Origin of the sequence: Rhizobium pantanalense (assembly GCF_030182525.1) — a bacterium.
Classification (GTDB): Bacteria; Pseudomonadota; Alphaproteobacteria; order Rhizobiales; family Rhizobiaceae; genus Rhizobium.
In genome coordinates, this window is record NZ_JAQJCH010000003.1 from 335,444 (window position 1) to 392,027 (window position 56,584).

Annotated in this window: 52 protein-coding genes (2 of these 52 cut by a window edge); 12 read left to right on the forward strand and 40 right to left on the reverse strand. The window is 64.4% G+C overall.

What is annotated here, in order from left to right:
- A protein-coding gene (locus tag PH558_RS11075) for a DUF2252 family protein (RefSeq protein ID WP_285204437.1) crosses the window boundary here: on the reverse strand, positions 1–1,057 show its 5' portion. It extends 14 nt beyond the left edge of the window; the window shows 1,057 of its 1,071 coding nt (coding positions 1–1,057); its start codon is at positions 1,055–1,057; the stop codon falls past the left edge of the window.
- A gap of 162 nt (positions 1,058–1,219) precedes the next feature.
- On the opposite strand from PH558_RS11075, the gene PH558_RS11080 reads away from it, so the two are divergent.
- The 4 genes from PH558_RS11080 to PH558_RS11095 all read left to right on the forward strand — a co-directional run bounded on the left by PH558_RS11080 (position 1,220) and on the right by PH558_RS11095 (position 5,535).
- On the forward strand, positions 1,220–1,681 hold the full coding sequence (locus PH558_RS11080; protein WP_285204196.1) for a PaaI family thioesterase: 462 nt from the start codon (positions 1,220–1,222) through the stop codon (positions 1,679–1,681).
- Positions 1,678–2,319 carry a 5'-methylthioadenosine/S-adenosylhomocysteine nucleosidase gene (locus PH558_RS11085; RefSeq protein WP_095433720.1) on the forward strand — a complete coding sequence of 214 codons (642 nt, stop codon included), beginning with the start codon at positions 1,678–1,680 and terminating at the stop codon, positions 2,317–2,319. Before PH558_RS11080 ends, PH558_RS11085 begins: the two co-directional genes overlap by 4 nt.
- 103 nt (positions 2,320–2,422) lie before the next feature.
- The gene (guaA, locus tag PH558_RS11090; protein WP_285204197.1) at positions 2,423–3,985 is read left to right on the forward strand and encodes a glutamine-hydrolyzing GMP synthase; all 1,563 of its coding nucleotides are present in this window, start codon (positions 2,423–2,425) and stop codon (positions 3,983–3,985) included.
- A gap of 293 nt (positions 3,986–4,278) precedes the next feature.
- Positions 4,279–5,535, forward strand: a complete 1,257-nt coding sequence (locus tag PH558_RS11095; RefSeq protein WP_285204198.1) for a tyrosine-type recombinase/integrase — start codon at positions 4,279–4,281, stop codon at positions 5,533–5,535.
- On the opposite strand, the gene PH558_RS11100 is transcribed toward PH558_RS11095, so the two are convergent.
- Entirely contained in the window at positions 5,501–5,788 is a 288-nt protein-coding gene (locus PH558_RS11100) for a helix-turn-helix transcriptional regulator (protein ID WP_285204202.1), read from the reverse strand. The two genes, PH558_RS11095 and PH558_RS11100, sit on opposite strands and share 35 nt — an antisense overlap.
- A 276-nt stretch (positions 5,789–6,064) precedes the next feature.
- Entirely contained in the window at positions 6,065–7,207 is a 1,143-nt protein-coding gene (locus PH558_RS11105) for a LysR family transcriptional regulator (RefSeq protein WP_285204203.1), read from the reverse strand.
- Between PH558_RS11105 and PH558_RS11110 the strand changes: the two genes are divergently transcribed.
- Entirely contained in the window at positions 7,191–8,108 is a 918-nt protein-coding gene (locus tag PH558_RS11110) for an NmrA family NAD(P)-binding protein (RefSeq protein ID WP_285204204.1), read from the forward strand. The genes PH558_RS11105 and PH558_RS11110 overlap by 17 nt on opposite strands.
- 328 nt (positions 8,109–8,436) lie before the next feature.
- Positions 8,437–9,357, forward strand: a complete 921-nt coding sequence (locus tag PH558_RS34230; RefSeq protein WP_350223807.1) for a LysR family transcriptional regulator — start codon at positions 8,437–8,439, stop codon at positions 9,355–9,357.
- A 91-nt stretch (positions 9,358–9,448) separates the two neighbouring features.
- Here the strand turns inward: PH558_RS34230 and PH558_RS11115 are convergent, their stop codons facing one another.
- The 37 genes from PH558_RS11115 to PH558_RS11295 all read right to left on the reverse strand — a co-directional run bounded on the left by PH558_RS11115 (position 9,449) and on the right by PH558_RS11295 (position 43,855).
- Complete coding sequence (locus tag PH558_RS11115; RefSeq protein ID WP_483314138.1) at positions 9,449–9,706, reverse strand: DUF2274 domain-containing protein; 258 nt, start codon at positions 9,704–9,706, stop codon at positions 9,449–9,451.
- Positions 9,696–10,829 (reverse strand): TraB/TrbI/VirB10 family type IV secretion system protein, encoded by a 1,134-nt coding sequence (locus PH558_RS11120; protein WP_483314143.1) that lies wholly within the window; start codon positions 10,827–10,829, stop codon positions 9,696–9,698. The genes PH558_RS11115 and PH558_RS11120 overlap by 11 nt, the downstream gene beginning before the upstream one ends.
- Before the next feature lie 71 nt (positions 10,830–10,900).
- Positions 10,901–11,929: a P-type conjugative transfer protein TrbG gene (gene trbG / locus PH558_RS11125; RefSeq protein WP_483314144.1), complete on the reverse strand. Its 1,029-nt coding sequence runs from the start codon at positions 11,927–11,929 to the stop codon at positions 10,901–10,903.
- A complete protein-coding gene (trbF, locus tag PH558_RS11130; RefSeq protein ID WP_174175817.1) occupies positions 11,926–12,609 on the reverse strand; it encodes a conjugal transfer protein TrbF in 684 nt (227 codons plus the stop codon). The genes trbG and trbF overlap by 4 nt, the downstream gene beginning before the upstream one ends.
- Positions 12,609–13,967: a P-type conjugative transfer protein TrbL gene (trbL, locus tag PH558_RS11135; RefSeq protein WP_285204222.1), complete on the reverse strand. Its 1,359-nt coding sequence runs from the start codon at positions 13,965–13,967 to the stop codon at positions 12,609–12,611. The genes trbF and trbL overlap by 1 nt, the downstream gene beginning before the upstream one ends.
- Before the next feature lie 4 nt (positions 13,968–13,971).
- Complete coding sequence (gene trbK-alt / locus PH558_RS11140) at positions 13,972–14,358, reverse strand: putative entry exclusion protein TrbK-alt (RefSeq protein ID WP_285204224.1); 387 nt, start codon at positions 14,356–14,358, stop codon at positions 13,972–13,974.
- A 10-nt stretch (positions 14,359–14,368) separates the two neighbouring features.
- Entirely contained in the window at positions 14,369–15,133 is a 765-nt protein-coding gene (gene trbJ / locus PH558_RS11145) for a P-type conjugative transfer protein TrbJ (protein WP_285204225.1), read from the reverse strand.
- A complete protein-coding gene (gene trbE, locus PH558_RS11150; RefSeq protein ID WP_285204226.1) occupies positions 15,130–17,568 on the reverse strand; it encodes a conjugal transfer protein TrbE in 2,439 nt (812 codons plus the stop codon). The genes trbJ and trbE overlap by 4 nt, the downstream gene beginning before the upstream one ends.
- A gap of 8 nt (positions 17,569–17,576) precedes the next feature.
- Positions 17,577–17,858: a VirB3 family type IV secretion system protein gene (locus tag PH558_RS11155; RefSeq protein WP_008125099.1), complete on the reverse strand. Its 282-nt coding sequence runs from the start codon at positions 17,856–17,858 to the stop codon at positions 17,577–17,579.
- Complete coding sequence (locus tag PH558_RS11160) at positions 17,858–18,190, reverse strand: TrbC/VirB2 family type IV secretion system protein (protein WP_102959687.1); 333 nt, start codon at positions 18,188–18,190, stop codon at positions 17,858–17,860. Before PH558_RS11160 ends, PH558_RS11155 begins: the two co-directional genes overlap by 1 nt.
- A complete protein-coding gene (gene trbB, locus PH558_RS11165; protein WP_483314139.1) occupies positions 18,187–19,122 on the reverse strand; it encodes a P-type conjugative transfer ATPase TrbB in 936 nt (311 codons plus the stop codon). The genes PH558_RS11160 and trbB overlap by 4 nt, the downstream gene beginning before the upstream one ends.
- Positions 19,123–19,339: 217 nt before the next feature.
- Positions 19,340–19,774, reverse strand: coding sequence for a ribbon-helix-helix protein, CopG family (locus PH558_RS11170; RefSeq protein WP_285204252.1), 435 nt, complete (start codon positions 19,772–19,774; stop codon positions 19,340–19,342).
- Positions 19,775–19,781: 7 nt separating this feature from the next.
- Positions 19,782–21,776, reverse strand: a complete 1,995-nt coding sequence (locus PH558_RS11175; protein ID WP_285204253.1) for a conjugal transfer protein TraG — start codon at positions 21,774–21,776, stop codon at positions 19,782–19,784.
- A 27-nt stretch (positions 21,777–21,803) separates the two neighbouring features.
- Positions 21,804–23,540: a relaxase/mobilization nuclease domain-containing protein gene (locus PH558_RS11180; protein ID WP_285204255.1), complete on the reverse strand. Its 1,737-nt coding sequence runs from the start codon at positions 23,538–23,540 to the stop codon at positions 21,804–21,806.
- Between the two features lie 244 nt (positions 23,541–23,784).
- Complete coding sequence (locus PH558_RS11185; RefSeq protein ID WP_285204256.1) at positions 23,785–24,561, reverse strand: lytic transglycosylase domain-containing protein; 777 nt, start codon at positions 24,559–24,561, stop codon at positions 23,785–23,787.
- Positions 24,562–24,564: 3 nt separating this feature from the next.
- Positions 24,565–24,900, reverse strand: coding sequence for a DUF736 domain-containing protein (locus tag PH558_RS11190; RefSeq protein ID WP_285204259.1), 336 nt, complete (start codon positions 24,898–24,900; stop codon positions 24,565–24,567).
- 35 nt (positions 24,901–24,935) lie between these two features.
- On the reverse strand, positions 24,936–25,481 hold the full coding sequence (locus PH558_RS11195; RefSeq protein WP_285204260.1) for a S26 family signal peptidase: 546 nt from the start codon (positions 25,479–25,481) through the stop codon (positions 24,936–24,938).
- Complete coding sequence (locus tag PH558_RS11200; protein ID WP_285204261.1) at positions 25,478–25,999, reverse strand: DUF2840 domain-containing protein; 522 nt, start codon at positions 25,997–25,999, stop codon at positions 25,478–25,480. The genes PH558_RS11195 and PH558_RS11200 overlap by 4 nt, the downstream gene beginning before the upstream one ends.
- Positions 25,996–26,250 carry a ribbon-helix-helix protein gene (locus PH558_RS11205; protein WP_285204262.1) on the reverse strand — a complete coding sequence of 85 codons (255 nt, stop codon included), beginning with the start codon at positions 26,248–26,250 and terminating at the stop codon, positions 25,996–25,998. Before PH558_RS11205 ends, PH558_RS11200 begins: the two co-directional genes overlap by 4 nt.
- A complete protein-coding gene (gene parA, locus PH558_RS11210) occupies positions 26,247–26,885 on the reverse strand; it encodes a ParA family partition ATPase (RefSeq protein WP_285204265.1) in 639 nt (212 codons plus the stop codon). Before parA ends, PH558_RS11205 begins: the two co-directional genes overlap by 4 nt.
- A 208-nt stretch (positions 26,886–27,093) precedes the next feature.
- The gene (locus PH558_RS11215) at positions 27,094–27,978 is read right to left on the reverse strand and encodes a replication initiator protein A (protein ID WP_285204266.1); all 885 of its coding nucleotides are present in this window, start codon (positions 27,976–27,978) and stop codon (positions 27,094–27,096) included.
- An 11-nt stretch (positions 27,979–27,989) separates the two neighbouring features.
- Positions 27,990–28,271, reverse strand: a complete 282-nt coding sequence (locus PH558_RS11220; protein ID WP_285204267.1) for a helix-turn-helix transcriptional regulator — start codon at positions 28,269–28,271, stop codon at positions 27,990–27,992.
- Positions 28,272–28,407: 136 nt separating this feature from the next.
- Positions 28,408–28,905 (reverse strand): DUF2285 domain-containing protein, encoded by a 498-nt coding sequence (locus PH558_RS11225; protein WP_285204269.1) that lies wholly within the window; start codon positions 28,903–28,905, stop codon positions 28,408–28,410.
- On the reverse strand, positions 28,853–29,164 hold the full coding sequence (locus PH558_RS11230; RefSeq protein WP_285204270.1) for a transcriptional regulator domain-containing protein: 312 nt from the start codon (positions 29,162–29,164) through the stop codon (positions 28,853–28,855). Before PH558_RS11230 ends, PH558_RS11225 begins: the two co-directional genes overlap by 53 nt.
- Positions 29,165–29,293: 129 nt before the next feature.
- The gene (locus tag PH558_RS11235) at positions 29,294–29,560 is read right to left on the reverse strand and encodes a DNA -binding domain-containing protein (RefSeq protein WP_285204273.1); all 267 of its coding nucleotides are present in this window, start codon (positions 29,558–29,560) and stop codon (positions 29,294–29,296) included.
- A 93-nt stretch (positions 29,561–29,653) separates the two neighbouring features.
- Complete coding sequence (locus tag PH558_RS11240; RefSeq protein ID WP_285204274.1) at positions 29,654–29,911, reverse strand: helix-turn-helix domain-containing protein; 258 nt, start codon at positions 29,909–29,911, stop codon at positions 29,654–29,656.
- A gap of 186 nt (positions 29,912–30,097) precedes the next feature.
- Complete coding sequence (locus PH558_RS11245; RefSeq protein WP_285204275.1) at positions 30,098–30,424, reverse strand: DUF736 domain-containing protein; 327 nt, start codon at positions 30,422–30,424, stop codon at positions 30,098–30,100.
- A 565-nt stretch (positions 30,425–30,989) separates the two neighbouring features.
- Positions 30,990–31,433: a hypothetical protein gene (locus PH558_RS11250; RefSeq protein ID WP_285204276.1), complete on the reverse strand. Its 444-nt coding sequence runs from the start codon at positions 31,431–31,433 to the stop codon at positions 30,990–30,992.
- Entirely contained in the window at positions 31,430–31,741 is a 312-nt protein-coding gene (locus PH558_RS11255; RefSeq protein ID WP_285204449.1) for a hypothetical protein, read from the reverse strand. The genes PH558_RS11250 and PH558_RS11255 overlap by 4 nt, the downstream gene beginning before the upstream one ends.
- A 220-nt stretch (positions 31,742–31,961) precedes the next feature.
- Positions 31,962–32,633, reverse strand: coding sequence for a hypothetical protein (locus PH558_RS11260; RefSeq protein WP_285204277.1), 672 nt, complete (start codon positions 32,631–32,633; stop codon positions 31,962–31,964).
- Complete coding sequence (locus PH558_RS11265; RefSeq protein ID WP_285204278.1) at positions 32,630–33,553, reverse strand: DUF2493 domain-containing protein; 924 nt, start codon at positions 33,551–33,553, stop codon at positions 32,630–32,632. The genes PH558_RS11260 and PH558_RS11265 overlap by 4 nt, the downstream gene beginning before the upstream one ends.
- A 297-nt stretch (positions 33,554–33,850) precedes the next feature.
- Positions 33,851–34,885: a DUF7146 domain-containing protein gene (locus tag PH558_RS11270; protein WP_285204280.1), complete on the reverse strand. Its 1,035-nt coding sequence runs from the start codon at positions 34,883–34,885 to the stop codon at positions 33,851–33,853.
- Positions 34,886–34,947: 62 nt separating this feature from the next.
- On the reverse strand, positions 34,948–37,056 hold the full coding sequence (locus PH558_RS11275) for a ParB/RepB/Spo0J family partition protein (protein WP_285204281.1): 2,109 nt from the start codon (positions 37,054–37,056) through the stop codon (positions 34,948–34,950).
- A gap of 197 nt (positions 37,057–37,253) precedes the next feature.
- Positions 37,254–38,450, reverse strand: coding sequence for a DUF932 domain-containing protein (locus PH558_RS11280; protein ID WP_285204282.1), 1,197 nt, complete (start codon positions 38,448–38,450; stop codon positions 37,254–37,256).
- Between the two features lie 177 nt (positions 38,451–38,627).
- Positions 38,628–39,509 carry a hypothetical protein gene (locus tag PH558_RS11285; protein WP_285204283.1) on the reverse strand — a complete coding sequence of 294 codons (882 nt, stop codon included), beginning with the start codon at positions 39,507–39,509 and terminating at the stop codon, positions 38,628–38,630.
- Between the two features lie 4 nt (positions 39,510–39,513).
- Positions 39,514–40,503 carry an HNH endonuclease gene (locus tag PH558_RS11290; protein ID WP_285204284.1) on the reverse strand — a complete coding sequence of 330 codons (990 nt, stop codon included), beginning with the start codon at positions 40,501–40,503 and terminating at the stop codon, positions 39,514–39,516.
- A gap of 10 nt (positions 40,504–40,513) precedes the next feature.
- Entirely contained in the window at positions 40,514–43,855 is a 3,342-nt protein-coding gene (locus tag PH558_RS11295; protein ID WP_285204286.1) for a DEAD/DEAH box helicase, read from the reverse strand.
- Positions 43,856–44,146: 291 nt separating this feature from the next.
- On the opposite strand from PH558_RS11295, the gene PH558_RS11300 reads away from it, so the two are divergent.
- The 6 genes in view from PH558_RS11300 to PH558_RS11325 are tightly spaced (at most 26 nt apart) and all read left to right on the forward strand, a layout consistent with a single transcriptional unit that may run on beyond the window.
- Positions 44,147–45,031 carry a helix-turn-helix transcriptional regulator gene (locus tag PH558_RS11300; protein ID WP_285204287.1) on the forward strand — a complete coding sequence of 295 codons (885 nt, stop codon included), beginning with the start codon at positions 44,147–44,149 and terminating at the stop codon, positions 45,029–45,031.
- A gap of 26 nt (positions 45,032–45,057) precedes the next feature.
- Entirely contained in the window at positions 45,058–48,558 is a 3,501-nt protein-coding gene (locus PH558_RS11305) for a helicase-related protein (RefSeq protein WP_285204288.1), read from the forward strand.
- 9 nt (positions 48,559–48,567) lie between these two features.
- Positions 48,568–49,059, forward strand: coding sequence for a hypothetical protein (locus PH558_RS11310; RefSeq protein WP_285204289.1), 492 nt, complete (start codon positions 48,568–48,570; stop codon positions 49,057–49,059).
- Entirely contained in the window at positions 49,056–53,285 is a 4,230-nt protein-coding gene (locus tag PH558_RS11315; RefSeq protein WP_285204290.1) for a sacsin N-terminal ATP-binding-like domain-containing protein, read from the forward strand. The genes PH558_RS11310 and PH558_RS11315 overlap by 4 nt, the downstream gene beginning before the upstream one ends.
- The gene (locus PH558_RS11320; protein WP_285204291.1) at positions 53,269–56,079 is read left to right on the forward strand and encodes a DUF1156 domain-containing protein; all 2,811 of its coding nucleotides are present in this window, start codon (positions 53,269–53,271) and stop codon (positions 56,077–56,079) included. Before PH558_RS11315 ends, PH558_RS11320 begins: the two co-directional genes overlap by 17 nt.
- Before the next feature lie 12 nt (positions 56,080–56,091).
- A protein-coding gene (locus PH558_RS11325; protein WP_285204292.1) for a DUF499 domain-containing protein crosses the window boundary here: on the forward strand, positions 56,092–56,584 show its start. The gene runs 2,807 nt beyond the window's last position; 493 of the gene's 3,300 nt are visible here — the first part of the coding sequence; its start codon is at positions 56,092–56,094; its stop codon lies beyond the right edge, outside the window.

A 56,584-nucleotide genomic window follows, 5' to 3' on the forward strand; every position in this document is an offset into this window, starting at 1 on the left:
CAAATTCCACCTGCTCCGCCGTGACCGCTGCGGCGGCCGCCTTGGCGGCCACACGCAGCCAATCGGCATTGCGCGCATCGAGATCGGCCAGAATACCGGGAACGAGCGAGGCATCGTTGGCGTGGCAATTGGCGATTTCAAAACCCATCAGATCCAGCATGTCAGGTGACAGCAGCACCTCGGCATCGCCGTCGACTTCGATCTTGCGGCTGTTGGGCGAGAGCCGGCGCACCAGCAGGCCTCCACTCACCTGATAGCGCGGATCGGGTGAACGCGCCCGCCCAGCAGCGATGATGCCGGTGCGGATCGTCTCGTCCGACAGATCGTGCTTCAGCGACCAGCCGGATTGCAGAAGCGCCTTGACCTCGCGCACAACCGGGCCGCCACGCCAATCGACATAGGCGATGAAGCGCGGGCGGCCGAGGCTGCCCGTGCCGGCCAGGCGCGGCTTCGGCTCGAAAGCTGCTGCCGAATCCGGCAGGGCCTTGTGCAAGGCCTTGAGATAACGATCGGGTGCGGTTGCCGGTGGCAGGTTGCGGTATTTCTCCCAAAAGGCCTTGCGCTCGGCGTTCGGCAGCAAGACGGCATTGCGCAGCCATTTGTAATCGCGCTCGAGAATGACGGGAGACGGCTCGCGCAGGCCGCGGCGATAGCCGGCAAGGATGCTGTCGGCAACAATGCGCGGCGTCGGGCCGTCCTCGCTGCGCGCCAACATGGCACTTGTGGCAAGGCGCACGAGATCGAGTGCATAGGGCATGACGGCCGCCTCGTCGAAATCATTGGCGCCCCAGACGAGGCGGCCTTCCTCGTCGCGCCAGGTGCCGAAATTTTCCAGATGCGTATCGCCGATCGCCAGCAATTGCGGTGCGCTCTTTAGCTCAGGGCAGATGTCGAGGATGGTTTCCGCCCAGCGCCAATAGGTGCCGCGCAGGAAGGAGAAGCTGTCGACCTTCATCAGCTTGTGTTTCCTTGCCAGACCCGCCTCCACCAGATCGGCGCCGAGCTGCGCCCGCATCCAGGTCTCATAGGCAGCCACCGATTGCCGGATCGTCGTCATCTGCGCCCTCGCCACAAGCATCATCGCTTCGGATAGCATGACGATCCGATCGTGGAAATTCGATGTCCGGAGTGGAGACTGGAACGCCTCCGCTTTTCCATGGGATAACCCTTGTCCAAATCGCCTCCCCGTGCCAATTTCGCACCCGCGAAAGGGGACGGCATGACAGGGGCAGACGAGACGGAGACCAGCGGCGATTTTCGGAGCCGCATCAGGACCAGCTTCGAGCGGCAGGCCGCCATGGCGACGATCGGCGCAGAGCTGACGCGCGTCGAGCACGGAACGGTCGAGATCGAGCTGCCCTTCGATATCAAGCTGACGCAGCAGCATGGCATATTGCACGCCGGCATTATCGCCGCGGCGCTGGATTCGGCCTGCGGCTTTGCCGCCTATAGCGTCATCGACCCTTCCGCATCGATCCTCACGATCGAATTCAAGATCAATCTGATGTCGCCGGGGCGCGGCGAGCGCTTCCTGTTTCGGGGCGATGTCACCAAGCCCGGCACTACGATTATCGTCGCCGACGGACGCGGCTATGCCATCGGCGACGGGCCGGCCAAGCTGATTGCCTCGATGACGGGAACGATGATGGTCATCCGGGGCAGAGAGGGAATTAGCGGATGAAATTCGAACTGAAGCGGGTATCGGGCAAATCGATCCTGTTCGTCATGGCCGCCGAGGCCGAATATGGACCCTTCCTGCGCTCGCGCATCGATCCGCTGATGACGGGCGTCGGCCCGGTGGAGGCAGCGATTGCGCTTACCCGCGCCTTTGCGCAGCTCGAAGCCCAGGACGATCTCCCCGATCTCGTGGTGTCGCTCGGCTCGGCCGGTTCCGCCAGGCTGGAACAGACGGAAGTCTACCAGGTCACCTCGGTTTCTTACCGCGACATGGATGCCTCGCCGCTCGGCTTCGAAAAAGGCCGCACGCCTTTCCTCGATCTGCCGGCGACGATCGAGCTGCCGCTGCGCATCCCGACCATTGCCGAGGGCAGCCTTTCGACCGGCGCCAATATCGTCTCCGGCGCAGAGGCCTATGAGCGCATCGGCACCGACATGGTCGACATGGAAACCTTCGCAGTACTGCGCGCCTGCCAGGTCTATGGCCTGCCGCTGATCGGCCTGCGGGGCATTTCCGACGGGAAGGTCGATCTGCAGCACATTTCCGACTGGACGGAATATCTGCATGTGATCGACCGCAAACTCTCCTACGCCGTCGATGGGCTGTTTACGGCGTTGGAAGACGGCGTATTCTGGTTCTGAGGAACCGGAAACTAAGCAAAGTAAGGACAATCGAGACAATAAAATCGGCGCTTGCGTGATTTGCCCGATTGCCAGGGAAAGCGCTTTTCATTAAAGGCTCGCCATGACCCAGACAGCACATCCAGATACCGTTCTCATCGTCGATTTTGGCAGCCAGGTGACGCAGCTCATCGCACGGCGTGTGCGCGAAGCGGGCGTCTACTGCGAAATCGTCCCCTTCCAATCCGCCGAAGCCGGCTTCAAGCGGCTACAGCCGAAAGCCGTGATCCTGTCAGGCAGCCCGGCCTCGACCGTGGACGAAGGCTCGCCGCGGGCGCCGCAGATCATCTTCGACAGCGGCATCCCGGTCTTCGGCATCTGCTACGGTCAGCAGACCATGTGCATGCAGCTCGGCGGCAAGGTCGAAAGCGGACATCACCGCGAATTCGGCCGCGCCTTTCTGGAAGTCGATAAGGATTGCGCCCTCTTCGAAGGGCTGTGGTCGAACGGTTCGCGCCATCAGGTATGGATGAGCCACGGCGACCGCGTCACCGCGCTGCCGGAAGGTTTCGAAGTGGTCGCCACCTCCTCGAACGCGCCTTACGCCTTCATCGCCGACGAGAAGCGCAAATATTACGGCGTGCAGTTCCATCCGGAGGTCGTGCATACGCCCGATGGCGCCAAGCTGATCGGCAACTTCATCCACAATATCGCCGGCATCAAGGGCGACTGGTCGATGTCGGCCTATCGCGCCAAGGCGGTGCAGGCAATCCGCGATCAGGTCGGCAACAAGCGCGTTATCTGCGCACTCTCCGGCGGCGTCGATTCCTCCGTTGCCGCCCTGCTGATCCACGAAGCGGTCGGCGACCAGCTGACCTGCATCCTCGTCGACCACGGCCTGATGCGCAAGGACGAGGCGGCAAACGTCGTCGCCATGTTCCGCGAGCACTACAATCTGCATCTGATCCATGTCGATGCTTCCGACCGCTTCATCGGCGAGCTCGAAGGTGTTTCCGACCCTGAGACCAAGCGCAAGATCATCGGCCGGCTCTTCATCGAAACCTTCGAGGATGAAGCCAAGAAGCTCGGCGGCGCCGATTTCCTCGGCCAGGGCACGCTCTATCCCGACGTCATCGAGAGCGTTTCCTTCACCGGCGGCCCCTCGGTCACCATCAAGTCGCACCACAATGTCGGCGGCCTGCCGGAGCGCATGAAGATGCAACTCGTCGAGCCGCTGCGCGAGCTCTTCAAGGATGAAGTGCGCGTGCTCGGCAAGGAGCTCGGCCTGCCCGACAGCTTCATCGGCCGCCACCCATTCCCCGGCCCCGGTCTCGCGATCCGCTGCCCGGGCGGCATTACCCGCGAGAAGCTGGAAATCCTGCGCGAAGCCGATGCCATCTATCTCGACGAAATCCGCAAGGCCGGCCTCTACGACGCCATCTGGCAGGCCTTCGCCGTGCTGCTGCCGGTCCAGACCGTCGGCGTGATGGGCGACGGCCGCACCTACGAATTCGTCTGCGCACTGCGCGCCGTCACCTCCGTCGACGGCATGACCGCCGATTTCTACCACTACGACATGGAATTCCTCGGCCGCGCTGCGACCAGGATCATCAATGAAGTCCGCGGGATCAATCGCGTGGTGTACGACGTCACCTCGAAGCCGCCCGGCACGATCGAGTGGGAATGATTTTCGCCTATCCGGGCGTATCCAAAACTACGCCAGAGTGCGACCTAACACACTGATAAAAATAAACATTCTTTTCGGAATCTATCGGTGTCTATCGGTGGGCATAGATTGGAGCCGTCGGCCCCGTTGACGGTCCTTGCTCATATTGATCGCGGTGAAATTTGGAAGTACCGTCAGGAGAGATGAGGCTCCTGACGGTACTTTTTTGACGCTAAGCTGCTGACAATACGCAGACTTTTCCGACGAGAGCCCCCCAAAACCGCGTGACGGTACTTTTTTGGAGGTGGCGTACCATGTTGACGGACGCAGCAATCAAGGCGCTGAAACCCAAAGAGAAAATGTACAAGGTGACTGACCGCGACGGCATGTATGTGCGCGTCGCGCCGTCGGGCGCCGTTTCGTTCAGGCTAGACTATCGCCTGAATGGGCGACGCGAGACGGTCTACCTGGGCAAATACGGGCGAGATGGAATCTCGCTGGCGCGCGCCCGGGAGCTCTGCCTGGACGCCAAGCGAGCGATCAGTGAGGGACGGTCCCCGGCCATTGAGAAGCAGCGCGAAAAGCGCCGTATCAAGGAGGCGAAGAGCTTCGGCGAGTTTGGCGAAAAATGGTTGGTGAACGCGCCGATGGCCGACAGCACCCGAGCAATGCGTCGCTCCATCTTTGAGCGAGAGCTATTGCCGGTTTGGCGTAATCGCCTTTTGACGGAGATCACGCCGGACGACCTTCGCGCCCAATGCGGAAAGATCGTTGATCGCGGCGCACCAGCAACGGCGATCCATGTCCGGGACATCCTGAAGCAGATTTATGGCTTCGCGATTTTGCACGGTGAGAAGGTTGCTAATCCGGCCGATGACGTCGGACCAGCATCGATCGCGACGTTCACGCCGAAGGATAGGGCTCTGTCGCCAGCCGAAATTCGCGTGATGCTGAAAGAGTTGGAAAAGGTCGCGACGCTACCGACGATCCGCTTGGGGATGCGGCTCTTTCTCCTGACGATGGTCCGCAAGAGCGAACTGCAAGACGCGGTGTGGGAAGAGGTAGATTTTGAAAACGCCGTTTGGACAATTCCCAAGGAGCGGATGAAGCGATCGAAAGCCCACAACGTCTATCTGTGCCGTCAGACCCTCGACATAATGATTGCGCTCAAGACCTGCGCCGGCAACTCCCGGTATCTGTTGCCTTCGCGCTACGACGCCGATGCTCCCATGTCTCGGGCGACGTTCAACCGTGTCACCTATTCAGTGGTAGAGCAGGCCAAACAAGATGGGCTGCCACTGGAGCCATTCACGGTCCACGATCTAAGGCGGACTGGGTCGACCCTGCTGAACGAATTGGGTTTCAATCGGGATTGGATCGAGAAGTGCTTGGCGCACGAGGATGGGAGGTCGTCGCGCGGCGTCTACAACAAGGCGGAATACGAAGTTCAACGCCGGCATATGATGCAGGAGTGGGCGGATACCGTGGACGCCTGGGTTGACGGCCGCAGGCATGCCCCCACGCTCTTGCCGACGGCTATGCCTTTGCTGGAACTTGATCCCGCCCTTTGACTGGACGAGATTTGCGCTTGGTCACATCGGGGTGCTGTGCACGGCGGATCGGTGCGCTCCGTCGTGCGATCAGCCAAGCCTCGACCTCGGCCAGATCCCACACGATGCAACGTGGAGAGAGCGCGAACCGTCGGGGAAATTCGCCGCGTTGTTCCATTTCATAGATAGTGCTGTCAGCCATCGGCACCATTTCGCGCAGTTGCTGTCGCCGGATCGTCCGCCGCAGCGGGATAGTAGAAGCTGTTCTTGACATATCGGTCGCCCTGTCGCTCTGACTATCCGAGATAGAAACCGATAGACTTAGAAAGATGGAAGTCCTTCGACGCTCGCGTGCGGCAATATCGCATTGTAGCGTGTAAATCGGAGGGAGTGGCTTGTCCCGCTCGGACCAAACTCGAACCGCAAATTCGTGGAAAGCGGACGCACTGACAACTACTTGCCGAGATTTCCCCGGCCTGTATCAGCAGCCAGGCGTGGGCGTGTCGGTTCATCCCGCGCAAGTCCCGCGATTCAAAACCGCCCTCAACGGCTAATCGCCACCAGTTCTCTTGCGCGAAGAGCGACGAGCAGTCTTCTTAGTACCCACGCTCGACGGCGCTGGCGAGGACAGTGGTTGGCTCGCGGTGAGCTCGCGCGGTATCCAAGCGGCGACAGTATCGATAAAAGCCCGCACTTGAGGCGGCAAAAACGTGCGCTCGGGATAGACAAGCGCGATATGCAGTTCGGCACCCACGACCCCGACGAGCACCTGCACGAGCGCGCCGCTCACCAGGTGTGGCGACACGAGATCACGCGGGAGTAGCGCAATGCCAAGCCCATTTACGGCGGCCTCGCACAACAGGGCGATGTCGTTCGAGAAGAACGTGCCCTCTACGTGGAGCTTGCCCCCGGTGGTCATGGGCCAGTGAGTTTCCGGCAGCTCGCCGCGTGTGAAGCCGAGGAGGCAGCTGTGACTTTTGAGATCGCGGGGCGTGCGGGGAGTGCCGCGGTTGGCGAGGTAAGCGGGCGAAGCGACGGCGATTATCGGATCGCGCAAGAGTGTGCGCGCGATGAGCCCGGGCTCGATCTGGCTACTGGCCCGTAGCGCGACGTCGTAGTCGCCGCGGAGAAGATCGACGTGCTGGTTTGAGGTGTGGATGTGAACGCGCAGCTCGGGATGGCGCGCTGCGAACTCGCATAGCATCGCATGGAGGCCAGCGCTCGTCATCGGCGGAACCGAGACGCGCAAATCTCCACGCACGATGTCGTCGGTGGTTCGCACGCTTTGTTCGGCGGCGCGCACGGCCTCAAGTGCAATGCAAGCCTGCCGGTAGAACACCTCGCCAGCATCAGTGAGCACGAGCTTTCGCGTGGTACGGCGCAAGAGGCGCGCGCCGAGACGCTCCTCAAGCCGAGCGAGACGGCGGCTCACGGTTGCGCGAGGGACGCGTAGCTCAGCGGCCGCGCGTGAGAGGGATTTGGCGTCTACCGTCTTGGTGAAGGCGACGAGTTCCGAGGTTTCCACAGGGTCGGTCATATGGATCAAATTATAGCAGATGATGTCAATTGTTGAAGCATTGTTACGAATTCTGATCGGGCGCAAGATGCGTTGAAGATGACCGCCTGGAGTTCGCTCGTTTACGAGCGAGCGCCTGAAGCCAATGGAAAGAGTTGCAATGATATCCAATGACAAGAAACTGATCGCCGTGTTCGGCGCTACGGGCCATCAGGGCGCCGGCGTGGTGCGTGCCCTGAAGGCCAATGACCAATTCAAGGTGCGCGCGCTCACGCGCAATCCGAGCAACTATCAAGGCCTTGCTGACGAGGTCGTCGCCGCCGATTTGGAACGGCCAGAGACGCTCGCAGCCGCGCTCGCAGGCGCACACGGCGTCTTTCTTGTCACCAACTTCTGGCAGGAAGGCACCGATGAGATCAAGCAAGCAACCGCGGCAATTCAGGCCGCGAAAGCTGCAGGCGTCAATCATCTGATTTGGTCGACCCTCCCAAACGTCGAGGCGATCAGCGGCGGCAAGTTCAAAGTCCCCCAGTTCACGGGTAAGGCGAAGGTCGATTCGATCGTCAAGGAGGCCGGATTTCCGCGCCACACCTTTGTCGTGCCGCCTGCTTACTATCAGAATTTTACGGGACCAGTCGGCCCCCAGAAGCTGCAGGACGGAAGCTTTGGCTGGGTAATGCCCATCGATCCCACGGTGCGTTGCTTCCACATGGGTGACATCAATGAGCTGGGCAACATCGTGGCCGGCGCGTTCGCGCACCCGGATGAAACGGGCGACGGCGCATATCTGCCGTTGGTCGGCGACTTCCTGAGCTTCAACGGCCTCGTCGGCGCGTTGAATCAGTTGGGCCATCAGTTCACGGTCACCCGGGTTCCTCGGCAGGTATACGCAGGCTTTTTCCCGGGGGCTGACGCGTTAGCTGAGACGCTGGCCTACTACGAGACCTATACCTACCTTGGCCCGGGCTCACACGACGATCAGATCGCGCTGGCGAACAAAGTAGCAGGCAAGACACCGACAACATTTGCCTCATGGGCCCGGGACAATTTCCGGCTCGGGGCTGCTTCCTCTGATTGAGCCATCGCGTCGGCTCAAGTGACCTAGAAAGCGCGTACGCGGCGAATGCTTCACCCATTCGTCGCGGAACGTGCGCATCCGAGAGAAGTGACTACTCGATAGTTGATTCATTCCTGCGACAGGCGACGCCATGCAATTTCTGAATCGGCGCATATGGATTCCCAAGATCCACACCGAAAAACGCCGAGATGCCAGTAGTGATATGGCGTCGTCTTACCAACCGCCTGCTCTTGCATTGCGCATGATTTCGAAGCTCGCCATGGGAAGATACGAGCTGACAGACCTTTGAATGGCGCGTGATCGAGCCGCTACTATCGAACAAGCCAAGATGCCAGATCTCGCCTTCGATCTCCGCCATCTGAAGTATGCTATGCTTGTTGCAGAGCACGGTAGCTTTCGCCGAGCAGCGGTTGCGACTAACATTCCACAATCGACTATAACGAGGCGCATCCAGCTGTTGGAGGCGGCACTTGGCGTCGCTCTGTTTGAACGCAGCAAAACGGGCACCCGACCCACACATACCGGGGAGCGGTTTATTCGCGAGGCCACATTCGGCGCTGAGCATCTCTCTCGGGCAGTTACAGACATCCGCCAAGTTCGGTCTGCACGTAGCGGAGTCCTGCGCGTTGGACTCGTTGGGTCCTTGGCGAGCGGTTTTTTGACTGACCTCTTTTGCCGCTATAATCAAAAGTACAAAAACATTGATGTCCTGATTGAGGAGAGTAGCTCTCAATCAATTGCAGCTGGGGTTTCGCAGGGTAGACTCGATGTCGCGTTCGTTTGCGGCTCGCCCCGCCTGGCGGGGTGTCAGATACGTCCATTGTGGAGCGAGCGAATACTGCTCGTTGTTCCCATAGCGCATGCATTAGCTGCAAGAGAAAGGGTTAGTTTGGGGGATGTGCGAGGGGAGGTCTTCATTGTCCGCGCGCACGGACCTGGTCCGGAAATCGAAGATTACCTTGTGCGGCAACTGTCAGGACCAAGCTTCAGTCCGCGGATTGTGGCTCACAATGTTGGACGCGAGAACTTGTTCAACATGGTCGCGAACGGATTCGGATTAACGCTCTCGAGCGAATCTGCGCTCGGGACCAGCTATTCTGGGGTGAGGCTCATCCGGCTGGGTGACCCGGAGGAGGCGGTAGACTTCAGTGTTATGTGGCGGACCACGAATGAAAATTCTGCGGTGAAGGTCTTGCTGGAGCTCTGCGCGGCAGGATCCGTGACATCTGATCTCAAAGCGTCAGATTGACTGCCTGCGGGATCAAACCGGGTATCGAGCCCCTAACAGCCCTGCGGCTTCTGTTTAACCAAGACTGCTGAGAAACTAGACTTCAATTTGCTCATTCGGAGGTTGGCGAGGATCCAGCCGCATTGAGACGCCTCCGTCGCGCGAACTCTCGGTCGGTCGCCATAAATCGCTGGATCATCGGTACGATCAGCTTCGAAGGATCGGAAACGGGCCGCCCAGATTCTTGGGAGAGGACCTCGGCGTAGGCAAGAAGGTCACGATGAACGCCGGATGGCAGTTCGATCGTCACCTTCTCGGGCTTATCCGCAGGAAGATCGCTTAATCTGAGTTTTTTCACGTCACGCTCCATAGGGTTCGAGCACCAGATCGCGCGTGACGATTACCCGCACCGGGAAGCCCGGACGGATGGTGAGCGTCGGCGCGATGTTAAGCTGGCGGCGGACGATCTGCTGGCCAGCGTCGTTGATGGTGTCCTGGCCGCCGTTGCGGATCGCTTGAATCAGCCGGTCGTCGTCATTGGTCGCCAGCTCGGCGCCGACGCTCAGAAGGGTCGAGAGGCCGGCGGCCTTGGCGAGATCCCACCAGTGATAGTCGACGCCATCCTGCAGGCCGGCATAGCCCTCGGCATCCGCCCCCGGCTGGCGCTCAAGCACGATGCTGCGGCCGTTCGGGAAGATCAGGCGGCTCCAGACCAGCAGCACTCGGCTCTGTCCGAATTGGACGTTGTTATCGTACTGGCCGATGACGCGGGTGCCCTGCGGGATGAGGAGGATGCGACCCGTTGGGCTGTCATAGATGTTCTCGGTGACCTGGGCCGTGATCTGGCCCGGCAGATCGGACCGGATGCCGGTGATTAGCGCCGCTGAGATGACCGCGCCCGCCTGAAGGATGTTTGGCGACGCCGGCGCAGCGACTCGGTCGGCCGCAACGGTGCGCCGGTCGACCGGAGCGTTGAGGAAAGCCTGTTGCCGTTCCTGCGCGGTAGGCGTCGCAGCCGGCGGCGCGAGGCCCAGGCTGGTGAGGTCGGGCTGCGCCAGGGTCGGCGAATTGGTGGTGGGCTGAGCCGATGTTCGTGCCTCCGCCGCGGCGAATAGCCGGCTGGTGCGCGCCGTCTCAATCTCCTGCAGACGGCGCTGTTCCTCCGGGGTGATGCCCGGTTGCGCCGGCGCAACGCCGGGCGTCGGCACTGGCTGGCTCCGGTTCTGGGCGCTGAGGATCGGCCGGCCGAGATCACCGGGCAAGGGAGGCCCGAGCTGGGGCACGCCGCTATAGTCGCGTGGCAGGCCCTGAAGGCCGTCCGCCGTCGATCGGTTGTCGGTCGAATAGAGTTCCTCGGGCGGCCGACCGCCGTTGCGGGTCTGAAGCGCATAGACCAGCGCCCCGCCGAGGCCGAGGCTCGCCACCAGGCCGAGCCCGGCGAGCACCCTGCGCGACAGCCGCGTAACGCGCGGCGCCTCGGCGCGCAGCCGCATCGGCGCGGCCGCCGTCGGCGCCGATCCCGTGAGCGGCGCACCGGCTTCCTCTTCCTCGTTCCGGTCATCACTCACGACGCGGGCCTCCCGTCGGTGCGGGTGATCCGGACGCGCTTCTGGGTGTCGCCCGAGCCGAAGCGAAGCTCGGCGGCCGCGAACAGCCGATCGACGATCATATAGTTGTTGCGTACCCGGTAGTTGACGAGTTCGGAGGTGTTGCCCTCGGCGCCGACGACGAAGAGCGGCGGCATTTCGCCCTGACCGATGCCCCTCGGGAATTCGATGAAGACCTGCCGGCCGTCGTCATAGGCGCGCAGCGGACGCCACGGCGCACGATCGCCGGTTACCTCGTAACGGAAGTTGAGGCGCGAGAGATCGACGCCGGTCGCCACCGGCTGGGTTGCCTGCGCCTCGGCGTTCTGGCGCCGGAGCGCAATGAGTTGGTCCTGCGGATACTGCCAGGAGACCGAGGCCATATAGGTGCGCTCGGTCGAGCGCAGCTCCATGTGGTAGGTGCGCAGATTGGTGTTAATGACGAGATTGGTCATCAGCTCGGCGCGGGTGGGCTTCACCAGGATGTGGACCTGCAGAGTCGCTCCGGAACCGCTTTGCGTGTCGCCGATGATCCAGCGGACCGTATCGCCGGCCGCCACCGGCCCGGAGCCGACGAGCTGCTCGCCTGGCTGGAGCGCGATGTCGGTGATCTGCCCGACGGCGGTGTAGACCTGATAGAGCGCCCCTTGGGTGAAGGGATAGACTTGCATGGAGTTGATGAAGCCGTCGCGCACCGGCTGGATGCGGGCGGCGGCATTGGCCTGGTTGACGCGCGCCGTCGGATCGGCTGGCTCGGGCGCCCGCCGCGATTCCTCGACCGGCTTCATCTGGCCGGGCAACGGAAGCGGCCTCGGCAGTTCGACCACACGGACCGGCGCTGGCGGATCGACGGTCTGCACGGCGGCGGGCGCGTCGTCATAGCTGATCTCGGGCGGCTTCTGCGTCGTCGCGCAGCCGGCCAGCATCGTGGCGGAAAGCAGCAAAGCCGCCAATGTGTGAGTGCGGAAAGCCGGTTCTCCGGCTTTACGGAAAATCGGCATCGTCATTGCCCCAGCTCCCGTGACCATGAAATTGCGTTGACGTAGATCCCCAGCGGATTGGCGCGCAGCCGGTCGGCGTTGCGCGGAATCTGGACGACGATGGTGAGGATCGCCGTCCATCGGGTCGTGTCGGCGAGCTGGCCGTTCTCGTAGCGGCGCTCGGTCCATGCGACCCGGAAGCTGTCGGGAGACGCGCGGATCACGCTCGAGACGTCGACGGCGATCTGCTGGCGGCCCACCTTGGTGAAGGGGTCGTTCGAGCGCGCGTAGTCGTTGAGCGCGGCGGCTCCCCGGTCCGTCGTGAAGTCATAGGCACGCAGCCAGTTCTGGCGGACGATGATCGCGTCGGCCGGGATCGAGCGGACCTGCTCGATGAAACGTGCCAGGTGGAAGGCGATCTGCGGGTCGGTCGGCTGATAATCGGGCGTCGCCGGGGCGATCGCCTGCGCTTGGCCGAGCCGGTCCGTCTGAACGACCCACGGAACGACGGTGCCGCGCGCCGACTGCCAGACCAGCGCCGCCGCGAACCCGGCCGACAGGAAGAGCGAGCCGAACGCCATGTAGCGCCAGTTGCGCGCCTGGACGCGGGCCGAGCCGATACGGTCGTCCCAAACCTGGGCGGCGCGCTGGTACGGTGTTTCGGGTTCGGGAGCTTTTCCATAGTGCGTCGAGGGTCGTCGAAACATCAGCGGTCACCTTCGGAGAGATTGATGGAGGAGCCGCCGCCGTGGCTGTCGCCGCTGCGCACCGCATGGACGGTGGTCGAGACGGCATGGCTCATCTGTTGGGAGCGCTTCATCCGGCGGGCCCAGGCGGGCGGCTGATCGCTGCCGCCTGCAGGGTTCGGCGTCGCGTCGTTGGCCGCTTCGCCGACGGTGCCCATGGTCGAGGAACCCCCGGTCGACTCGAAGGCGGACCGGGCTCCATCGGCGAAGCTGCTGCGCATGCTCGACGACGCGCGCTCGGCAGCGCGCCGAAGCGGCGATGTGGCTGCGGAACCGGCGGCCCGGGCGCCGCCGCCCAGGCCGCTCGCCACGCCCGAAGCGCCCGTCTGCCCTGCGGCGCCCAGGCTGTATGCGGTGGAAGCTCCGCCCGCGAGGGCAGCGCCTCCGCGGGCAGCGGCCGCGGCGCCTCCTGCGAGCGCCGCACCTCCGGAAGCGACGGCGCCAACTGTGGCAGCTCCGGCCGCGACCATGCCACCTGCGGCAAGCCCGGTTCCGACCGCGGCGCCGGCGCCGAGCTGCGGGCCTCCGGACACGAGGCCGTTGGCGATGCCGGGGCCGAAGATGCCGAGGCCGAGCAAGGTCAGTGCCGCGAGCACGATCGCCATTGCCTCGTCGATCGTCGGTGTGCGGCCGCCGAAGCCGGCGGTGAACTCGGAGAAGAGGCTCGATCCGATGCCGATGATGACGCCGAGGACCAGCACCTTGATGCCGGAGGAGATGACGTTGCCGAGCACGCGCTCGGCCATGAAAGCGCTCTTGCCGAAGAGCCCGAAGGGAATGAGCACGAAGCCGGCGAGCGTCGTCAGCTTGAATTCGATGAGGGTGACGAAGAGCTGGATGGCGAGGATGAAGAAGGCGAGCAGCACCAGCGCCCAGGCGAGCAGCATTACCGCGATCTGGATGAAGTTCTCGAAGAAACTCCAGTAACCCATCAGGTCGGAGATGGAATCGAGCAGCGGCCTGCCGGCGTCGAGCCCGGTTTGGGCGACCTTTCCGGGCCTCATCATGTCGGCGACGGTGAAGCCGGTGCCAGACGCCTTCAGCCCGAGTCCAGCGAAGCTCTCGAAGATGATCCGCGCTAGGTTGTTCCAGTTGCCGATCAGATAGGCGAACACGCCGACGAACAGGGTCTTCTTGACCAGGCGCGCCACGATGTCGTCGTCGGCGCCCCAGCTCCAGAACAGCGCGGCGAGCGTCACGTCGATCACGATCAGCGTGGTGGCGATGAAGGCCACTTCGCCGCTGAGGAGCCCAAAGCCGCTATCGATGTAGCGGGTGAAGACCTCCAGAAAATGGTCAATGACGCCGGTGCCGCCCATGATCTCAACGCGCCGCGTTCGTGTGGGAGTCGATCGCCGGCGCAGTCTCATTGACGGCGGGGTCGGGTGCGGCCGGAGGATTCTGCGGCTGTCCCCGCGGGCCCGGCGCCTGCGGAGCCGGCTGCGGCTGCCGGGTCTGCGACGGCTTCAGGAAGCGGTCGCGGTTGTCCGCCCAGGCCTTAAGGCAGGCGGGATCTCGGGTGCCGGCTTCCCCGAGCTGCTGGCACCGCCGCAGCTCGGTTTTCAGAGGGTCGACGCCTGTTTCGGTCGCCGCGGCAACGCTGCGATAGAGCGGCGGATCGTCCTTGCGGGAGAGTTCGATGGCCGTCGCCGTGATCGCGAAGGTCACGAAGCCGATGGCGCAGACACGCGCGAGAATCTTTCCGTCCATCGCCGCGCCCTCAGTTCCTGCCGGGGAACATCTGCGCGTTGCCGGGCTGGTATCCGGTGCCCGGCGTCAGGAAGCGGCGGCGCTGTTCGCGGCCCTGTTCGGCTGCGGCCGACCGCTCGGCCTCGGCGAGCGCCTGGGCCCGACCGTTGGCGGAGACGACGGCGGTGAGATCGGCGAGTTGCTGGGCCTGCAACGCTAGGAGCTGGTTGCCGGCTTGCGTCGCCTGCAGGGCGCCGGTCGCGCCCTGGCTCTGGCCGACCAGCGCCGACATCTGGGTGCGGTTGGTGTCGATGTTGCCGACGACGCCGGCCTGGACGCGCATGGCGTCTTGGAGTCCCGAGACCGTATTGTTCCAGCGTTCCTTCGCCTGGGCGACGAGCTGCTGGTCGGATGCGCTCATCGAGGCGCTGCCGGCCCCGTAGTTCGTTCGGAAGGCTTGGTCGATGTTCTGGACGTTGTAAGCGATGCGTTGGGCCTCGCCGAGGAGCTGCTGGGTCCGCTGAACCGACTGCTGAAGCTGCTGGAGCGAGGAGAACGGCAGGCTCGTGAGGTTGCGCGCCTGGTTGATCAGCATCTGCGCTTCGTTCTGGAGCGACGTGATCTGGTTGTTGATCTGCTGCAGCGCGCGGGTCGCCGAGAGCAGGTTCTGGGCGTAGTTGGTGGGATCGTAGACGATCCATTGGGCCGAGGCCGGCGCGATCAGCACCGGCGACACCGACAGCGGCGCGGCGAGAATGGCGGCGGCGAGCGCCACGCGAGGGACACGCAGTTTCATGGCTGGCTCTCCAGGTTGGTGAGGTTGGGAATGAGGTCTGCCGCCCAGTCGACACCGCGATGGCGCAGCCACGCCGCGAGGAAGCCCTCGCGCCCGTGCTCGGCGACGATGCGGTCGATGGCGGCTTGGTCGGTCTTGGAGGATGCCGCGCAGAGCGCGAGCGCGACGTCGGCGAGGCCCAGCTCGAACAGCCGGTTGCCGCGCCTGCTCTGGCAGTAGTAGTCCCGCTTGGGCATGGCCCTGGCGAGGATCTCGATCTGCCGATCGTTGAGGCCGAAGCGCCGGTAGATCGCGGTGATCTGCGGCTCGATCGCCCGTTCGTTCGGCAGCAGGAGCCGCGTCTGGCAGCTCTCGATGATGGCGGGCGCGATCGCCGAGCCGTCGATGTCGGAGAGCGACTGGGTGGCGAAGACGACGCTGGCGTTCTTCTTGCGCAACGTCTTCAGCCACTCTCGGAGCTGGCCAGCGAAGCCTTCGTCGTCGAGGGCGAGCCAGCCTTCGTCGACGATGATCAGGGTCGGCTCGCCGTTCAGCCGGTCCTCGATGCGGTGGAAGAGATAGGAGAGCACCGCCGGAGCCGCGGCCGTCCCGATAAGTCCTTCGGTCTCGAAGGCCTGGACGGTGGCGACGCCTAGATGCTCGCTCTCGGCGTCGAGCAGCCGGCCATAGGGTCCGCCGACGCAATATGGACGCAGCGCCTGCTTCAGGTCGTTCGACTGCAGCAGCACCGACAGGCCGGTCATCGTACGCTCGGCCATGGGCGCGCTCGCGAGCGATGACAGCGCGGTCCAGATCAGCTCCTTGACCTCCGGCGTGACCTGGATGCTCTCGCGCATCAGGATGGCGACGATCCAGTCGGCGGCCCAGGCGCGTTCGGCCGCCTCGTCGATCCGGGAGAGCGGCTGAAGCGCGACGCTGTCGGCTGAGCCCTCGGTCAAGCCGCCGCCGAGATCGTGCCAGTCGCCGCCCATGGCGATGGCGGCGGCGCGGATCGAACCACCGAAGTCGAAGGCGAAGACCTGCGCCCGGGCATAGCGGCGGAACTGCAACGCCATCAGCGCCAGCAGCACGGACTTGCCCGCGCCGGTCGGGCCGACCACAAGCGTGTGACCGACGTCGCCGACGTGAATGGAGAACCGGAACGGGGTGGACCCTTCGGTCTTGCCGTATAACAAGGGGGGTGCACCAAAGTGCTCATCCCGTTCCGGCCCCGCCCACACGGCGCTCAGGGGGATCATGTGGGCGAGATTGAGCGTCGAGATCGGCGGCTGGCGGACGTTGGCGTAGACGTGGCCCGGCAGCGACCCGAGCCAGGCGTCGGCCGCGTTGATGGTCTCGGGCATCGCGGTGAAGTCGCGGCCCTGGATCACCTTCTCGACGAGACGGAGCTTCTCGGACGCGACGCGCGGATCGGTGTCCCAGACGGCGATCGTGGCGGTGACGTAGGCCTGACCGGCATAGTCGGCGCCGAGTTCCTGCAGCGCGAGATCGGCATCGGCGGCCTTGTTGGCGGCGTCGGTGTCGACAAGGGCGCTCGCCTCGTTGGTCATCACCTCCTTGAGGATCGCGGCGATAGACTTGCGCTTGGAGAACCACTGCCGGCGGATCTTGGTCAGCAGCTTCGTCGCGTCGGTCTTGTCGAGCAGGATCGCCCGCGTCGACCAGCGATACGGAAAGGCGAGCCGGTTGAGATCGTCGAGGATGCCGGGCGTCGTCGCGGTCGGAAATCCGACGACGGTCAGGATGCGCAGATGCGCGTCGGCAAGGCGCGGCTCCAGGCCGCCGGTGAGCGGCTGATCGGCGACCAACGCGTCGAGATACATCGGCGTCTCGGGAACGCGCACGCGGTAGCGCTTCGTCGAGACGGTCGAGTGCAGATAGGTCAGGGTCTCGACATCATCGAGCCACGCGCATTCCGGCATGAACGCTTCGACGAGCTGCAGGATGCGATCGGTGCGGTCGACGAAGCCGCGCAGCGCCTCCCAGGCGTCGACGCCTCGCTCGGCCTTGCCTTCGTAAAGCCAGCTCTCGGCGCGCGCGGCATCCTCGGCCGGCGGCAGGAAGGTGAACGTCAGGAAGTAGCTCGACTCGTAATGGACCGCGTCCTCTTCGAAGTCGGCCTTGCGCTCGGCATCGACCATGGCCGATGCGGCGTCAGGAAAGCGGCTTGCTGGATAGGCCCCGACGGCATGGCGTTGCGCCTCGACAAAGATCGCCCAGCCGCTGCCGAGGCGGCGGAAGGCGCTGTTGAGACGGCCCGCGACGGCGACGAGCTCGGCCTGCACGGCGGAGTCGAGATCGGGTCCGCGGAACCGCGCGCTGCGCTGGAACGAGCCGTCCTTGTTGAGGACCACGCCTGGCGCGACCAGTGCCGCCCAGGGCAGGAAATCCGCAAGGTGGGTCGAGGAGCGGCGATACTCGGCGAGGTTCATCATGGCGCGCCTCAGACGTTCAGGTGACCGGGGATGCGGAGGTGCCGGCGGCCGACGTCGACGAATTGCGGGTCGCGCTTGGCCGCCCAGACGGCGGCGAAATGGCCGATGGCCCAGAGACCGAGGCCGACCAGCCAGAGGCGAAGACCGAGACCGAGGGCGGCGGCGAGCGTGCCGTTGAGGATGGCGATCGCCCGAGGCGCGCCGCCGAGCAGGATGTGCTCGGTCAGTGCCCGGTGGACCGGAACCGTGTAGCCCGGCACGTCGCCGCCGCTCTCGATCAGGCCCGCCATCAGACGAGCGCCCCGCCGCCGAACGAGAAGAACGACAGGAAGAAGCTCGACGCGGCGAAGGCGATCGACAGGCCGAAGACGATCTGGATCAGGCGGCGGAAGCCGCCTGACGTGTCGCCAAAGGCGAGCGTCAGGCCGGTGACGATGATGATGATCACCGCGATGATCTTGGCGACCGGTCCCTCGATGGATTCGAGGATCGATTGCAGCGGCGCTTCCCACGGCATCGAGGAGCCGGAAGCGTGGGCAGCCGGGGCCAGCAGGACACTGGCCAGGAGGACGGATGCGGTTGTCGCGACATGGCGACGAAAATGCAGGGCACGGCGGATCATGCGGGTTCTCCTTCGGGGGGCTGGGTTGCGGGGCGGACGCGGTAGTCGCCGTCGGGGCCGAGCCCTTCGACGCGACCGAGTTCGGCCACGCGCCGGGTCGAGCCGCGGCCCGAGAGGACCGCGACGAGATCGATCGTCTCGGCGATCAGCGCGCGCGGGACGGTGACGACAGCTTCCTGGATGAGCTGCTCGAGGCGGCGGAGCGCGCCGAGCGCGGTGCCGGCGTGGATGGTGCCGATCCCGCCGGGGTGGCCGGTGCCCCAGGCCTTGAGCAGGTCGAGCGCCTCGGCGCCGCGCACCTCGCCGATCGGAATGCGGTCGGGCCGAAGCCGAAGCGAGGATCTGACGAGATCGGATAGCGTCGCCACGCCGTCCTTGGTCCGCATGGCGACCAGGTTCGGCGCGGCGCATTGCAGCTCGCGGGTGTCCTCGATCAGCACCACGCGGTCGGAGGTTTTCGACACCTCGGCGAGCAGCGCGTTGGTCAGCGTCGTCTTGCCGGTCGAGGTGCCGCCGGCCACCAGGATGTTGCGGCGATCGGCGACGGCCTGGCGCAGGATCTCCGCCTGCTCGGCAGTCATGGTGCCGGCGGCGACATAATCCTGCAGCGTGAAGACGGCGACGGCGGGCTTGCGGATCGCGAAGGCCGGCGCCGCCACCACGGGCGGCAGCAGGCCCTCGAACCGCTCCCCCGTTTCCGGCAGCTCGGCCGAGACCCGGGGATTGCCGGCATGGACCTCTGCGCCGACATGGTGGGCGACGAGGCGGACGATACGTTCGCCGTCGGCGGGCGACAGGCGCTCACCGGTGTCGAACAAACCCTCAGACAGGCGGTCGATCCAGAGGCGGCCGTCGGGGTTGAGCATCACCTCGACGACGCTGGCGTCTCCAAGGAAACCGGCGATCGCAGGACCGAGTGCGGTCCGCAGCATGCGGGCCCCGCGAAGTATTGCCTCAGATTTCTCGGAAGAGACGGCCACGTTGTCCCCGTTCTTTGCGGGACCGCGTCAGGCCGCCCCTGGATCGGGGATGATTAAGAGAACCGGAAATCAGTCCTCGGCAACAGGCGTCAGGGCGTAGTAGTAGCCTAGCGTGAAAAGACAGGCGTTCGGCGGAATTGCGGAATACTTGAGTTGCCGCAATCGCTGCTTATTGCGCGTCGCGCGCGGGATCGACGTCCTCGGAAATCTCCTGCCGGAGCTTCGGGCCCTTGGCGAGTCTGCGCCCGAGCGCTGCGACGAACGCATCGTAGCGCTCGCCGGCCTGAGCCCGGGCGGCCGCCTGCGCCGGTTCGGGCAAAGGTGGATTCGTCGTCAGCCAGAAGCGCACGAAGACGGCGAACATCTCCACCGAGATGCTGAGATCACGTTCCATGCGGGTCATGCGCCGATCGAGCTGGTCGAGGCGCTTGGTGGTCGCCGCCTCCTGGCGCTCGGCGGCATCCGGCGACAGGAAGGACGCGATCGCCGCTTCGGCGATGAGCGAGCGCGACTGATCACGGCGCGCTGCGTGGGCTGCGAGCGCCTTCATCACCTCGGGTTCGAGATAGACCGACAGGCGCAGCTTTTTCGATGGATTGGCCATGGGCGCCTCACAGCTCCATGCCGTCATTCGGGTCGAGCGAGACCTGACGCGCGACACCTTGCATGATCTGGTTGGCGCGGCTGATCCGGGCCGTGTCGTCATCGGCCTCGTCGTCGAATCCGCCGTCGAACTCGTTCTCGATCGGCGCCTTCTTCTCGACGGGCGCGGCGCGCTCCAGCTCCGGCTGGTGGCGACGTTCCGATCCGGTCGGATCTTCGTCACCAGCATCACTAACGATGACCGCACCGGCCGACACCACGCTCGCCGGCCGTGCCGGAAGCGGCAGCTTGCTCCAGTCGTCCGTTCCAGGCTGCGTCGGTCTGGTGAGCGCCGGCGGCGCCATGATCCGATCCTTGAAGCGGCGATCCTGGTAGTAACGCGCCTTCTTCGCGCGGATCGGCGGGGTGCCCGCGACCATGACGATCTCGTCGGCGGGCGGGAGCTGCATGACCTCGCCCGGGGTGAGCAGCGGCCTGGCGGTTTCCGAGCGCGACACCATCAGGTGGCCGAGCCAGGGCGAGAGCCGATGGCCGGCGTAGTTGCGCATGGCGCGCATCTCGGTCGCGGTCCCGAGCGCATCGGAGACGCGCTTGGCGGTCCGCTCATCATTGGTCGCGAAGCTGACGCGGACGTGGCAGTTGTCGAGGATCGAGTTGTTCGGACCATAGGCCTTCTCGATCTGGTTCAGCGTCTGCGCGATCAGGAACGCCTTCAGGCCGTAGCCCGCCATGAAGGCGAGCGCGGATTCGAAGAAGTCGAGCCGGCCGAGCGCCGGGAATTCGTCGAGCATCAGCAGAAGCCGATGCCGGTTGCCCTTCGCCTTTAGATCCTCGGTCAGGCGCCGGCCGATCTGGTTGAGGATGAGCCGGATGAGCGGCTTGGTCCGGGCGATGTCCGACGGGGGAACGACAAGGTATAGGCTGGTCGGTTGCCGGGCGCCGACGATGTCGGCGATGCGCCAGTCGCAGCGGCGCGTCACCTCGGCGACGACGGGGTCGCGATACAGGCCGAGGAACGACATGGCAGTCGAGAGCACGCCGGAGCGTTCGTTGTCGGATTTGTTCAGCAGCTCGCGCGCGGCCGACGCGATCACAGGATGCGGTCCGCTCTCCCCGAGATGGGCGGTCTTCATCATCGCCGCCAAGGTGGACTCAATCGGCCGCTTGGGGTCGGACAGAAAGGCGGCGACGCCGGCGAGTGTTTTGTCCTCCTCCGCGTAGAGGACGTGCAGGATCGCGCCGACCAGGAGTGCGTGGCTGGTTTTCTCCCAGTGGTTCCGCTTTTCGAGGCTGCCTTCTGGATCGACCAGGATGTCGGCGATGTTCTGCACGTCGCGGACTTCCCATTCGCCACGGCGCACCTCGAGGAGCGGATTGTAGGCGGCGGACTTCGCGTTGGTCGGGTCGAAGAGGAGCACGCGGCCATGCCGGGCGCGGAAGCCGGCGGTCAGCGTCCAGTTCTCGCCCTTGATGTCGTGGACGATGGCCGAGCCCGGCCAGGTCAGCAGCGACGGCACGACCAGGCCGACGCCTTTGCCGGATCGGGTCGGCGCGAAGCACAGCACATGCTCGGGGCCGTCGTGCCGGAGATAGGCGCGGTCATACTTGCCGAGCACTACGCCGTCCTCGCCGAGTAGGCCGGCGCCACGCACCTCAGCTTCATGTGCCCAACGCGCCGAGCCGAAGGTCTCGGCGTTCTTCGCCTCGCGGGCCCGCCACACCGACATGCCGATGGCGACGGCGATCGAGATGAAGCCGCCGGATGCTGCGATATAGGCGCCCTCTACGAAGATCGGCGGCGCGTAGGCGTCGTAGAAATACCACCACGGAAAGAACGACCACGGATAGTAGATCGGCCAGTCGCCGAGCATGAACCACGGCGGCCCGAGCTGGAGCTGAAAGCCGAGCCGGTAAGCCGTCCACTGCGTGGCGGCCCAGGTGGTCAACAGGACGATGGCGAAGACCGTGAGGATCTGGCCCCAGAGAATCTTGGTGGCGGACATGGCGGGTCCTTTTGTTTGGGATGGTGATCACAGGCCGAGCCCTCGCTGGCGGCCGAAGCTCCAGTCGACGCCGCCATCGCTTCGGGCGACGCCGGAGACGTGACGGCCGAGCTGCTTCTCAATCGATGGCGTCCAGGGCACGAGGCTGAAGCCGAGCCCGTTGTCGATCATGGCGAAGCGGCCGCTCGCGAGGTTCAGGCGCCGCTGGTAGGTGCCGGTGACATACTCACCGGCCTCGGGCTTGACCGGCGGCCGTCCGATCTCGGCGGCAATGCGCTGGGCAACCGCCTCCAGCTCGCGACGCCGCAGCGCATCGACAAGGCCCGGCTGAAAGCTGACGCCGCGCTTCTGACGTTCGGCGAGGCCCTGGCCGACAAGGTGTTCCGCCCGCCGGTCCATGGCGTCCCGCACCTCGGCGCCGAAGCCGCCGCCAAGCGCAGCCGGCTCGCGGGCGATATTCTGCCGGTCGAGCCAGGTGGCGCCGGTCGCGGTGACCTGCCGCTCTATGTCGAGATCGGAGCGCACCGCGATCGCCACGCGGCGCTGACCCTTCGCATCATCGAACTTGCGCAGCTCGACGATTGAGCCGGGCGCGCTGTCGCCCGCTGCATCGAGATCGGGCAGCTTGATGTGGTGAGTGCGGCCGTCGACCCCGTCGACGACGGCGAAGGCCGTGCCCTTCAGTTCGTCGTCGAGGCCGCGGGCGACCAGGCGGCCGATGACCGGATCGTTGAGGCTTTCCGAGGCCAGCACATAGCTCGCCGCGCCGCGCTCGATGCCGCGCTCAGTGAGGCCGTGATGGATGCGCTTGATGATGTCGCCGCGTTCGCCGAGCTCGCGCAGCGTCGCCTCGGCCTTGTCCGAGATCGTCCACTGTCCCGGGCCAATCTCGTCGGCAAGCCCAAGGCCTTCGAGCTTGCGCAGCCGCCCGACCTTCAAGGCATGGAATTCGTCGGGCCGGCGATCGGCATGCGGTACGAGATCGACGACGCCGGTGCGATAGGCGTCGCGGGCGAGCTGGCGATCGAGGTTGGTCCAGCGATCGGCGTCGATCTGGCGCTCCAGCGTCTGCCTGATCTCCTGATCGGTGCGCGGCCCCAGCTCCTGCGTGATGAGGTCGCGCGCCCGATCGCGCATGCCCTCCTTTATATAGTCGCGCGAGATGACCAAGTTCTCGCCGTCGTCGCGCACGCCGCGCACGATCAGATGAACATGCGGATGTTCGGTGTTCCAGTGATCGACCGCGACCCATTCGAGCCGCGTGCCGAGATCCTTCTCCATCTGGCCGACCAGCTCACGGGTGAAGCCCTTGAGGTCGGACATTTCCAGCGCGTCGTCCGGCGAGACGATGAAGCGGAAATGGTGGCGGTCGTCCTCGGACCGCTCCGCGAAACCTTTGGCGTCGACGTCGTCGCTGCCCGGACCGAACAGTCGGGCCTTCTCCCCGTCACGGGTGACGCCGTCGCGGCGCAGATAATCGAGATGCGTCGAGAGCGGCGCGGACCGCCCGCTGTGACGGACGACGCGTGCCTTGATGACTGCGCCGCGCGAGCGCGCGGTGATGAGGCGGTTCGCCTGGATCGAGGCGCGCTGGCCGCGCCCAAATCGGGACCGCGCGCCCGAGCCGATCTTCCCTTGCCGGGAGACGCTGCCGCCGGCGCGCTGGGCGGCCGCCAGCGCCTGGGCGATGAAGGGCCGCGCCCGTTGCGCGCTGGTCGAGCGGATGCGGCCTGGCCGGATGCGGAAGTCGCGCTCGTCGGTCATGCCCGAGGCTCCGCACATCGCGCCAACGCGATGATATTCTTGAAAAATGCGCCGATGCGCAGGCTGCGCCGATCAGGCGCACCTCGCGAAATCGCGCCATAACCCCTTGAAAAAGCACAACCGAACCGAAGCGCACATCGCGCCCCTTTATCCTGCCATCGTGCGGTTGTGTTTGCGGTCTTCCCTCCCAACGCCCTCCACTCTGCGCTGGGGTTCGCCACGCTGCGATGGACGGGTAAGACAGTCATCGCGGGCCTGCAGGCTCCCGGCGGGAGACGAACAGGCCGCCGGTCGGGTTCGCTTCGGCCGCCGCATCACGCGGGGGAGCTGCGGTGTCGCCTTCACGCGCCTGCGCATCGGCCTGCACCGGACCTGCGCCCGGACCGCGTTCAGAGGCGCCGATGAAGAGCGGTGCGCGCGTCCACGCCAGCGGATCGGCGGCAGCAACAGTGACGATGGCCGGAGACGCTTCGCCGCCGACAAGGGGCGTGAGCTGGGCGACATAGGCGTGCGTCTCGGCCGGCAACGGGCGGCCATTCGCGAGGTAGTCGTCGTACCGTCCGGGTCCCGCATTGTAGGCCGCAAGAAAGCCCGGTGCGCCGTAGCGATCGTAGAGTTCGCGGATATAGGCCGTGCCCGCGATGATGTTGTCGCGGGGATCGAACGGATCGCTGCCAAGGCGATAGCGGGCGCGCAGATAGGCCCAGGTGTCGGGCATGATCTGCATCAGGCCCATCGCACCCTTGGGCGAGACGGCGCGCGCGTCGTTGGCGCTTTCAACACGCATGAGCGCGCGGATCCAGGCGACCGGAATGCCGAACCGCTGCGAGGCCTCGCTCACGAAGCCGGCGAGCTGGGTGCTCGCCTCGGCCGGAACCGGCGGCACGGTCTGAGCCTGCGCCGGCGACATTGGCGAAGCGGCGATCGGCAGGCCGGAAAGGAGAAGGAGGAGCAGCCGGGAGGCGGCACGGGACTTGTCCGTGCCGCTCCGATGATGCTGCGATCGATGCGGGCCGCGCATCGATCAGTCCTCCTTGCGCGGCTTGGCGGGCCGCGACCAGTGGAGGCCCCAGGTGCCGTTGTCGTCGCCGGAGCGGAAGAGGTTGGCGCGCAGCGGACGCGGGAACAGCGGGCTGTCGAGCTGCACGGAGACGTAGTCGCCGGCACGTTCGCCGACATGCTTCCAGCCGGCGCCGATCTCGACGCCGTCGTCCCCGCCGAGCAAGACACGGTAGTCCGGCGCGTTCTCGGCCTCCGACGCCTCGGCCGGAACGAAAGCGAGTTCGGCGTCGATGCCGAGCGCGGTGAGCCGCCCGGAATAGCCGGACTTGGTGCGGGTGAATTGGCCGATCTGGGTCATGGTCGTCTCCTTGGGTTGGGGGTGGAAGCGGCAGTTCAGCGGGTCGGCGCGCGCCAGACGTAGCGGCCGTCGCCGTGCTCATCGGTCCAGAGCGGCGTCGCCCGGCCGATCACGTCGCTGGTCGGCAGCGGGCCGAAATAGCGACCGTCGAGGCTGTCGCGGACCGACCAGTTCATCAGGAAAAGCTCGCCCTCGGCGACGCGGCGGCAGCCCTGCCAAACGGGCAGCGAGCGGCCGAGATGATCGCGGTCGAGCGCATCGCCCATCGTCACGCCATCCACGGTGATGGCGTGATCGCGGCGGCAGACCTGTTGGCCGGGAACGCCCGCGACGCGCTTCATCAAGGGCACGCCGCGGCCGATATAGCCGCGCTCTACCATGAAGGCGGCGAGCGGTTCGGGGGCGCGGATGGCGACGAGATCGGTGACCTCGAAGCGGTCTGCCGGCGCGATGCTGTAAAGTCCGATCGGCGTGCTCGCCGAGGCGTTCCAGATCAGCTTTGTCGAGAAGTCGACGAAGGCGGCGGTCGCCATGCCCATGGTCAGGAAGTAGGTGACCATGACGTAGCCGAAGCGGCTCATGATCCGGCCCTCCGACGCAGCAGGAAGGCCTTGTGGTGCTCGGCCGTGTAGGATCGCGGCTGTTCGCCGGCGCTCATCCTGTTGTGAACGTGCCGCCAATGATCGGGCGATACGTCGCTCGGATCGATGCCGATCGCCTCGATCGCATCGATCATCTGCAGCACGCGCTCGACCTTGGGCCAGCCTTCGACCTTGAGCAGGATGTCGCCGCCGGGACGCACGAAGGGCACGGTCTGCTGCGGCTTGCCGGCGCGGACGGTGCGCAGCACGTCGAGATTCGAGGCGATGGTCCCGTAGTCGTTGGCGGCCCAGCGCACGAAGGCGAAGACGCTGTCCGGCGCAAAGCGCAGCACGCGGCGACGGCGGTCGAGGATCTGTTCGCCGACCTCACGGCCGAACCTGATCCAGTTCTCTACACGCTTCTCGATCCAGGTGAGCTCCACTTCGGTCAGGTCGTGAGGAGGCGGCGCGGCCGGTATGGGGTCGGCGCGCTCATGGATGGCGGCGGCGCGGGTCATGTCGCGTCTCCATTGCTTTGCGGGAATTCGCGCGCGAGCAGCTCGCGCAGCATGTCGGCGACGGTGACGCCGCGCTGGAAGGCAGCGATCTTGATCCGCGCGCGTTGGTCCGGCGTGACGTCGATCGTCAGCCGTGCCGTGTAGATCGCGGCATCAGGCACGCGCGGCGCAGGCGCATCGGCCGACCTGATCCAAGTCTCCGCATCGCTTGGCCGGGCGACGAAGGCCCGCTTCGGAGGAGTCGCGGTCATGGCGCGATCCTTCCGATCTCTGTGACGAGCGCGGCGATCTCGCGCGCGGCGGCGCTGTCGCTGTCGAGCTCTCCGACCAATCGCCCGGTCTGCGCGGTATCGGCGAAGGCGACGCGCTGGCCGATCCTGGCTACGAGCAGCGGCGGGTCATGGTCGGCGAGCGTCTCGGCGGTCTCGCGGGCGATGACGGTGCGCGCGACGCAGCGATTGAGGACGAAGCGCGCCACAAGCTGCGGCCGGTAGATGCGGGCTTCGCCGAGCAACGACAGCATCTCGGCCGACGCCCAGCCGTCGAAGGGCGATGGCTGCACGGGGATTAGCACCAGGTCGGCGGCGAGCAAGGCCGAGCGCATCAGCCCGGCGACGCGCGGCGGTCCGTCGATGATGACGTGGTCGACGTCGCGGGCGATTTCCGGCGCCTCGCGATGCAGGGTGTCGCGCGCCAGCCCGACCACGCCGAACAGCCGAGGCAGGCTTTCGCGCGCCCGCTGCTGGGACCAGTCGAGCGCCGAGCCCTGCGGGTCCGCATCGATGAGGGTGACGCGCTGGCCGCGCTTCACCCATTCGCCGGCAAGGTGGAGCGCGATCGTCGTCTTGCCGACGCCGCCTTTCTGGTTGAGCAGCGCGACGATCATGACGGTCTCCCGGCGATCGGGGACTCGTCCACACGCCGCGAAAATGCGGTTCGCGTTAGAAAGATTCCGAAGGAATCTAGGTTAGAGAAGTTACGGGGCTCGCAAGTTGCTGATTCAGCGAGCGGATTCGGCGATTCCGGTCCCCGATAGCACGAGGATCGGGTCCTTGATGGCACGATGGGTCCGGTCCCTGATAGCACGAGACGATTCACAGTTTATCCCCAGGGCGCTTGGTCGAGCGGCGGCGCTGGCGAGGGATGCCGAGCGCGTTCGGATCGATGGGTTTGAAGGAGAGGAGTTCGGGACCGCCGAAGCACTGCTCGATGGTCAGGCGATAGCCCGGCAGCGGCTGGCGGCGGACGATGTCGCGCAGGTCGTAGGCGAAGTGCTTGAGCGGCGAGAGCGAGCCGGACTTGGCGTGGAGATGCGGGAAATCGAAGCTCCAGCCGAACTCCTGCTTGCCGCCGTGCTTGCGCACGAGGCGATAGAGCCAGCGCTCCAGGCCGCCCGTCAGGCCGAAATAGTCGCGGTCGATGGTCAGCACGAGCGCGTCATCGAGAACGGCGGCGTAGAACCAGTCCGGCACGATCAGCTCGAGGCCGAGCGGCCGGCCTCTGCCATCGGCGCGCTCCTTCCACTCGTTGATCCAGGAGAAGCGGTGCAGCCGCCGCTCGGTCGGCTGGCGAATGGATGTCGCCACCGTCGTCGACTGGAGACGGTCGAGCGCGGCCTTCAATCGGTCGTAGTCCCGCAGGCTGACGCCGCGGCCGATGAACTGCAGAATTTCGTAGGGCGTGGTCGCCATCAGGCGCGACGGCCGCAGGCCATGATCGCGGGCCTCGACGATCTGGGAAGCGGCCCAGATCAGCACGTCGGCGTCCCAGATGGTGGCCATGCCGTGCTCGGGGACGGCTTCCACGCGGATCACGACGGAGCCTGCCTTGAAGTTGATCGGCGCCAGTCGCTTCGACTTGCCCAGCGCGAAGAACGGGTACGCCATCAGGTCCTGCGCGTCGCGCGGCGCGAGATCGCCGGGCAGCGCCCGGAAGAGATCGAGCTGCTCACGTTCGCTGCTGTGATGGCGCGCCGACATCTGCTGGTTGCTCAGCGCTGCGGCGCGGGATTGCCTGCCGCGCCGGTGGTTTCGTGACGCTTTGCCGGCAGAACGGTGTTGCTGTCGGCTGTCGAATTCTTGGTGCCGCGATTGGCCCATGCCTGCAGGTCGGCAACCGCGTAAACGACGCGGCCGCCGAGCTTCTTGAAGGCCGGCCCGGTGCCGTAGGTGCGATGTTTTTCGAGGGTTCGGCCGGACAGGCCGAGGAAACGCGCCGCCTCCGGGGTGCGCAAATAGCGGGGAGGGACTTGGACGGTCGCGCTTTCGGCCATGATCGAGGCTCCGTGTGGTGCTGGGGGGCTGCCGGATGCCGGCGGCGGTTCCAGCGCACGGTCGTTCGCTCAGGCTCGATCCACGATGTCGAAGATTTGCGGGGATAATCGACACCCCTTGCGGGCGCCGGTGCGGCTAGGGTTTGCGCGGGCGTTTCAGGAGATCGCGATAACCGCCATGGACGAGCTTCATGCCGTCACGGGCGAGACGGATGGTCGTCTCGCGGAGCGCGTCGCCCGCCCAGGACGCCGCCTCGATGTGGTGCTTTGGAAAGAGCACTGTCGCGATGGAGCGATAGCTTTCCCGTTCGATTCGGGCATCGACGGCGCGCAGCATCTGGCGCAGGCGCTGCCGCCGTTGCGGCGTCACGCGGGGGTCCGGCGGCGCCGGCGGCGCGCGCAGGCCGCGCCAATAGCGGGCGAGCGCCTCCAACCGATCCGGTGTGGCGTCGTCGAGCACGACGATCGCGGCGGACGGCGGCGCCTGGCCGACCGGGCCCAGCCGGCGCGTGCGCATCAGCTCGTCGCCGACGCGGATGCGCGCATCGACAACATCGGAAGATGCGGGCAACGCTTGCCCGTCAGCAGCAGGTGCAGGTGCAACCCAGGTCGGGAGCCCCTGCAGGATCAGCATCCAGGGATCGGCTATCGGCGACCAAGCTGCGTTCGCGCCGCGCGCCGGGAGTTCGGGGTCGACCGCGAAAGGATAACCCCCATTTGGCCGAGAGAGCTGCAGCGGCCTGGTCTTCTCCAAAACCTCTTTGTTTCAGCCGATTGTAGTCTTGTTGATACTCGGGATTACGCCTCAGAAATTCCCAGGCCAGGTCCGGAGCGTCCAATTCATTTACATAGTCATAGGCGGTTGAGATCCGCCATGTGCCTTGCTCCGGCATCCTTGGCCTCCCATTGCGTCGCTCAACGCGAGGACTGCAAGCCCTAACGATTCTCGGTTGAGTGGCAATTTGGGAAGCCCGAAGGCGCGCGTGGGTGATGCAAGATCTGCATCACTGAAGTAGAAAAGGTTAATGAAAACTGGCTCGTATAAGGTCGCGGAAACCGTTGTTGGTCATCCAGTGCGCCCGCGCCAGATGGTTTTGGTATACAGCTTCGGCGCGCAACTGATCGGTCTTCGGATCGATGCCGAAGATAATCTTCGCCACTTCTTCCCAGGGCGCGCCTTCGCTTTCCGCATCGAGCAGGCGCAAGTAGGTCGCCAAGTGCGCGCGGTCATAATCAGTGAGACGCGCATCCGTCGGTGGCTGGTCGAGAAAGTCGGATTTACCGCTCATGGTTAACGTCCCCACCGCGTCATATCCGAAACGGATGGAGTTTGCACGACGGCCATAGCGTAGAAACGGGGGCGCAATGCGGCATTGTTGAGCTCAGGCGCGCCGAGCTGGCCACGGGCGGTCTTGCCGAACAATCATCACTCCTTCGCCCTGATCGGAGTTGAGGAAGACGATGCCGTTCTCCTCAAGCGCTCGGCGGACCTGGTCGCGCGTCGACTCATGCACGGCGAGTCCGCTCTCGGACTCCACGCGCTTCAGAGCGGTCAGCGATACCAGGGCCTTGTCAGCGAGCGTCTCCTGATTCCAACCAAGTAACGCGCGGGCGGCCCGGGACTGTCGGGCGGTGATCATGCATGACCACCTCCTACAGTCCGGACTCCGCACGCTACGAAAACGACTATAATAGTCGTCTTTTGCTGGTTTTGCGAGCTGAAAGACCCTCTTAAGAGCGATACCCGCGGCTTGACTGGACGAACTGATTCGGTCGCCCTGGGCACCGAAGGCCCCGGCCTTCCGGCCGGGGCCTTGCGCGGGGCCTCAGTCGCCGCGCCGCCCGTTGGGGCGGGACCAGATCAGCGAGAAGGTGTCTTCGCCTTCGTCGTCGAAGAGGTTGGCGTAGATCGGGGCGTTGAAGCTCGGATCGTCGAGCTTGAGGCCCAGATAGTCGCGGCCCTCGTTGGAGCGCTTGGACCAGGCGGCGCCGATCTCGGCGCGGCCGACCAGAACCCTGTGGCTGGGGGCGTTCTCGCCGGTGGCGCGCTGGTCGGGAACGATGCGCACGTTCTTGGCCTGGACGCTGAGGGTGACGATTTCGCCGGTGAATTCGTTCGAGCCGGTCTTTTTGAAGGTGCCGATGGTCGCCATTGTAAGTCTCCGTTTTCCGTTCCCGAGCCCGCACCATTGCGGCCTCGATGGCGATCGGCAGGCCGGAGGCGATCGACGGCGCACCCCGAAGGGGCCTGACAGCTAAGGAGGACTTTCTTGTCTCGCGAGGAATGACGGTGCAGCCGGCAGGGGAAGAAAGTTTGACGCGGCTGTTGCGTCATAGGCGATCGAGGCGCAGCCGGCCTTCGGCCAGATCAGGCCATTGAAGAGGCCGTTTGGAGCGGTCGAGGCACGGTCAGATAGCGGAGAAAATGGCGGTCTTCCCGCACCGGCAAACCGGCACTGCGGCTTGTCACCGGCTTCGTCTCCTCCCGGTAGGGCCTACGCTGCTGCATCCTGGCCCTCTACCGCCTTCCGGAAGATCGCCGTGCCCGCTGTTTCGATGTGCCGCCGAGATATGGTCCTGACACGGAAGCGCTCAAGCAAGGAGCGGTTCTCCAGGTCGAACGTCGATCCGCGCCCCGCACGCCCATCGCTCCGACATGAGACGAGCAGGGCGACGCGCCCAGCGCTACCCTGATCCACCTGACGGCGATGACGAAGATCAGGTCCGCGCAAGATCCCGGACAGACGGGGTCGGTGCAGCCGCCATTCCAGCGACCCGCACGAAGGCAGTGATGCCGACCGCGGTCGCGCCGATGACGGAGAATATGATCTGCCACGCGGCGGACGGCATGAGGTGCTTCACGATGCCATGCGTCGCATGGAAGCCAGCGATCGCCGCCGGCGCGACGAAGGCAGCCGCCACGATAAGCTTCAGCCACATAGGGCGAACGCAGGTGATGAGCAGATGCCCGGCGGCGAGCGTGATCGCCGCCGCGACGGCGCCAACCAGGATGGCGCCGGGGATGCCGGTGCCGGTGCCGTGCGCCCAGGCGCCCGCGGTCACGCCGAGAAACGCCGGCAGTGCGAACACGGCCAGTGTGAATAGCAGCCAGCAAAGCAGGCCGATTGCTGCGAGGGATGAAAGTATCGCGAGGATGATCATGGTGGCGGCCTCCGTAAGGACAAGGTCTGACGGTCGCGCCTTCCACCTCCACCACAGCGCGTCTGAAGTATAGGGCAAGAGCGCGCGCGCCGGGAGCGGAAATCGTCGGCGATTTCCGCGCCTGTGACCGTGTCGCCCCGGTCAAGGGGCGAAAGGATCGATCTCATGGAGATGGCGGCGCTGTCGCCGTCATATTCGCTGGCGGGCATGACCGACAGCGTGCCGTCGCCGGCCTGGAAGATAATGATCGCAGCCATCAGCGTGGTGGCGAGACTGAAGGCGAAGGCGTGGGCGTCGTTGAGAGACATCGATCCGGCTCCTGGTTCGAGCGGAGGACCATCCCCCGCTGACAGGCGCCCGATGTGTCGGACTGAGCGCTGCAATCACCGCGCAGGCGAAGCCACAGCGGCGGCATGCTCGCATAGCCGACCCTTTACGGGTTGATGGCGTCAAGCGATCAGTCTGACCAAGGATCAGCGCAGAAAAGCGGGGGTGGTGCTCGGCGACGAGAGCCGTTCGCGTGTCCGATCAGCCAAGGCGAGCCGAACGGAGTCCAGGTGGAGCGTTGGCGATGAAGTGCCTGTAGGCGTAGTTGATGAGGTCGCGGACCAGCTCGAGCAGCCCGCCGACCGACAGGCCGTCGAACGGGTCGCCATGGGCCATGCCGTTGCCACGCTGGCTCAGGCTCGGCTCCGACGCGCCGGTGACGAAGCCTATCGCGGTGCCGCCGGTACGGACGATCATCGGGATGTGCGCGTCGTCGAGGCCGTCGACATCGACCATATGCTTCAACAGCGTGGCGAAGGAGCGCTTCTTCTTCGGAATCTGGTCGCCATATCGGTCCATCACCGTCAGCTCCAAGGCGATCAGCGCGGCGAGCTCGCCGGCCTTCAGCACGTCGAGATCAATCCAGCCGAGAAGATAGAGCGTTTGCGCGCGCCGGAATTTGAGCTGGACGATGTCGGGTATGCGCGCGTCGATGCCGAGGCCGACGATAGACCGTCGCCATTCGTCGGGCTCGTTGAACTGGATCATTCCGCCGGGGAGCCCGGGCGATGGCCATGCCATGATCAGCGGCGCGTCACGCGCGGCGAGTTGAATGTGGTCAAGATCCAGATGCGCCTCCTGTCGGCAAAAACTTAGTGTTTCTGCCGACAATACCAAATCGCGGTCAGTCGTTTGAAGTCGTTCGGCGCTCACGCGCCGCCGAACTTCCAGACTGGGATGCCGAGCTTCTTGGCCTTGTCGGCGAGGTTGTCGTGGATGCCGTTGCCCGGGAAGTGCATCACGCCCTTCGGCACGATCTCCAGGATGCCGTCGTTGCGCTTGAAGGGTGCTGCCCGGCCGTGCTTCGTCCAGTCGGGCGCGAAGCCGATCTGCGGGATGTTGCGATTCTTTGCCCAGAGCGAGGCGATCTTCTCGGCGCCCTTCGGCGATTTGCCGTGGATCAGCACCATGTCGGGATGCTTCTCGTGGACCTGATCGAGCTTGGCCCAGATCAGCCGGTGGTCATCGAAGTCGAGCCCGCCGGTGACGACGATCTTCGGGCCCGGCGGCAGGAGCACCTCCTGGTCTGCGCGCTTCTTCGCCATCAGGAAGTCGCGGCTGTCGATCATCGCCGAGGTGAGATTGCGATGGTTGACCTTCGATCCGTTGCGCGGAAGCCAAGTCTTGCCGACGTGGCGCTCGTAGTGTTCCGCGGCTTGGTCGCGCATTAGCTCGAAGGCGTTCTGGCGTTCGATCAGCGTCATGCCCTCGGCGATCAAGCGCTCCAGTTCGACGGATTTCACCTCGCTGCCGTCCTGTTCGCGCTGCGCCCGCTTCTGGGCCTGCTCGTTATCGTCCAGTTCCCGGCCGATCCGGTCGGTGGCTCGGTGGAAGACGTTGGTGGTCGACCATAGGAGATCGTCGAGGTCGGGTTCGAGGCGCGTGTCCTCCAGGGTGCCGATCAGGGCGTCGAAGATGTCGGCGACAGCGCCCGCGACCTGGTTGCCGTCGGGCAGTAGCCGCTGGTCGGGCTCGTCGGTGAAGGGTCGGTAGCCGTGGAGCTGGAGTTCGTTGAGGACGTGGTCGGTGGGTGAGGATTCGTGGTGCGGTTCGAAGTCGTCGTGATCGCGCATGGGATGCTCCGTCGGTGGGACCGCGACCGTCGCGGCCTTCATGGCGACAAAGCCCACGGGCCGGACGGCCGGGCACCCGGAGCGCAAGCGCAGGGCTCGATGGCTAAGGCCGGCTATTTTGCCTCGCGATGGAAAGCGGCCGTCAGGCCGCGCCGGAAAATAGTCGGCCGCCGCCATTGCCCGGCTGGCCGGCTTGTGGGCCGATCGCCCTCTCGAAGGCCGAGGCGCAGTCCCCCTCCGACGGATTGACGCATCCTCCGGGCACGGCGGCGAACCGCAGGCCCGTTCTCCTGCCGGCTATGCCGCCAACGCCATAAAGCGGGCGACGTCCTGCGGTGCAATCTGCAACCGGGCTTCCATGCGCAGTGCATCCAGGCCGAGGGTGCGCAGGTCCTCGTTGAAGTCGTCCAACTCGGGCGAGATGACGATCGCTTCGATCCCGGTCGCGTTCGCTCGTTCAATCAGGGTATCGCGCGCCCCGTCACCGGCCGGATCGTTGTCGCGGACGATGTAGAGCCGCCGCAGCGTGTCGGGGAACAGGATGGCGGCGAGATGCGCGGCTGAGAGCGCCGCCAGCATCGGCATGTAGGGAACAGCCTGCCGGAGCGACAGGACGGTCTCGATGCCTTCGCCGGCCGCCATCACCTCGCCGCCGATGCCGAAGCGGACCGCGTTACCAAGAAGATCACCCATCGCTCGCCTCGGCGTGTCGATCGGCGCCTTGTCGCGTCGGCGGGGATCGAGCCAGGTGCGATGCGCCCCGGTGATCTTGCCGTCGAGGGCGGTGACGGCCGCGACCATCGCCGGCCAGGTCTCGGTCGGCGAATGCTCGTCGGGCCGATAGTAGCAGCGCGGGTGGAAATGCAGGCTTCCGGTTCCGCGTAAATCCGTAATGCCGCGTTCGCGTAAATACGCCTGTACGAGCGTGCCGTAGATCGGCTGCGACATGCGGACCAGCCGAAGGGCGGCCTCGGGCGACCCATGCGGCGCCGGGCTTTGCCGCGGTTGCTTGCGAGATTCCGGCTCCGGCGGTGGCATGCTGAGGAAGGTCCGCGCCTCGTCCGTGACGTCCTTGAAATCGAGCAGGCCGCAGCTTTCGCGGATGACGTCGAGGAGATCGCCATGCTCGCCGGTCGCCGCGTCGGTCCATTTGCCGGCTGGGCCTTTGGGCGTGTCCTTCAGCCGGACGTACATCGAGCGGCCGGGCGTGTTACGCACATCGCCAACCAGCCAGTAGCCGCCCTCGCGGCGTCCGCTGGAGAGGTAGTGCCGGCACACCGTCTCGGCACGATCGGCGAGGCGACGTGCAAGATCATGCGGATTTTGGGTCATGGTCGTTTCCCATGCGAAAAGGCCCGCCGTCTCCGGCGGGCCAGTGTCGCAAGTCGTTGACGTTATTCGGCCGCGACCGCGTGGGGAGCGGCGTCGGCGATCTCATCTTCCGCGAGCGGCTCGTCTTCGACCATGGCCGTTTCGCCGCCGATTGCCGTCGATTGTTCGACCGCCTCAACAGATTCGTTGCTCACGGTGGGCTCAACATTCGACGCGCCCCGATCGGCGGTGCGCAACGGTTCGGGCAACCAGCCGGTATCGGCGAGCAACGTCTGCGCTTCCGCCGCCATGTCGCCCTTCTTCAGATGCTCGATCCGATCGGCGGCGCGCTGCCCCTTCGCCTGGGTAACCGCCTGAAGGATGCGAGCCTTCGTCACCCTGCCGAGGAAGTTGTCCACGGTCGGCTTCCACCCGGCCGCCGCCATGTCGAGGTCGACCGACTGCGCCAGCCGGTCGGCATGGGTGGCCGCACGGGGCCGCCGGTTCCAGGGCTCGTACACCGCGTTGACCGAAAGGCTGACGATATGGGCGAACAGGCCCGCCTGGCTGTCGCCGTCCCATTCCTGCAGCGCGTCCCACAGGTCGGCCGATTCCTTGGGAAGCGCCTTCGACCAGCCTTCGTGCCGAGCCCGGATCGCCGCGGCCGATGCGCTGTCGTTGAGCCCGGGCGCCTGCGTCCCGAAGCTGACGCTCTTCAGATCGAGTTCGAGGCAGCTATCCGAGCCGTAGTGGTAGAAGGTCTTCAGCGTCAGGACGTGTAGGGCTGCGACGAAGGCGACGTCCGGTCGCTCGCCGAGTGCGTTGCGCAGGCCAAGCGTCCGGTGCGAGGTCAGCTCGGTCATCAGGCGGTCGGAGATGGGCGAGAGACCCTCATCCTCCTCCGGCTCGGCGTCGGGCTCCGCCGTCGCGACGGCATCGTCGCCCTCGTAGCTGGCGGCCATAGCCCGTTCGTCGTCACCGTCCGCGTCCGGCTCGGACCCAGGCTCGGCCGGCAATTCGTCTTCCGGTCGGACATAGCCCCGCTCGACGCGAAGCTGGCCGTCGGCGCCGATGCTGACGAAAGCGCCCGCGCGAGCGATCTCGGCGGCGTCGAACACCGCGGGACGGTTGTCGAAACCCTCGATCAGCGTCTCCAGCTCCGACAGGCGCTCATCCACTTCATCCGGAAGCTCGTCGGCGTCCTGGTATTCCTCGGACAGCCGGTCGAACTCGGTCTGGAGCGCGTCGCGGCTCGCTTCCTCCTCGGCCGACAGCGGCATGGCCTCGCCGCGAAGCTGGCGCAGTCCGAAGGCGTGTCCATAGGCGAAGTCTGGCGCGACTTCGATCCACTTCCAGCCTTCGGCGGCGATCGCCTCGGCGTCCGCCTTCAGCTTATCGGCAACCATCTGGTCGATCAGCGGAACATCCTGTAGCCAGCCGCCATCATCGCCCTGGAACAGGTCGCGCAGCACCGTGCCGCCCGCCGCCACATAGGCGTCGAGGCCGATGAACTGCGCCCGCTTGTCGGAAGCACGGACCGCACCCTCGGTCAGCATGCGGCGGATGACGTAGGGCTGCTTGTCGTAAGAGGCTTTCAGCCGCTCGAACACCTGCTCCTGACGCTCATGGTCACCGGAGACGGTGAAGGCCATGAGTTGGTCGAGCGTCATGCCGTCCTCGGCATAGACGTCGAGCAAGGCTGGCGAGACCGACGCAAGCTTCAGGCGCTGCTTCACCACGTTGACGGAAACGAAGAACGCGGCGGCGATCTCTTCTTCGGACTGCCCTTTCTCGCGCAGCGCCAGGAAGGCCCGGAACTGGTCAAGCGGATGAAGCGGTGCGCGCTGGACGTTCTCGGCGAGCGAGTCCTCCTCGGCGATGCCGCTTTCACGAACGATGCACGGCACCGGCGCGGTCTTGGCGAGGCGCTTCTGCTTCACGAGCAGCTCCAGCGCCCGGTAGCGCCGGCCACCGGCCGGAATCTCGAACATGCCGGTCTCAACGCCGGCCTGGTCGACGACAGCGCGCACGCTGAGGCCCTGCAAGAGGCCTCGGCGGGCGATATCGTCGGCTAACTCCTCCACCGAGACGCCGGCCTTCACGCGCCGGACGTTCGACTGGGAGAGCAAGAGCTTGTTGAAGGGGATGTCGCGCGAGGGCGAGAGGGTGATCTTCTGAACAGGGGTAGCCATCGGGATGTACTCCGCGACGAGCGCCGAAAGCCTCTCTCTCAGCACCAACTCGTCACGAAGCGCTGCGCCGCCCTCTCACTCTTGAGGGCAGCGCCCCAGAACCGACGACTTCCAATTAGCGCACCTTCGACTGCCAATTTGCCGGCATCGGCTGAAAGCCGGAGACACGCCTTTCCGCATCTCCGGCTTTCCGGGAATCAGGCCGCCCGGTCGAGCAGCTTCTTGGCTCGCGCCTCCAGGTCGAGCCGCGCGTCCTGCTGAGTTTTATCCCGCGCGACCGCGGTGATGCCCTGCACGAAGTCGAAAACGCTCTCGGGCTTGCGGCCTTCCTCAGCCAAGACGGTCTCGATGATCTTCGCCGTCTCGGCCTTGGAGAAGCCGCGCTTGCGAAGGAAGTCGCTGCGGTCCTCGTCGGAGCGGGCGACGATCTTTTCCCGCGCCGCTCTGATGCCGTTGACGAAGGGGAGCGGCGAGGAATTGGCGAAGCGGGTCAGCGCTGGCGCGGCCTCATGTGCAAAACGCGAGGCAGCATATTTCGAGTGGCGGATGGTGATCTCCTCGAAATCCTCGACGCCCCAGAGATTTCGGTTCTGGCAAACGGCGCGGAGATAGAAGCTCGCCATGCCAAGCGTCTTTGCGCCCACCTCGGAATTCCAGCAGTAGAAGCCGCGGAAGTAGAGGTCGGGCGAACCATCGGGCAACCGACCGGCCTCGATCGGGTTCAGGTCGTCGACCAGGAAGAGGAAGACGTCGCGATCGGAGGCATAGAGCGTGGTCGTGTCCTGGGTGATGTCGACGCGCGGATTGTAGATGCCGGTCGACCAGTCGAGCACCCCTGGGACTTTCCAGCGCGTGTCGCCCGTGCCGTTGCCGGCGATGCGCTGCACGGCTGCGACCAGCTCATGGTCGAAGATACGGCCATAGTCGGGCCCTGTGACGGCGCGCAGCTCGACGCGGCCATCTTCGATCTCGAGGGTCTTCACCTGCTCGGCCCGATGGGAGGTCAGCCCGTATTGTAGGTTGATGCCGGCGAGCGGCGCTGGAAGTTGGCGCAGGTAAGACGCCGGCGCGCTGACTAGAGCGGCGAGCTGGCCGAAGCTCCAATGGGTCGGAGCGATCGGCATGTCGGACCCGGGCAGCATCAGCGACAGGCGTTCGGCGTTATCACGGCTCGCGTCGACCCGGATCGCCGCACTCTCGACGGTGCGGGTACGGCTCCGCTCGATCCGGCCATGGACGGCGGCATACAGGTCCGATAGGGACAGGTAACGCTCGTCCGACGGTCGCGAGAACCATTCCGACGATACGCGGCCGTTGCGCTCGCCGCGGCTTACATCCACCTTGTAGCCGCCAGCGCGGTCGCGAGCGCCGTCCAGAATCTCCACATGAGTCATGGTAAGTCTCCATGACGGGCGCCGGAGGCCTCTCCTCCAACCCTCAACCCGTCACGGAGAACCGGTCCGCACTCTCACTCTCAGGGGCGTTGCGGGGTCTCCCCGCAGAAGGGGTCGGCCGAGACGCCCGGCTCGGCCGCAGGGGAAGGCGTTCCCCTCATGGACTACAGCACGCGTTCACAGCGAGAGCGGCGTTCGAAGCCCCGGCCACTCATCGGCTTCCATCTGCGCAGCGAGATCCGCCGTCCCGATCCTACGCACGCTCGATGCCGCGATAAATTGCGCGCCGAGGGCGAGCCTGACCACCTGAAGGCGCTTGAGGCCAGCGGGCTTGTACCGACTGGCAACATAGGGCGGGAGGTTCGCGATCACGGTCTGGGCGCGAGCATCGTCACGATGCGGTCGGGCGGCCGCCATTCGGGCGGCCAAGGCCGGTAGATTGTGACCGGCTGGACCACGAAAGGAATTGGGGTCGACGCCATCCCACACCAACGCGGCCTTCATCGACAACTCCGCGACCATGCAAATCGGCTGAATCACCGAGTCATGGCTGAACGAGGTCGGCAAGGTATTGGCGGCGTCTTCGAGGTTCGATCGGGCCATCCGCCACAGCGTCACCGCATCGGCATTACCGTGCTCGATTTCATTCAATCCCATCGTGAAGTCGTGGAGATCGGCGACGGCAAGGGTCACCTCAGCGGCGATGGTCCGATCCTGCCGGCACCAGCTCCACCACGTCTCGCCGTTGGCAAATCCGGCAATCTGCCAGGGCTGGAGAGCGTTGTCGCCGAACACCACGGGGAAGACGACCTTTCGAACTTGGTCGACGGATGCGATAATGCCGATGCCGGCGCCGGGCCAGCTCGTCTCGACCTCGGGCGTCATCGCAGCATAGGCATCCATGATGCGCTTCACGTCCGGATTTCCGTCGAAGCCCATGACGAAATCGGAACCGAGCAGCTCCATCGCCGCTCGGAAGGGGCGCTGGTGAACATGGACGCCTTCCTCCGCATATTTCATGTCGAGCCTGCGAAGGTCATCGATCGTCCATGTGCTCATGTGATCAGGCCTCGTCCCCGGTCTGGCCGGGCGTCGTGTTCGTGATCGTATCGAACCCGAAGACAGCCGGTACCTTCTCGCCCTTGACGGGCTGCCTCCCGGTGAGGTCTTCAACCTTCGTGCGGGGGCGGCCGTGACGGACAGGATCGGGGGTGCCGGGGTTTGGGAACGGCGGCAGGGAAAGGGGTTTGCCGTTGATGCACTGATCCTGCGAGATCGATGGCAGGAAGACCTGCAGCACCTCGTTGCCATAGGCGAAGGTGAAGAAGGCATAGGGCACGGTGTCGACGGTGGCTCGTCGCCGCATGAGCATCAGCACGATAAGGTCGTTTCGCATCGGCCCTGGGATGAATGTTCGGAACACCGGGAATTCAGCGACGAAGTTGCGCGAATGGTCCGTATCGCGGATCCAGTCATAGGTTTCCCGGAAGTGCTGGGTTTCGACGTCGGGAATAAGCGTTAGACCGATTTTGACGAGGCCTTTCAGCGCGGCGACGGGGATGTACGTGTCGCGGTGAAGTTGAAAGCGCAGTTGTTTGGCTTGCTCGTCCAGTTCGAAGAATGGCTCGTCCTCATATTCCTTCAATTGGAAGCCGGTGTCGACGTACTCCACCCGCCAACCCTTATCGGGACCTGGCTTCTTGATCGTCGGCACGCCGTTGCGGCCTTTGATGCGGGACAGCGTGCGCATCGGCTTGGACCAGTTGCCGAGATGGTTCTCGATCCCCTCGCCGAAGAGGTGGTTGCAAGCATCGCATTCGTAATTGCTGAACAAGCCGGTGTTGCCGAATGCCGCCGGCATCGCATGGGCCTCGTCCTTGAAGGTGACTTCGGGTTCGTGCTTGCCGCAGAAGCGGCAATGCCGTGGACTTTCGGCGCTGCCGAGAAACAGCCTCACTCCGGGCGTGAGGAAAATTGGCTCGGCGCCGGCATAGTGGGTGTCATAGAAATCCGCGGCCGCGAGTGTCTGCGGGTCCAGAGTATGCTCGGTCATCGGTTGATCCTCAGGCACTCGCGATCACCTTCAGTCTCATGGCGCGTGTCTCAAGAAGATAGGTCTCCACGCTCGCCAGCAGATGCAGCCCTTCTTCCGTGACGGCGGCGCGCGATAGGCCGGGTTGGATAATCCTCACGTCGAACTCATAGCGATAGTCCTGCCAACTCGCCTTCAGCTTTTTCAGAAAGGCGGCGTTCCCCTGCTCGAAACGGGAGCTTTGGCCCTTTTCGAGGCGAAGCTTCTCGCGCTTCAGCATGTGCGTGAACATCCGGTTGGGACGGTCGCGCCAACGTGCTGATTTCTGGGCCTGACCGCAGACCTCGTACAGATCTTTGACGCGAGCCCCAGGTGTCTCCGCGCTGGAATATTTGCAGTGGTGGAGTGTCACCTGCACGAGACCTTCGGTCACCCGGAACGTCACGACATCTGCAATCTCACCGGCGCCATCGTCGTCGAAGACGAGATCATAGGCGTCGACTCCTGCGAGCAAGGTTTCGATGACACGCCGTTGCACCGAGTCGGTGCGCTTTTCCGGCCCTTGCGCCTCAGCCCGGATGTTGGTCTTCGACCAATCCCAGGCTTCGATCCGGTCGGCCGGATAGGGCGCGGCCACAACGCCATCGGGCAAGGCATAAAGGTGGCTGTAGATCAGCAGCGAGCCGTCGCCGAAGTCGATCTGCGGGGAGTCATCGCCGAAGGATTCCGACAGAGGCTTCACCTTGCCGCCGACCTTGATCGTTGCCTTCGGGCCTGTTCGCTGCGGATAACGTGCACCGCCCTCGGCAAACACGATCTCGAACTCGGCGGCGTGGGTATCGCTGCGCACCGCAAACCGCAGCGGCCCGGTGCGTTCGTGATCTAGGAGCTCGATGTCGCATTCGGCGAACGGCACCGGCTCGTCGCCGAAACTGATCTCGATGCGGTCCTCGATTTGTGTCAGCAGCGATTCCGGCCAGTGGATCGCGACCGGTGGTGCCGCCGGCCGTTCGCTGATCTGGCGAGGCCGCATCGCGCTCTTGAACACGCTGTCCGTGGTGATCCCCGGATCATTGACGGCCTTGCCGATGTCCGCGCACCATTCGACCCAGTCGGTCAGGTCGCGGACGAGAGAGATAGACCAAAACTTGCCTTTCGCAGAGCAGCCGCGAGAGGCGGGAACGCCGTCGAGGAAGCCGGTCGCGAAGACGTTGTTCTTGATACGCGACTGGGATTTCGCGGTGTCGAGCCCGTCGGCGACATCAACGCCCATATACATGGAGTAGCGAACACCTCGGCCTTGGTGGTGGGTCAGGCCGAGATTGCGCAGGATCAGGCGATTGAAGCCGTGCAAGCTGCGGAAGACGTCCTCGCCTTCGACACGACGCGTTGTGTCGCCACACACCGTCTTGGCAAGCCGGTCATAGGGGCCCTTAGCCGAACTGCTGATATAGAGAAGCTGCCGGTCGGGATCCCAATGCATCATATGCAGGTCCCATATAACGTTCGTCGCATGCTGGGCAGTCGTCCAACCGGCTTGTTCCTCGGAACGGGTGACGAAGATGGCGACGCGCTGGTGCGGGTTGACCTTCATGCCCAGATAGACGCCCGGATTATACAGATCCTCTGCCCGCAGCGGCTCCCAGCCATCGCAGCTCGTGCGGTAGACCACCGCGTTCATCTTGGGTTCGAGCGTCTGCAGGGGAATGTCGCTGAGATCGCCGACAAAACCCTTGAACATATCGGCGCGGCGGACCTGGCGGTCGATCTTCGCGGTGCTGAGCGCTTCGACGAGCGCATTCCAGTCGGCGTCCTCCGCATAGAGCTTGGCCAAGGATCGATCGATGTCGTCCACACCCGTGTTGGCGATTACGGTTGCGTCCCCCAGGCGTGGGTCCTGGCGGGTAAAGCGGCCGACAAACTGGATGGTGACGGCGATGCTCTTGTGCGGGTCGTGAAGAGCCGCGATTTTCAGTTCCGGGAGATCGAAGCCTTCGCCTAGCATGTCGACGCAGACAATGATGCGACTGTCGAAGCGGCGCAGTGAGGCAAGGTTCGCGCGCCGCTCGCGGACCGGCTGCTGGCTGTGAACGATGACAGGCCGGAGCTCCGGATACAGCGCGCTATAGAGCTGGTGGAGATCCTTCGCGCGCTCGATGGTCTGGCACCGCGCCATGGCGAGATGATTGAGTCCGGCATCCAGGTCACCCTGGAGGACTTCGCCAAGTTTCTCCGCGATCGCGAAATCGGCGTCCGCCTGGTCGAGGCCGAACACCGCCTCGAAGCGGATCGGCTTGAAATAGCCTTCGGCCTGCGCCTTCTTGAGCGGATAGGTGTAGATGAACTCGCCATCGACGCGCCGACCGTCCTCACGGAAAGGCGTGGCGGTGAACTGGACGATCGGGAGCGGCGGTTCACGGTCGGTGAACAGGCCGCGGAAGCCGGCCCAGGTCGGGGCGCCGATGTGATGCGCTTCGTCGATGAACAGCGCTGAGGCCCGTACCGCCATCCGCTCCTGCACAGCCGCTTCGGCGCGGCCGGCGATCTGCATCGTGGTGACCACGACATTCGCGCTGTCGAAGATCTCATCGACCTCTGCAGCGGTGGTTGGAATATGCGAGAGGCGCATGACCAGCGGAAAGACTGCCTTGTCGTCGAGGCATTGCTGTTGCCGCAGCACGCCGAAGGTCTCGAACTTGCCGGCAATCTGCTCGCGCAGGGCGTCGGTAGGCACCACCACCAGCAGGCGCTCGAAGCGCCGGTGGGCATTGAGCGCGAGCATGGTTTCGGTTTTGCCGGTGCCGGTTGGCATGACGATGGTCGCCGGATCGGTTGACCGTGTCGCATGGGCAAGCGCGGCGTGAAGCGCGCCAATCTGCGGACGCCGCAACCCTGGCCGCGCTGAATGGCCGGCGGTGGCGGCTTGTCCCTCGCGCAGATGAACCGCATCCGTCCAAGACGTCGATACCGCAGTCAGCCGGTCGACGCGTTCAGTGCGGTCCAGCGCATCGATGCGGGTCGGCGATGCATTCATCCATCGACCTTCGCCGAGGTCCAACGCCTCGGCGATCCGCTCAGGCTCCGTCACGCCAGCAACCAGCAGAATGAGATCGGCGTCCAGAGGTGTCGCGGTCTTTGCGCTGATGATCTTCAGCGTCTCGCCGGACGGAAGGGCGGTTTCATGACCTGCGACCCGGCGGATTGCGAAGGGCCGTAGGCGACAACGCACGCGCTGGGCCGGAACCGCCAACTGCCGGACCGGGCTTCCCAGCACCTTGCCTTCGACCGCAAGGCGCGCCGGCAGGAGCAGTTCGACTTCAGGGCTGAAAAGATCGTCCTGGCCCGGAGCGGTGGGGCGCGTGCGCGTGAGCATCGCCGTTCCCCTTCTGGCTTACTTTTTGTTCGGGCGCTGGGTTAGCGCGGACGCCGCAGCGCTTTTCGCGGCCTTACTGCTCTTGGGATCCCGCAAAACCTTCGACGCGGCGCTAGCCGCCTTCTTGCTGGTCACTTCGCGACTGGGACTGCGCTTGGGCATTGCCTTTCCTCCCGAATCTCGCGCTCGCCACCATTGACGATCCGCGCTGATGTGACTATTAGTTATACGGATCGCGTCGATATGTCCATATACTTTTTATCCGTATCGGCGGTTTGGAGACGGAGTGTGATGTTGGAGAGCGCCACGGCGTTGAAATGGGGTGTGGAACGGCGGCTTGAATTCATCGAGTTCCGGCTGTTCTGGGAGGGCGGCGTCAACCGCTCGGACATCATCGACATGTTCGATGTCTCCGTGCCTCAGGCGTCGAAGGACCTGACACTCTATCAGGAGCGCGCGCCTCACAACGCGGTTTATGACAAGAGCGCGAAGCGGTACGTCGCTGCGCCCGACTTCTCCCCGATCTTCTTGAAGCCTGACCCGGACAGCTACCTGTCCCGCCTGCGCTCCTTGGCGGAGGGCCTAACTGAATCGAGCGAGTCGTGGATCGTCAGCCCGCCGGAGACGGATATTGCCCTGACACCCCGACGACGGGTCGACTCTGCAGCGCTGCGCGCCGTCCTCGACGCAATACGGGACAAGAGATCGCTAGAAGTTCATTACCAATCGATGAGCAAGGAGCGAGCTGCGCCTGTGTGGCGGCGCATGACGCCGCATGCGCTCGGCTATGACGGCTTCCGATGGCACGCCCGCGCTTACTGTCACATCGATGACAGGTTCAAAGATTTCCTGCTGCCTCGCATTCTTGGCGTCCGTAATCCCGGCGAGCCGGGAGCATCTGGCGTCGATGATCGCCAGTGGAACGAGACCTTTGACGTTGAGATCGGACCGCACCCCGACCTGACACCAAGCCAGAAGGATGTGGTCGCCAAAGATTTCGGAATGAAGAACGGGCGCGCTGTCCTGACGGTGCGCTACGCTATGCTCTTTTATGTTCTCAAGCGTCTGGGACTGCTTGGGGATGCGACGAAGCTGAATGCGCGTACGCAGCATATTGTGGCGCTCAACCGCAAAGAAACGGATGAGGCGCTCAAGGCTGCGGATTTTCAGATGTGACGGATAGGCAAGGCTTAGGGGCGGGTATGGCGCGGCTGGAAGATATCAAGAATGGCGCATCCGTTCGGGGCATTGCCTCGGCGCAAGCCGCGCAGGTCGTGTCCGTAGACTGGATCGGCGATCAGGCGATCAACGTCGTTTACCGCGATCATAACGGCACGGTGGCCGAGGCCGTTCTCTACCGGGACGACGAGCACCGTCTCGAGGTCGAGCAGAATGGGCGGCCCTGGTCGTTCGACGCCGACGGCGAATTGCTGCGCCTGGTGACCGAAGCCAACCGCATCAAGCTGGCCCATTATTTCGATCCGTACCTGGCAATCCACACGAGCCTGGTCGATCCGCTGCCGCACCAGATCTCGGCGGTCTATGGCGAGATGCTGCCGCGCCAACCGCTTCGCTTCCTCCTCGCCGACGATCCCGGCGCAGGCAAGACGATCATGGCCGGGTTGCTGATGAAGGAGCTGATCGCTCGCAGCGATCTGGAACGCTGTCTCGTCGTTGCGCCGGGCAGCCTGGTCGAGCAGTGGCAGGACGAACTCGGCCAGAAGTTCAATCTCGAGTTCGACATCCTTTCCCGCGACATGATTGAGAATTCGCGGTCGGGCAATCCGTTCAGCGACCGGGATAGGCTGATCGTCCGTCTCGACGTGTTGGCGCGCAATGAGGAGCTCCAGGAGAAGCTCATGAGCGCGCGCGAATGGGACCTGATTATCTGCGACGAAGCCCATCGCATGTCGGCCACCTATTTCGGCGGCGAGGTCAAATATACACGGCGTTATCAGGTCGGCCAGAAACTCGGCCAGGTCTGCCGCCACCTGCTGTTGATGTCGGCGACGCCGCACAACGGCAAGGAGGAGGATTTCCAGCTCTTCATGGCGCTCCTCGACGGCGATCGCTTTGAGGGCAGGTTCCGCGACGGTGTCCATTATGCCGACACCGAAGACATGATGCGGCGGCTGACCAAGGAGGAACTGCTCAAGTTCGATGGCCGGCCGCTGTTCCCTGAGCGGCGGGCGCGCACGGTCAAATATCAGCTCTCGGAAGGGGAGGCCGCGCTCTACACTGCCGTCACCGAATATGTGCGCACCGAGATGAACCGCGTGCAGCGTTTCGCCGAGGGGGACGGGAAGAAGCGCAACAATGTTGGTTTCGCCTTGCAGATCCTTCAGCGACGCCTCGCCTCGTCGCCGGCCGCCATCTACCAGTCTCTCAAGCGGCGCAGGGAACGGCTCGAAAACGAGCTGGGCGAAGCGCGCCTTGCCGCCAAGGGCCGCCGGGCCGGCGCAACCGAACCGGCGATAAACGCCGACATGCTGCGGAATATCGAGGAGTATGGCCAAGAGGAGATCGACGAGCTCGAGGATCTGATCTCAACGGGCGCGACGACAGCCGAGACGGTCGAGCAATTGGCCATCGAAGTCGAGACCCTGAAGGGGCTGGAGACGATGGCGCTCGGCGTGCTGCGTTCGGGCGTGGACACGAAATGGAGCCAGCTCAACCGGATTCTCGACGACGATTTGATGATCGACGCGGCCGGCAATCGCCGCAAGCTGATCATCTTCACCGAGCCCAAGGACACGCTGCACTACCTGCTTGAAAAGGTCCGGGCGCGGCTCGGCAACTCCGAGGCCGTCGAGGTGATCCACGGCGGCGTGTCGCGCGAAGAGCGGCGCAAGGTGGTGGAGCGCTTCATGCAGGACAAGGACATGCTAGTCCTGATCGCCAACGATGCGGCGGGTGAAGGCGTGAACCTTCAGCGTGGCCATCTCATGGTCAATTACGACCTGCCGTGGAATCCCAACAAGATCGAGCAGCGGTTCGGCCGTATCCACCGCATCGGTCAGACCGAGGTTTGCCATCTCTGGAATCTTGTCGCGGCCGATACCCGCGAGGGCGAGGTTTACGCGCGGCTGCTGGAGAAACTGGAAGCGGCGCGCGAGGCGCTGGGCGGCCGCGTCTATGACGTGCTCGGCGAATTGTTCGACGGCGTGGCCCTGAAGGATTTGCTGTTCGAGGCGATCCAGTATGGCGAGCAGGAAGACGTGAAAGCGCGTCTTTTCCAGCAGGTCGATGGCGCGGTGGATCAGGCGCACCTGCTCGAACTGCTGCGTCGTCGCGCCCTGACCAACGACACCATGCCGGAAGCGAGGGTCGAGGAATTGCGGCTGGAGATGGAGCGCGCCGAGGCGCTGCGCCTACAGCCGCACCACATCCAGAGCTTCTTCGTCGAGGCGTTCCAGCATCTGGGTGGCCGGATCAAGCGTCGGGAGGAAGGGCGTTGGGAGGTCACGCATGTCCCGGTGCGCATCCGTGAGCGTGACCGCCAGATCGGGACCGGCGCGCCGCTCCAGACCCAGTATGAGCGCATCTGCTTCGAAAAGGACAAGATCAACCAGCAGCCGGTCGCCGCCTTCGTTTGTCCCGGCCATCCGCTGCTCGAAGCCGTGATTAGTCTGATCCGCGAACAGTATGAGCAGATCATGCGTCAGGGGGCGATCCTGGTCGACGACACCGACGCGGGTGATGCGCTGTCGGCGATTTTCCTGCTGGAACATACCGTCCAGGACGGTCGCGTCACCAGCGCCGGCAAGCCGCATGTGATCTCGCAGCGGCTGCAGTTCGCCGCGATCGACAAGGCCGGAAACACCGTTAACGCCGGCATCGCGCCGCATTTGAATCTGCGGCCGGCAACGCCGGAGGAAGTCGGCAGCGTGCGCGATCTTCTGGAAGAGAGTTGGCTGACCACCGACTTGGAAAAGGCCGCGATCAGATTTGCGACGGTCGAACTGGCCCAAGGCCACGTCGCCGAGGTCAAGGCGCGGCGGCTGCCTGAGATCGAAAAGGTCGAGCAGGAGGTTCGCGCACGTCTCAAGAAGGAGATCAATTACTGGGACTCGCGCGCATTCGAGCTGAAGGAGGAGGAGCGCGCCGGCAAGAAGACGCGGGTGAACTGGCAGAACGCACAGCGCCGCGCCGAAGACCTAGCGGATCGGCAGAAACGCCGCATGGACCAGCTTGAGCGGGAGCGTTTCATCTCGTCGCAGCCTCCGCGCGTGCGGGGCGGCATGGTCGTCATCCCGCGCGGATTGCTGCAAGAACGTCAAGCGCCGAGCGTTCCGAACCATTTTGCAGAAGACCCGGCCGCGCGCCGGGAAATTGAGCTTGCGGCGATGGCAGCCGTGATGGCGGCCGAACGGGCACTGGGCAACGAGCCCGCTGACGTCTCCGCCCAGAAGATTGGCTATGACATCGCGTCCCACGATCCGAGGTCGGGGCACCTGCGCTTCATCGAGGTCAAGGGCCGCATCGACGGCGCAGACAGCGTGATGGTCACGCGCCAAGAGGTCATTACCTCCCTGCATGAACCGGAGAAGTTCATTCTTGCCATCGTGCCGGTCGCCGCGGGTTTTGCTCATGCGCCGCGCTATGTGCACGGCCCGCTCGTGGAACGGGAACCGTCGTTTCTCGAGACCGCGATCCAGTTCGACCTGCGACGCCTGCTAGAGCGGGCCCAAGAGCCGGCATAGGGGGGCGAGATGACCGGCATCGCGGATTTTTCCATCCTGGCCCCTGTGCCGCTGGAGCACCTTCAATCGGGGCGCGCCATCGCCAGCGCCTCGGGCTTCGTTGCCTTCGGGTCGCGTAAATGGGAGCTGTTTCGCAAGGTCGACGACCTGCGCGATGGCGCGAGGGTTCCGGTCCTGATCTATCCATCACATGAGGATGTGCCTGCCAAGCTGAGCTTCGTCGTGTCCTGGCTGGGGTGGTACGTCGGCTGCGAAGAAAGCCAAAACGGCAAACACTCAAAGGGGATGGTGCATCGGCCGCCGACTACAGGCCAATATGCCGCCGACAATCAGGGCCACTGGGCGGTGTTCTGGCATGTTTGCGATCTGCATGAGCTGCCCGCCGGGCAGCGGCTGCCGATCTCCGCCATCCAGACCACCAAGGGCGGCTGGCGCAAGACGGCGCCGCCGCGCGGCCCGGAATTGGTCTCCACGCCTTCGACGCTGGAGCTTTCGCTATGAGCGTGAGCCCCCAGATCGAAACCATTGCTGCCGATCCGCCCGACTATTTCCGGTCGATCCAAGAGCGCGCGACCGAGCGTTGGGACCAGCTTGAGGCGGACCCGGAACTGGCCGGCCCTTGGCACCAGCTTTTCAAGCAGGTGCAGAGCCCGCGGCACATTCTGTCCGAGTTGCTCCAGAACGCCGACGACGCCGGCGCCAGCGAAGCGCGGGTGTCGATCGTGGACGACCGCTTTGTGTTCGAGCACAATGGCGAGGACTTCATCGAGGCCCATTTCGCCTCGATTTGCCGCTTCGGCTATTCCAACAAGCGCGCCCTGCACACGATCGGCTTCCGCGGGATCGGATTCAAAAGCACGTTCAGCCTGGGCGATCGGGTTGAATTGTTCACGCCGACGCTGGCGGTGGCCTTCGAGCGTGTGCGGTTCACTCAGCCGCATTGGATCGACAGCCGCCATCCGACAACGGGAACCACGCGCGTCGAAGTGGCGATCGCCAACCCGCTGCTGCGCCGAGAAGTCGAGAAGAACCTCGACGAGTGGCTGAAGAGCCCGGTGTCGTTGCTGTTCTTCAAGAAGATCCGCCGCCTTCAGATCGGCGACAGCGAGGTGCATTGGCAGAGTCTCGGACCTGGCCCCATCGCCGAGAGCGAATGGATGGCTTTGGACGAGAAAGCCGAAGATCCCTTCCTCCTCGTGCGTTCGGGCGAGGAATCCTTCCCGGCCGAAGCGCTCGACGAGATCCGCAGGGAGCGGATGCTCGGGCCCGAGGATAGTGGCGATTTCCCGCCCTGCCGGGTGGAGATCGTGCTGGGCGCGAAGGGCCGCCTGTATGTCGTGCTGCCGACCGGCGTGGAAACGGCGCTGCCTTTCGCCTGCAATGCGCCCTTCATCCAGGACCCGGCGCGTCTCAAGATAAAGGACCCGGAGACCTCGCCAACCAATCGTTGGCTGCTGAACCGCGCCGGCGAGTTAGCCGCCAGCGCTATGATGGAATGGCTGGAGCAGACGAAGACTGGCCCGCAGGACCGGGCGGACGCCTATGGTCTGCTGCCGGACGTTGATCGAGAGGCGGCCACGCTCGAAGGGGCGTGCGGCGCCCTTGTCGAACTGGCGTTTGACGCCGCGGTCGAAGGCAGACCGATCCTCCTGACCGAGGAGGGGAGGCTGGTTGAGGCCAAGGCCGCGATCACCGTTCCGCGCCCTATCTTCGACATCTGGCCGGCTGACCAGGCGACGGCGCTGCTCGACGCCAGGTCCCGGCCGGCGCTTTGCCAGCATGTTTCAGTCAAGAACCGGACCAAGCTCGTACATTGGAGGCTGATCGAGGAGTTCTCGAAGTCAGACTTGCTGGACCGTCTGCGCAGCAACCATCTGCCGAAACCGGCGACTTGGCGCCACCTTCTGAACTTGTGGGTCTATATTGCGCCGGAGGTGACGGGCTGGCAGTGCCATGATGCCGACGCCCTGCGGATCGTACCCGTGCAGGGCAAGGAGGTGCTCTACGCGGCGTCGGAGATAGTCCGGCTCGGCGAAAAGAAGCTGCTTCAGTCGGAGGAGGATTGGGAATTCCTCGCCAGCCATTTGATCGTCCTCAACCAGAACTGGACCCGATTCCTCGCCGATCAGCGCCGTGACAAGTCCGAGGGCCGAGCCGGCAATGATCCCGTCGAGGCGGCTTTCGCGGTGTTGGAGGAGATCGGGCTCGACGAAACGAGCGACGTCAACGCGGTGATCGAGAGGGTCGCCGCCGACTATTTCGGCTCCGGCCAACCGAAACTAACCGAGTGCGTTCAGCTTGCCCAGATCGCGGCCAAGCTCGGCGTCACGATCGGCGACTCGTTCCGATATGCCTGCGCCGATCGAACACTGCGGGCGATCGGTAAGGGCGTGTTGTTCGACGAGAATGGCGCGTTGGAGGAGCTGCTGCCGGAGGTCGTCCGAAAGACTCAGCTCCTGCACGGCGACTATGTTGCGGGCTTCAAGTCCTGCACGCGGGAGGATTGGCTGCGCTGGGTGTCGTCTGGCCGGTCGGGGCTTCAGACTATGGCGCCGCTGGACCAGAAGCGGCAGAGCCTCTACGGGCGGCAGCAGCTTACATCGGAGGCGCAGGCGCGCGGCGCCCGTAGCGCCCTCTACTACCCCTATGTCACCAACCAATTCGTCATCGAGGACTGGGATTTCCCTGTCGACTATTGGCGGCATTGGGAGGGGCTGGCGAAGACTGACGCGGGTATTTGGGCGAAGATCGTCGGCAAGATCCTGGATCAGCGTGACACTTATTGGTCGCGAGCCATCAATGCCCGCCTGTCACAGGTGGCGACCACCGGGTCCACGCGATCGGTTTCATCAGAGCGCCTGCTGACCGATTGGTTGCTGAAGCTGCGGGCCAAGCCCTGCCTTCCCGATACGCGCAACATGATCCAGCTTCCGGCGGATCTGGTCCGCAGGACACCGGAGACGGAGGCTTTGATCGACGTCGAGCCCTTCGTGCATGGACTGCTAGATAGGGAAACAACGCGCCCGCTGCTCGACCTTCTCGGGGTCCGCAGCACGCCGAGCGGTCCCGGGCGTTTACTCGACCGGCTGCGCGCCCTAGCCAAATCCGACAAGGCTCCGGCCCACGAGGTCGAGAAATGGTATCGCCGCCTGGATCAGATGCTCGACGGGTGCTCGACCGCTGACGCGCAAAACATCAGGAACGCCTTCAAGGCAGAGAAGCTGATCCTCGCCCAGGACGGGACGTGGGCGACGGCCGGCGGCGTCTTCCTAGCCGGTGACGAAGAGGATGTTCCCGGCGCCGCGGTCGTGCGCGCCTCCGTACTCGACCTCAGCCTGTGGCACCGTATCGGTGTCGCCGACCGCCCCTCCGCGGACCTGGCGCTGCAATGGCTTGGGACTTTGGCCTCGGGGAAAGCGCTGTCGGCGGACGACGCCAGGCGTGTTCGCACGTTGCTGGTCCGATACCCGGTCCGCATCTGGGAGGAGTGCGGGCACTGGCTGAACCTCGTGGGCGAGTGGGCGCCGGTCGATACGCTTGCCTATGGCCTGAGCATGCAGACCCTGTTCCGGTGGAGCCATCTGCACGAATGGGTCAAGCGCAAGACGGCCGATTTTCAGCGGCTGTCGGGGGAGACCGTGCAGGCGCCGCCATTCTCGGCGTTGCCGGCCTTGTCGGACCTCGTCAAGGAGCATTTCAACCAGCCGTCGCTGCTGGCCGGCATCGAAGATCGCCGCGCTTGGCTGACGGCGTTCGGAACCCAGCTCGGACGGATCGAGCTTGCCGATGCCGCCGAGACCGAGCGCGAGCGGGCGCTGGCGGAAGCGATCGCGGCAACGAGATGGGTCCAGACCCCCAAGCTGGAGGTCATTCCCTATCTCGACGGCGTGCCCGCCGGAACGGCGCGACTCACCGACATCCTGTGGCTCGACGGCAAGCTGTTTGTCAGCCCGCTATCCAAGGCCAAGCTCGCGAAGCGGGTCCCGGAAGAGATCGGCAGGAGCCTGAGCGCGGATATTCGCGCGGCGCTGGCCTATGCGTTCGAGCGTTCGCCCGAGGACATCCGGGAATATCTCGAGGAAAACTTCACGCTCGGCCCCGAGCAAATGGTCTCTGCTCCGATCACCGAGGCCGAACCGGACGCCGTGCCCGGCGATGATGGTGAGAGCGACAAAACCGCTGAAGGCGCGGGCGACGACGCCGAGCCGGTCGATGCGGACGATCTCCACCTGGCGGAGGAGGGCGAGCCCGCGACGCTCCCCGAACCCGCGCCTCCCACGGGAGAGCCAGATCGCGAGCTGATCGAAACGGAGGTTACGACCAGACCGCGCGCCGCGCCGAAGCCCCCACGCCCGAGCGTCATGGCGCGCTTTGCGTTAGCCCAGGGCTACAAGGTCGACGGCGAGGATCGCTTCTTCCATGCGGACGGGAGCTGGATCGGCCGCGGCAACGGCGCGCGCTTTCCATGGGAGCGCCGCTCGGCGGGTGGTGAGATTCTTCGCCACTACTATCCAAAGGACCACTGCCTGGAGTACGAACCGCTCCAGCTTGAAGCGGACGTCTGGGGTCTGCTCGACCAGAAGCCGGACCTCTATTCGTTCATTCTCATCAACCCGGAGGGTGATGCCGTCGAAATGACGGGCGCCCGCCTGCGCGCCCTGCGCGATGGCGGCGAGCTGACCATCCACCCTGCAACGTACAGGCTTGTTTATGACCTCGACAACTAACACAAAGAAGAAACTGATCGAGGTTGCGATCCCGCTCGAAGCGATCAATGCCGCCTCCGCACGGGAAAAGTCGATCCGGCATGGCCATCCGTCCACGCTGCATCTGTGGTGGGCGCGGCGGCCCCTGGCCGCGTGCCGTGCGGTGCTGTTCGCCCAGCTTGTCGACGATCCGTCGAGCGATCTTGAGAAATTCCCCACGCACGAAGCCCAGGAGGCGGAGCGCAAGCGTCTGTTCGCGATCATCGAGGACTTGGTGAAATGGGAGAACTCGACCAACGAGGAGGTGCTGGCGCGCGCCCGTGCTGAAATCCGGAAGAGCTGCGGCGGCGAACTGCCCTCGATCTATGATCCATTCTCAGGCGGGGGGACCATTCCGCTCGAGGCACAGCGTTTGGGCCTGCCCGCCTACGGATCCGACCTGAATCCGGTTGCCGTGATGATCGGCAAGGCAATGATCGAAATCCCGCCGAAGTTCAAAGACAAGGAGCCGGTCCATCCCGGCGCGAAGGATCAGCAGTTCTACCGCAACGCCGAGGGTCTGGCCGAGGATGTCAAATATTATGGCGAGTGGGTGCGAGAGAAGGCGTGGGAGCGCATCGGGCACCTCTACCCGCAGGTGGACCTACCGAAGGAATATGGTGGTGGTTCGGCGACGGTTATCGCCTGGATCTGGGCGCGTACTGTCCCCAGCCCCGATCCCGCTTTCTCCGATGTTCAGGTCCCGATAGCGTCGAGCTTCTTGCTCAGCAGCAAGCCCGGCAAGGAGGCGTGGGTCCAGCCGATCGTCGATCGGCAGGCGAAGACCATTACCTACAGGATTAGGCACGGGGGGACGAAGGCCGAAATCGCCGCCGCGAAGGAGGGCACTAAGGCTGGCCGAGGCGCGAATTTTCGCTGTCTGATGTCGGATACGGCGATCACGCCTGACTATGTGAAGAGCAAAGGACGTGCTGGCAAAATGGGCCAGACGCTGATCGCCATCGTCGCCGAGGGCAACCGCAGTCGGGCCTATGTCGAACCTACCGAGGAGCATGAAACGCTGGCACTCTCGGCACGGCCTGAGTGGAAGCCTGAGACCAGTCTCCCGAATGACCCACGCAATTTCTGGACTGTCGACTACGGTCTAACAACGTTCGGTGACTTGTTCACAGACCGGCAGTTGATGGCGCTTAATATTTTCAGTGATCTGGTGCATGAGGCGCGAGTACAGATCGAAGTGGACGCGTTGCGCGCGGGCCGATCCTCCGACACGACCCCGCTGCGGGACGACGGCAAAGGTGCAAAAGCCTATGCCGAAGCAGTAAGCGTGTATTTGGGGATGGTTGTTAACAAGGTTGCGGACAGGCACACGTCGATCGCCACGTGGGACTCCAGTCCGACAAAGCTGCAACTGCGAAATACATTTGCTAGACAGTCTATTCCCATGACTTGGGATTTTGGCGAAGGTAATGTCTTTTGTTCATCGTCGGGCGCTTGGGGGCCAAGCGTTAATTGGGTTTCTATGTCTGTCTCGGTTCTTCCGTCATTCGCGACAGGGTCCGTCGTTCAAGAGAACGCTCAGGCGCAAAATATCGCGTCAGGAAAGGTAATTTCGACTGATCCTCCATATTACGACAATATCGGATATGCTGATCTCTCGGATTTTCTATTTATTTGGATCAGGCGCGCGCTTCGCGGTGTTTATCCCGATCTTTTCTCGCTTTTGGCAACACCAAAAGAGGATGAACTTGTTGCGACCCCATATCGCCACGGCGGGCGTGAGGCGGCAGAGTCTTTCTTTTTGAGAGGGATGACCGTTGCTATCGAAGGTATGGCCAGCCAGGCATCGGATGCGTTTCCAGCGACAATCTATTATGCCTTCAAGCAAAGCGAGGTAGCACAGGAAGGAATTAGCTCAACTGGTTGGGCAACATTTCTTCAAGCCGTTGTCGAAGCTGGGTATGCCGTCGTTGGGACCTGGCCGATGCGCACGGAAATGGCCAATCGCATGATAGCATCTGGCACTAATGCTCTCGCCAATTCGGTCGTCCTCGTTTGTCGGAAAAAGGAAGCCAACGCCGAAACTATCACTCGCGCTGAATTCATCCGCGCGTTGAAGCGCGAGCTTCCGCCATCGATTTCCGAGCTTCAGGCTGCCAATATCGCGCCTGCTGATATGCCCCAGTCGGCCATTGGTCCTGGCATGGGCGTGTTCTCCCGCTACACGGCTGTGTTGGAGTCTGACGACAATCCGATGAGCGTGAAGACGGCGCTTCAGCTCATCAACAAGGAACTCGACGAATACCTGGGCGGTATTCAAGGCGAGTTCGATCCTGACACCCGCTTCGCCATCACCTGGTTCGAGCAGAATGGGCTGAAGACGGGCGACTATGGCACGGCCAACAGCATCGCCACGGCGCGCGGCATCTCGGTAGAAAGCGTCAAACACGCCGGGATCGTCGAAAGCGCCGCCGGCAAAGTCCGTATCCTCGCGCGCGACGAATTGGACGAGGACTGGGACCCGGAGGATGACCGCCACCTAACGGTGTGGGAATGCCTCCAGCAACTAGTCCGGCAACACGAGAAAGACGGCATTTCTCAGGATACCGCCATCTTGCTCAAGAAGATCAATAGTCAGGCCGAGGCCGTAAAGGATCTCGCCTACTGCCTCTATGACATCAGCGCCAACAAGCGGAAGGATGCGAAGGAGGCCACCTCCTACAACGCCCTGATCGCCGATTGGGCCGAGCTGACGAAGGCGGCGGCGGCCATCCACGATACGCGCGGCGATCGTCAGATCCGGCTGGACATTTAAGGGGGAAGGGACGTGGCAAAAAGTACGCGCCAATATGTGTTTGAGGGGATGGAACTGCTGCCCGCGGCGCTGATCCCTTTCGTCGAAAAGCGGCTCGAAACCTCGCTCAAGGGGCACTGGCAGGTTCAGGTTCTGGAGAAGCTGCCGAGCCTACGTCCCAATAGCAACGGTGAGGTCGGCTGGGACCACGCAGCGTTGTTCAACGCCATGGATCGTTTCTGGAGTGAGGCGTTCAAGGCGGTGCTCGGCCGCGCCGAGCGATCGCTGGTCAACGAACTGGGCGATGTCCGCAATAAGCTCTCTCACAACGAGACCTTCACCTACGATGACGCCGAACGCGCGCTCGATTCCATGCGGCGCCTGATGGAGGCGATCAGCGCCGGTGAGACAGCCGAGCAGCTCGGCAAGATGCGCGACACCATCCTGCGCACGAAATTCACGGAGCTTCAGCGCAATGAGGAGCGGCGGAAAACCCAGCGTCTGGAGATTTCGGTCGAGACCGTGG

What these genes read in the sequence shown, in the direction of transcription:
- PH558_RS11080 (WP_285204196.1), top strand. Translation starts at nt 1,220, where the DNA reads ATGACAGGGGCAGACGAGACGGAGACCAGCGGCGATTTTCGGAGCCGC.
- PH558_RS11085 (WP_095433720.1), top strand. Translation starts at nt 1,678, where the DNA reads ATGAAATTCGAACTGAAGCGGGTATCGGGCAAATCGATCCTGTTCGTC.
- guaA (WP_285204197.1), top strand. Translation starts at nt 2,423, where the DNA reads ATGACCCAGACAGCACATCCAGATACCGTTCTCATCGTCGATTTTGGC.
- PH558_RS11095 (WP_285204198.1), top strand. Translation starts at nt 4,279, where the DNA reads ATGTTGACGGACGCAGCAATCAAGGCGCTGAAACCCAAAGAGAAAATG.
- PH558_RS11100 (WP_285204202.1), bottom strand. Translation starts at nt 5,788, where the DNA reads ATGTCAAGAACAGCTTCTACTATCCCGCTGCGGCGGACGATCCGGCGA.
- PH558_RS11110 (WP_285204204.1), top strand. Translation starts at nt 7,191, where the DNA reads ATGATATCCAATGACAAGAAACTGATCGCCGTGTTCGGCGCTACGGGC.
- PH558_RS34230 (WP_350223807.1), top strand. Translation starts at nt 8,437, where the DNA reads ATGCCAGATCTCGCCTTCGATCTCCGCCATCTGAAGTATGCTATGCTT.
- PH558_RS11115 (WP_483314138.1), bottom strand. Translation starts at nt 9,706, where the DNA reads ATGGAGCGTGACGTGAAAAAACTCAGATTAAGCGATCTTCCTGCGGAT.
- PH558_RS11120 (WP_483314143.1), bottom strand. Translation starts at nt 10,829, where the DNA reads ATGCGGCTGCGCGCCGAGGCGCCGCGCGTTACGCGGCTGTCGCGCAGG.
- trbG (WP_483314144.1), bottom strand. Translation starts at nt 11,929, where the DNA reads ATGACGATGCCGATTTTCCGTAAAGCCGGAGAACCGGCTTTCCGCACT.
- trbF (WP_174175817.1), bottom strand. Translation starts at nt 12,609, where the DNA reads ATGTTTCGACGACCCTCGACGCACTATGGAAAAGCTCCCGAACCCGAA.
- trbL (WP_285204222.1), bottom strand. Translation starts at nt 13,967, where the DNA reads ATGGGCGGCACCGGCGTCATTGACCATTTTCTGGAGGTCTTCACCCGC.
- trbK-alt (WP_285204224.1), bottom strand. Translation starts at nt 14,358, where the DNA reads ATGGACGGAAAGATTCTCGCGCGTGTCTGCGCCATCGGCTTCGTGACC.
- trbJ (WP_285204225.1), bottom strand. Translation starts at nt 15,133, where the DNA reads ATGAAACTGCGTGTCCCTCGCGTGGCGCTCGCCGCCGCCATTCTCGCC.
- trbE (WP_285204226.1), bottom strand. Translation starts at nt 17,568, where the DNA reads ATGATGAACCTCGCCGAGTATCGCCGCTCCTCGACCCACCTTGCGGAT.
- PH558_RS11155 (WP_008125099.1), bottom strand. Translation starts at nt 17,858, where the DNA reads ATGGCGGGCCTGATCGAGAGCGGCGGCGACGTGCCGGGCTACACGGTT.
- PH558_RS11160 (WP_102959687.1), bottom strand. Translation starts at nt 18,190, where the DNA reads ATGATCCGCCGTGCCCTGCATTTTCGTCGCCATGTCGCGACAACCGCA.
- trbB (WP_483314139.1), bottom strand. Translation starts at nt 19,122, where the DNA reads ATGCTGCGGACCGCACTCGGTCCTGCGATCGCCGGTTTCCTTGGAGAC.
- PH558_RS11170 (WP_285204252.1), bottom strand. Translation starts at nt 19,774, where the DNA reads ATGGCCAATCCATCGAAAAAGCTGCGCCTGTCGGTCTATCTCGAACCC.
- PH558_RS11175 (WP_285204253.1), bottom strand. Translation starts at nt 21,776, where the DNA reads ATGTCCGCCACCAAGATTCTCTGGGGCCAGATCCTCACGGTCTTCGCC.
- PH558_RS11180 (WP_285204255.1), bottom strand. Translation starts at nt 23,540, where the DNA reads ATGACCGACGAGCGCGACTTCCGCATCCGGCCAGGCCGCATCCGCTCG.
- PH558_RS11185 (WP_285204256.1), bottom strand. Translation starts at nt 24,561, where the DNA reads ATGCGCGGCCCGCATCGATCGCAGCATCATCGGAGCGGCACGGACAAG.
- PH558_RS11190 (WP_285204259.1), bottom strand. Translation starts at nt 24,900, where the DNA reads ATGACCCAGATCGGCCAATTCACCCGCACCAAGTCCGGCTATTCCGGG.
- PH558_RS11195 (WP_285204260.1), bottom strand. Translation starts at nt 25,481, where the DNA reads ATGAGCCGCTTCGGCTACGTCATGGTCACCTACTTCCTGACCATGGGC.
- PH558_RS11200 (WP_285204261.1), bottom strand. Translation starts at nt 25,999, where the DNA reads ATGACCCGCGCCGCCGCCATCCATGAGCGCGCCGACCCCATACCGGCC.
- PH558_RS11205 (WP_285204262.1), bottom strand. Translation starts at nt 26,250, where the DNA reads ATGACCGCGACTCCTCCGAAGCGGGCCTTCGTCGCCCGGCCAAGCGAT.
- parA (WP_285204265.1), bottom strand. Translation starts at nt 26,885, where the DNA reads ATGATCGTCGCGCTGCTCAACCAGAAAGGCGGCGTCGGCAAGACGACG.
- PH558_RS11215 (WP_285204266.1), bottom strand. Translation starts at nt 27,978, where the DNA reads ATGTCGGCGCGCCATCACAGCAGCGAACGTGAGCAGCTCGATCTCTTC.
- PH558_RS11220 (WP_285204267.1), bottom strand. Translation starts at nt 28,271, where the DNA reads ATGGCCGAAAGCGCGACCGTCCAAGTCCCTCCCCGCTATTTGCGCACC.
- PH558_RS11225 (WP_285204269.1), bottom strand. Translation starts at nt 28,905, where the DNA reads ATGCTGATCCTGCAGGGGCTCCCGACCTGGGTTGCACCTGCACCTGCT.
- PH558_RS11230 (WP_285204270.1), bottom strand. Translation starts at nt 29,164, where the DNA reads ATGCCGGAGCAAGGCACATGGCGGATCTCAACCGCCTATGACTATGTA.
- PH558_RS11235 (WP_285204273.1), bottom strand. Translation starts at nt 29,560, where the DNA reads ATGAGCGGTAAATCCGACTTTCTCGACCAGCCACCGACGGATGCGCGT.
- PH558_RS11240 (WP_285204274.1), bottom strand. Translation starts at nt 29,911, where the DNA reads ATGATCACCGCCCGACAGTCCCGGGCCGCCCGCGCGTTACTTGGTTGG.
- PH558_RS11245 (WP_285204275.1), bottom strand. Translation starts at nt 30,424, where the DNA reads ATGGCGACCATCGGCACCTTCAAAAAGACCGGCTCGAACGAATTCACC.
- PH558_RS11250 (WP_285204276.1), bottom strand. Translation starts at nt 31,433, where the DNA reads ATGATCATCCTCGCGATACTTTCATCCCTCGCAGCAATCGGCCTGCTT.
- PH558_RS11255 (WP_285204449.1), bottom strand. Translation starts at nt 31,741, where the DNA reads ATGTCTCTCAACGACGCCCACGCCTTCGCCTTCAGTCTCGCCACCACG.
- PH558_RS11265 (WP_285204278.1), bottom strand. Translation starts at nt 33,553, where the DNA reads ATGCGCGATCACGACGACTTCGAACCGCACCACGAATCCTCACCCACC.
- PH558_RS11270 (WP_285204280.1), bottom strand. Translation starts at nt 34,885, where the DNA reads ATGACCCAAAATCCGCATGATCTTGCACGTCGCCTCGCCGATCGTGCC.
- PH558_RS11275 (WP_285204281.1), bottom strand. Translation starts at nt 37,056, where the DNA reads ATGGCTACCCCTGTTCAGAAGATCACCCTCTCGCCCTCGCGCGACATC.
- PH558_RS11280 (WP_285204282.1), bottom strand. Translation starts at nt 38,450, where the DNA reads ATGACTCATGTGGAGATTCTGGACGGCGCTCGCGACCGCGCTGGCGGC.
- PH558_RS11285 (WP_285204283.1), bottom strand. Translation starts at nt 39,509, where the DNA reads ATGAGCACATGGACGATCGATGACCTTCGCAGGCTCGACATGAAATAT.
- PH558_RS11290 (WP_285204284.1), bottom strand. Translation starts at nt 40,503, where the DNA reads ATGACCGAGCATACTCTGGACCCGCAGACACTCGCGGCCGCGGATTTC.
- PH558_RS11295 (WP_285204286.1), bottom strand. Translation starts at nt 43,855, where the DNA reads ATGCTCACGCGCACGCGCCCCACCGCTCCGGGCCAGGACGATCTTTTC.
- PH558_RS11300 (WP_285204287.1), top strand. Translation starts at nt 44,147, where the DNA reads ATGTTGGAGAGCGCCACGGCGTTGAAATGGGGTGTGGAACGGCGGCTT.
- PH558_RS11305 (WP_285204288.1), top strand. Translation starts at nt 45,058, where the DNA reads ATGGCGCGGCTGGAAGATATCAAGAATGGCGCATCCGTTCGGGGCATT.
- PH558_RS11310 (WP_285204289.1), top strand. Translation starts at nt 48,568, where the DNA reads ATGACCGGCATCGCGGATTTTTCCATCCTGGCCCCTGTGCCGCTGGAG.
- PH558_RS11315 (WP_285204290.1), top strand. Translation starts at nt 49,056, where the DNA reads ATGAGCGTGAGCCCCCAGATCGAAACCATTGCTGCCGATCCGCCCGAC.
- PH558_RS11320 (WP_285204291.1), top strand. Translation starts at nt 53,269, where the DNA reads ATGACCTCGACAACTAACACAAAGAAGAAACTGATCGAGGTTGCGATC.